We start from the raw sequence: 54,325 nt of genomic DNA on the forward strand, positions 1-54,325 counted from the left end.
CAGGCCGACGATCTCGCCGCCGCCCGAACGGGTGCGCGCCACGATCGCGTCGATGCGCTCCTTGGTCGAGAAGCCCATCGCGATCAGGTCGGTGACCGGGATGCCCGAGACGGTCGAATATTCGAGGACCGGGACCATGGTGTCGCCGTGGCCGCCCAGCACGAAGCTGTTCACGTCCTTGACCGAGACGGCGAACTCCTCGGCGAGGAAGTGGCTGAAGCGGGCCGAGTCGAGCACACCGGCCATGCCGACCACCTTGGTGTGCGGCAGACCCGAAAATTCGCGCAGCGCCCAGACCATCGCATCGAGCGGGTTGGTGATGCAGATCACGAAAGCGTCCGGAGCATGCGCGGCGATGCCCTCGCCGACGGCCTTCATGACCTTGAGGTTGATGCCGAGCAGGTCGTCGCGGCTCATGCCCGGCTTGCGGGCGACGCCGGCGGTCACGATGATGACATCCGCGCCCGCAATGTCCGCATAGTCGTTCGAGCCGGTGATCTTGGCGTCGAAGCCTTCGACCGGGCCGCACTGGCTCAGGTCGAGCGCCTTGCCCTGGGGCACGCCTTCGACCACGTCGAACAGGACGATGTCGCCCAGGCCCTTGAGTGCGGCGAGGTGCGCGAGCGTACCGCCGATGTTGCCGGCGCCGATCAGCGCGATCTTCTTGCGGGCCATGGAAACTCCCTATGGGTCTGGTTCAACCGGACACCAGCACGCACGTACCGGCGCGCCGGTGAAAGCGGTGGCGGCTTAGGCCCATAATAGGAGAGTCGCAACCCATGAAAAAGCAGGGGCTGTGATTATCTTTGCAAATAATTCGCAACTGCAATAAAGGGTTGCGCCGCGTTTCGCAAGGGAGGCGCGGCGCTGCCTGCTACCCCGTTGCGCCTGCCGGGTTCAACCTGCCTGCATCAGATCCTGATAGAGCATCAGTGCGTTGCCGTCGGGGTCGTAGAAGGTAAGCAGCCGGACCATGCCGGGGATGTCCTGGATCGGCCCGTCCTGCCGCACCCCGGCGTTATCGAGCACCTTCTGTGCCGCCTCGATGTCGGTCACGCCGAAAGTCAGCGTCGCGCCGCCGCCCTGGGCGACGCTCTCGCGCTGGGCGAGGCCGACATTCACCCGCCCTACCGGGCTCTCCAGCTCGCACCAGGCGATCTCGTCGACACGGTAGAGCAGGTTCATGCCCAGCACTTCGCGATACCAGGCGATGCCGGCATCGAGATCGGTGACGTTGATCGCGCAGGTCAGCCCGCCATCATAGCCGAGCGCGGCGCGGGCGGGTGCTTCGAGGGTAGTTGCCATCCTGGGTCTCCGACTCTATGGTTCCGTTTGTATAGTCGATATGAATTTGATGAACGAGTCAATGCCCCCGACCGCGCAACTTTTGCGCACATTGGAGTCCAGTCGCTGGGTGATCCCGGTGCTGGCGCTGCTCCACCGCGAGCAGGGCTCGCGTTTCGCGGTGATGGCGCGCGCCTTCGACCTGTCGCACAACAGCCTGGCGCGCTGCCTGGCCTGGCTGAAGGAATGCGGCTGGGTGCTGCCCAACCCCGGCCATGGCCACCCGTTGCGCCCCGAATATGTGCTGAGCGAGGCCGGTCGCCCGGTTGCGGCGCTCTGCGCGCGGATCGAGGAGGCGCGGGTGCAGCTGAAGCTCGAGGCGGGTGCCCTGCCGCGCTGGTCGCTGCCTTTGGTCGCCGGGCTCGGACCGGACTGGACCCGCTTCGGGGAGTTGCAGGCGCGCCTCGCCCCGGTCACGCCGCGGGCGCTGTCGACCACGCTCAAGGCCGTGATCGACGAGGAGCTGGTCCGCCGCCGTCTCGAGGACCGTTACCCGCCGCTGCCGCTCTATGCGCTGACGGGGAAGGGGAGCGAGTTCGCGGCGGCGCTGGCGGCCTAGCGCTCCGCCTTCTCCCGCGCGGCATAGTCCTCGGCCAGCACGGCGAATGCCTGTTTGCGCTGCCCCGTCTCGGAGATCAGCCCCTTGCGGTTCCAGCCCTGCTGATAGACCGGATGCTGGCGGCGCGGCGAGCGGAAGTCCTTGAGGATCCAGGGGCTGAGGCCGCGCAGATACGGCACCTTGGCCGCCATCTCCAGTGTACGGCGATAATATTCGGCCTGATATTCCTCGCTGAACTTGTGCGGGGCGGCGGCGCCGTCGTGATAGCCGTAGAGCGCATCGGCGCCGAACTCGGAGAAGATCAGCGGCTTGGTCACCGGGCTGTTCCAGCGGATCGAGGGCAGGTCGGCGAGCGGGTCGTCCGAATACCAGCCATTGTACGTGTTGATCGCCATCACATCGAGGTCGCCGACCAGCGGATCGTCGATCCGCATCTCCTTGCCCTTGCGCGCACTGAGCAGCGCGGCGGTGACCAGCCGGCTGTCATCCAGCGTGCGGACATCGCCGATCAGCGTGCGGAGAAAGGTGTTTCGGGCATTCGACACCGGCGTTTCGTTGGCGACGCTCCACAGCACGATCGCGGCCCGGTTGCGGTCGCGGCGGATATTCTCGGCGATCATCCGGCGCGCCGTGGTGAGCGTCTCGGCATTGTCCCAGGCCACGCGCCAATAGACCGGCACTTCGCTCCACACGAGCAACCCCATCTCGTCGGCGAGCCGGGTGGTGCCTTCGTCATGCGGATAATGGGCGAGGCGGACGAAATTGCCGTGCAGCCCGTGCTTGATCTCGTCGAACAGCGCGCGGGCGGCAGCGGGACTCATCGCGCGGACGGGATCCTTGCCCAACTCCTCCTCGTGCATCGAGATGCCGCGCAGGAAGATCGACTTGCCGTTGAGCAGGATCTTGTCGCCCTGCACTTCGATCGTGCGGAAACCGATCCGGTCGGCGAAGCGGTCATCGCCGGTGCTGATCTGGACGTCGTAGAGCGTCGGGCTCTCGGGCGACCAGCGCTCGAGACCGCGCGGCGCGGCCAGGCTGGCGGACCAGTTCCCCTCGCCATCGGTGCGCCCCTCAAGCGTGGCGGCGAGCGCAGGGATGGCGAGCCGGATCGGCGCATTGGCCGCTTGCGGGCCGAGCAGATGCGCGGAAACAGCGATGCGCCCGTCCTTGTCGAGCCGCACAAAGGCGTCGTCGACAAAGGTCTCGGGCACGGTGACCAGGCGGACCGAGCGGGTGATGCCGCCATAGGTCTCCCAATCGGTGACCGGCGGCGGCACGTCGCTGTCGGTACGGGCGGAATCGACGCCGACGGTGATCTGGTTGCTGCCCGGGCGCAGCCGGTCGGTCACGTCAAAGGCGAAGGGGGTGAAGGCGCCGACATGCTTGCCGACCGGCTTGCCGTTGAGAAACACGCTGGCGGCATAGTCGGCGCTGCCGAAGCGCAGATAGACGCGCTTGCCGGGGCCGGCCGGCTTGTAGTCGAAGGTCCGTTGGTACCAGACGAGGCCCTGATAATAGCGCATCTCGGGGGCGTGGCCGATCCAGCTGCCGGGGAGGTGGGTGATCGCCGAGCGCTGCATGTCGAACTCGAACAAGGCGGTCGGGCGCTTTTCGGCCTCATCGGCCTGGATCTTGTCCTGGTAGCGCGCAGTGCTCTCGCTCGGCGGCCCGCCATGGAAGCCGGCAACGCCGTCGCGATAGGGATCGACCGACCAGTGCCAGGCGCCGTCGAGGCTCTGGCCCGGCCGCAGATCGGCGGCGACCAGGGTCTGTGCCGATGCGGCAATGGGTGTCAGCAGTGCCGCAAGCGCGAGCCCGATGAAACGCATATACTCTCCCCGTACTTTGCTTTTGCGGGGAGCCTATCGATTGTCAGGCCATTCGGCCAGACCACTAAATGCGGTAAATCGGGATCGGTTGCTTATTGCTCGCCATGCCCCTCGGCGAGGTAGCTGTCCGAGCGCATCTCCATCAGCCGGCTGACGGTGCGGTCGAACTCGAAGCGGCCATCGCCCTTCTCGTACAGGTCCTGCGGCTCGGCATCGGCGGCGGCGAGCAGCTTGACCTTATGCTCGTACAGCGCGTCGATCAGCGTGACGAAGCGCGCCGCCTCGTTGCGGTTCTCCGGCCCCAGCTTGGGGATGCCGACTAGGATCACGGTGTGGAAGCGCCGGGCGATGGCGAGATAGTCGGCGGCGCCGCGCGCCTCGCCGCACAGCCGCTTGAACGAGAAGACCGCGACGCCCTTCAGGCATTTCGGCACGTGCAGCTCGCGCCCGCCCTGCACCGGCAGCTCGCAGGTCGGCACGTGCGCGGCGTCTTCCACCGGATAGTCGGTCAGGCGGAAGAAGGCGGCGGAGAGCTGCCTCGTCGCCTCGGGGCCATTGGGCACCAGCCAGGTGTCCATCCGGCCCAGGCGATCGAGCCGATAGTCGGTCGGCCCGTTCAGCGTCAGCACGTCCATCTTCGCCTCGATCAGCTCGATGAAGGGGATGAACAGCTCGCGGTTGAGCCCGTCCTTATAGAGGTCGCGCGGGGGCCGGTTCGAGGTGGCGACCATGGTGAGGCCGTGGCCCATCATCTCGGTGAACAGGCGCGAGAGGATCATCGCGTCGGCGGGATTGTTGACCACCATCTCGTCGAAGGCGAGCAGGCGGACATCCTCGGCCATCGCATCGGCGACTGCGACGACGGGATCGCGCGTGTCCTTCTTGCGCTCCTCGTTCAGGCGCTCATGCACCTCGAGCATGAATTCGTGGAAATGGACGCGGCGCTTCCGCCGGATGTTCACCGTCTCGTAGAACAGGTCCATCAGCATCGACTTGCCGCGGCCGACGCTGCCCCAGATGTAAAGCCCGCGCGGCGGCTCCGGCAGCCGGCCGAGCGCGCGCCACAGGATGCTGCCCTTTTTCGGCACCGCCTCCAGCTCACCGGCAAGGCTGTTCAGCCGCTCGGCGGCGGCGGCCTGCTCCGGATCGGGGCGCAGCTCGCCGGCGGAGACGAGGGCGCGGTATTTTTCGAGGACGCTGGTCATGACTTGGGCGGGGGAGAACTCTTGCGGATGGTGCCGAGGAAGCTCGCAACGGTCATGTCACCCTGGCGGACGACGCCGCGCAGGAACAGCATGCGGCCGGTCTCGCGGAGCAGCTCGACTTCGGCTTCGGTATCGGTGCCGATCGCGCCGCCGGCGATGAACTGGATCGACATGTCGACGGTCGAGGCTGGGCCGGCAAGCACGCCGAGGCCGCGTGCGCCGGCGAACAAGGCCATGTCGATGAACCCGGCCAGCGCGCCGCCATGGATATGGTCGCGCAAATTGGAATGCTGGCGCTCGAAGCGGTGGCGGACCAGCGCGGTCCGCGCGTCCACCGCCTTTACCGAGAGCGCGCCGATGAAGCTGTTGAACCGCCCCTGGTCCAGGATCTGCCAGCGCTTCCAGCCTGGCAGGTCCGGATCATCTTCGTAGAAGAAATGCTCTGGGCCGGGTTGGTTCACAGGATCAGATCGTGCGCTCGGCTTCCATCTTCTTGATCTCGGCGATCGCCTTGCCGGGGTTCAGGCCCTTCGGACAGACGTTCGAGCAGTTCATGATCGTGTGGCAGCGATAGAGGCGGAACGGATCCTCGAGATTGTCGAGGCGCTCGCCGGTCATCTCGTCGCGCGAGTCGGCCAGCCAGCGATAGGCCTGGAGCAGGATCGCGGGGCCGAGGAACTTGTCGCTGTTCCACCAGTAGCTCGGGCACGAGGTCGAGCAGCAGGCGCACAGGATGCACTCGTACAGGCCGTCGAGCTTCTCGCGCTGTTCGGGCGACTGGAGCCGCTCCTTGCCCGAAGGCGTGGTCGACACGGTCTGCAGCCACGGCTTGATCGAGGCGTACTGCGCATAGAAGTGCGTGAAGTCGGGAACCAGGTCCTTGATCACGTCCATGTGCGGCAGCGGCGTAATGCGGATGTCGCCCTTGATGTCCTCGATCGCGGTGGTGCAGGCGAGGCCGTTGCGCCCGTCCATGTTCATCGAGCACGAGCCGCAAATGCCTTCGCGGCACGAGCGGCGGAAGGTCAGCGAGCTGTCCTGCTCCGACTTGATCTTGATCAGCGCGTCGAGGACCATCGGGCCGCATTCGTCGAGGTCGATCTCGAAAGTGTCGTAGCGCGGATTCTCGCCCGAATCCGGATCGTAGCGATAGATCTTGAACTTCTTGACGTTCTTCGCGCCCGGGGCCGCCTTGTGCTCCTTGCCCTTGGTGGAGATGCGGCTGTTCTTGGGAAGGCGGAATTCGGCCATCGAGGGGTTCCTTATGCTTGGCCGCGCGATAGCCAATCGCGCCGCGTGGCTCAACCTCTCAGATGATGTCGAGCACCAGCCCCAGCGAACGCGCCTCTTCCGCCTCGATATACCAGTTGGCCGGCGCGCGCTCGCTGACCTGCTCGAAGCTTACGGTCGAACCCGCGATGATGTCGCGGAAGCCCTCTTCCTCGATCCGCACCGATTCCTCGATTTCGTGCAGCTTGGCCTTCAGGCTGGCGACCTGCGTGCGAAGCGGGCCGGACAGCGCGAGCGTCGACTGGATCTGGCGCTCATGGATCATCAGCCGCGTGCCGCGGGTCAGGAAGCGCTTGTCGGCGGGGAAGGCGGCCATGAAGGTAGCGCCGGCCGAATAGACCGCGACCTTGCCGAGGAACAGGATCTCGCGCCCCGAATAGTCGCGCAGCAGCCGGATCTCGTCGCCCATCAGCCGCGCAACCTCGGGGTCGCCGCCGAGCGTCGACAGCGAGACGACCAGCGTGCCGTCCCTGGGCGCGGCACCGAGCTGCTCGCGGAAGCTGGCGTACATCGCCTGATCGACCGGCCCGGAAAGTGCGACATGCGGCCGGGCGAGCAGCGGATAACGGGTCGCCTGGCTGCCGTCGTCCGGCAGCGGCTCGGGAGGGGGAGCGTTGGTCACAGGCGCGGTAACCGCCACGGGCGCGTCGGGTTCCGGCGCCGCGGGAAGGGCGGGGGCGGCGGGCCGGGGCGCCAGCGCCCGGCGCTGTGCCTCGCGCTGCTCGATCCAGCGGCGGACCAGGAACGCGAAACCAAGGGTGATGAGCAGGCCGAGCCCGACCTGGAGCAGCCGGTTGCGGAAGCCGCCGGGAAGCGCCCTCTGGATCGCCGCGGGGATCTGGTGCTCCAGATCGCCGGGGACCAGCCGCTCCAGCAGGGTTTCCTGCTCGGCCATCTATCCCCCGCGCTTCAGCGCATCGGTCGCCGGGCGGCCGACCGGTGGCGTATCGGTCTTCGGGATGCGCGCCTCGAGCTGGGTCAGCCAGGTCGCGACATGGTCGCCGATGCTCACTTGCGGGTTGGACGGCGGCACGCGTGCGGCGCTTTCCCAGTCGCCGATCATCATCCGCGCCTCGTCCGACGCCTTCTCCAGCGGCTGGCTCTTGCGCAGCGCATGGTTGATCATCGCGTCGCCGAAGAAGGTCCAGTCATTGTCCGCCTGGCATCCGAACGAAGTGCGGTCGGAGGAGGCAGCGGTGAACAGCGCGGTGTCGGGGCTGGAGAGCGGGCCGACGAAGATGCCCGAATAGCAGGCCGACAGGATCAGCACGCGGTTCTTTATGCCCAGTTCGTCGAGTAGCGTCTCGAGCCGCTTCGGACTCAATATGCCGAAACCCTCGTCGCCGTCATGATAGGCGATGCCCACCTGGGCGCCATGGCTGGTGGTGTAGAGGACGAGGACGTCCTGCTCCTTGTCCATCACCTCGGCGATGCGGGCAAGGGCGAGGGTGAGGCTGGTCAGCGATCCATTCGGCAGCTCGCTCGGCAGGTTGCCGGCGCTGCCGGCAAGGACGACGGTGCGACCGGCGGCATCGAAGCGCCGTGACAGTACCTTGCCGGCCTCGCGCGCCTCGCGCCCGAACACCGGATCGCTGTCCAGCGCGACCGAGATCACATAGGCGTCGACCAGCGTCTTGCGCTGCGGCTGGAGCGCGTTGAGTGCGACGTTGAGCTTGCGGCTGTCGGCGAGCATCGCCCTGGCCGAGCGCCCGCGCTGCAACTCGGGGCCGGGATCGAGCCCCTCGATGCCATCGGTTCCGGAGACCATCCCCGGCCAGCCCGCCTTGTGTTCCGGCGCCCTATACTGGGCGGCGGCCGGCGTGGTGGCGAGCGCGGCAACCGCCGCAAGCATGGCGAACGCGATACGCATGGGCAGGCCAGAACCCCCGGAATAGTTAACATCTCACTCTCGCGGGCGCGGGAGCGGTGTCAAGCCATCTGGGGAGTGCCGGGCCTCAATGCCAGATGGCGGTGAGCGGATAGAGCAGGATCAGCCAGATCAGGCAGCCGATCACGATGCGCCGGTCCTTCACGATGATCGCGATCAGCGAGACGGGGAAGAAGGACCAACTGAGGACGAAGAACCGGAAGGTGAACATGCCCTTGGTGCCGGCTAGCCCGATGATCGTCGCCATCAGCGCGACATTGCAGAGCATGATGCCGCCCAGAACCTTGCAATGATATTTGTCGAAATAGCGATCGAGATCGCCCCACTCCTCGGGATCGTCGGGGAAGATCAGCGAGGCGGCGACATAATAGGTGGCGGTGACGAGGAAACCGCAGAACAGCACCGGCCAGTTGAGCTGCAATGCGTCGCGCAAGCCCCAGCCATACATCCAGAAGGAGACGACATCGCAGGAGACGAAGACCGCGAGCAGGATCGTTGCCCAGCCGATCCGCACCTTGTGGCTGGCCTTGAGCGCACGGCTGAGCCCGCCAAGCCCGTCGGCGAGCGCCAGGCCGAGCAGCAGGCCGAAGAAGCTGAAGATGAATTCGAACGCGCTCATGCAGTGCCCCCTGGCCCAAGCACTCGCGTGGTTAGGGCGAGGGTGTCAAGCGCACCTGTTTGTCAAGTGACGCTTGACGCTTTACGTTGCTACCCATATCTTCGGTGCGTGCAGATCGAGTCCATTCGGCACAAGGCACTCCGAAGCTTCGTCGAGACCGGCAAGCCGAAGGGGCTGAACGCGAATGTCGCCGAGCGGCTTTTACGGATGATCGCCTATCTTGCCGCGATCGAGAGTGCCGAGGAACTCTATATCCCACCGAACTGGGGTGCGCATCTGCTCACCGGCGACCGCGCAGGCACCTGGTCGCTGACCGTGACGAAGAACTGGCGGATGACCTTCCGGATCACGGAAGAGGGCATGATCGTCGATATGGATCTGGAGGATTATCACTGATGGCCATCACCGTCGCTTCCGCCTTCGCGGTCCATCCCGGCGAATGGCTGCGCCATGAGATCGTCGAACCGCATGGACTGGGCGTGACCGAGGTGGCTGCGCATCTCGGCGTCACCCGCCAGGCGATGAGCGCGCTGCTCAACGGCCGGGCCGGCCTATCCGCCGAAATGGCGATCCGTTTCGAGAAGGCCTTCGGGGTGAAGGCCGATACGCTGCTCCGCATGCAGGGCGCACACGAGCTGGCGAATGCGCGCGCGCAGGCGGATGCGATCAAGGTCGAGCGGTTTGGGAAGGCGGCTTAGCGTTTGGCTTTTGCACGAACCTGCGCTCGCTCACGGAACGGCTTTCGGGTGCCTTCCAATCCGATCCAGTTTAGTAGATCGTCGGCGCTTTTTAGTAACGGAGTGCCCGATAGGGCACCCGAAGACGACTCATCGCTCATGAATGCGATGCCTTCCTCGGAGAGGATCGCGAAGAAGCGCTCTCCCGAAGATGTGCGGAGCTCGATTTTAACCGAGCGATAGCTGGCATCGACCTCCGCAATCTTCAGTGTCATGATCCAAGAGCCTCTTTAGTACACCCGCTTCTTCGGCTTGATGTACTCGATCTCGTCGGTGAGCGTGTAGTCGTGGACCGGGCGGTAATCGATGCTCGTGGCGCCGCCCTTGCCGCCCCAGCCTTCGAAGGTGGCTACGGTGTGCTTCATCCAGTTCTTGTCGTCGCGCTCGGGGAAGTCCTCGTGCATGTGCGCGCCGCGGCTTTCCTTGCGGTTGGCGGCGCACTCGATGGTGACGACGGCCTGGCCGATCAGATTGTCGAGCTCGAGCGTCTCGACCAGGTCGGTGTTCCAGATCAGCGAGCGGTCCTGGATGCCCACGTCCTGGAAGCCCTTATAGACTTCCTTCATGTGCTCGACGCCTTCCGCCAGCAGCGCGCTGTCGCGGAACACGGCGCAGTGGCGCTGCATCGTCTTCTGCATGTCGGCGCGGATCTGCGCGGTCGGCTTCTCGCCCTTGGCGTTGCGGAAATGGTCGAGGCGGCTCAGCGCGAACTCTTCCGAGCCCTTGGGCAGCTCGTTGTGCTTGGTGCCCGGCTTGACGATCTCCTTGAGGCGCAGGCCGGTAGCGCGGCCGAACACCACGAGGTCGATCAGCGAGTTGGAGCCGAGGCGGTTGGCGCCGTGGACCGACACGCAGGCCGCTTCGCCGACCGCGAACAGGCCGGGGACGACCGAGTCCGGATCGCCGTCCTTATTGCGGACGACTTCGCCGTGATAATTGGTCGGGATGCCACCCATATTGTAGTGGACGGTCGGCACCACCGGCAGCGGCTGGCGGGTCAGGTCGACGCCGGCGAAGATCTTGCCGGTCTCGGTGATGCCCGGCAGGCGCTCGTGCAGGATCTTCGGGTCGATATGGTTGAGGTGAAGGAAGATGTGATCCTTCTCCTTGCCGACGCCGCGGCCCTCGCGGATTTCCATCGCCATCGAGCGCGCGACGACGTCGCGGCTGGCGAGATCCTTCGCCGACGGAGCATAGCGCTCCATGAAGCGCTCGCCCTCGGAGTTGGTGAGATAGCCGCCTTCACCGCGCGCGCCCTCGGTGATGAGGACGCCGGCGCCGTAGATGCCGGTCGGGTGGAACTGGACGAACTCCATGTCCTGCAGCGCGATGCCCGCGCGCAGCGCCATGCCGTTGCCGTCGCCGGTGCAGGTGTGCGCCGAGGTCGCCGACTGGTAGACGCGGCCGCCGCCGCCCGTCGCGAGGACGACGGCGTGGCTGCGAAAGCGGTGGATCGAGCCGTCTTCCATGCACAGCGCGATCACACCGCGGCAGGCGCCGTCTTCCATGATCAGGTCGAGCGCGAAATATTCGACGTAGAAGTCGGCGTCATACTTCAGGCTCTGCTGGTAGAGCGCGTGGAGCATGGCATGGCCGGTGCGGTCCGCCGCGGCGCAGGTGCGCTGCACGGGCGGGCCTTCGCCCATGTTCTGCATGTGGCCGCCGAACGGACGCTGGTAGATCGTGCCGTTGTCGTTTCGGCTGAACGGCACGCCGGCATGCTCGAGCTCGTAGACCGCGGCCGGGGCCTCGCGGACCATATACTCGATCGCGTCCTGGTCGCCGAGCCAGTCGGAGCCCTTGACGGTGTCGAACATGTGCCACGACCAGTGGTCGGGCGTGTTGTTGCCGAGGCTCGCCGCGATGCCGCCCTGGGCGGCGACGGTGTGCGAGCGGGTGGGGAACACCTTGGTGATGCAGGCGGTCTTCAGCCCGGCCTCGGCGCAGCCCATGGTGGCGCGCAGGCCCGAGCCGCCGGCACCGACGACGACGGCGTCATAGGTGTGGTCGATGATCTTGTAGGCGGACATCAGAGCGCGGCTCCCGCCGTGAAGGCGATCTTGAGGATCGAGAAGATGGCGGTCGTGCCGGCCGCCAGCGTGAAGAAGTTGAGCAGGATCATCAGGACGATGTGCGTCTCGTCATGCTGATAATCCTCGATCACCACCTGCAGGCCCAGGCGGAAGTGATAGAAGGTGCTGAGGACGAGCAGGATCAGCGGCACCGCGACCTGGGTCTGGCCGATCCAGTGGCGGACGGTCTCGAAGTCATAGGCCGGCAGCAGCGCGAGGCTGACCACGAACCAGACCATCAGGATCAGGTTGGAGCCGGCGGTGAGGCGCTGGTGCCACCAGTGGTGCGTGCCTTCCTTGGCGGGGCCGAGGCCGCGGACGCGGCCGATGCTGGTGCCGTTACCCATTGGTCTTCCCCCAGATGATGAAGGCCCAGAAGGCCGCGGTGAGGATCACGGCGGCGACATAGGTCAGCGTCGCCGTGGTCTTGTTGGCCTTGAGCTCGAAATTGGCGCCCTGGTCGAGGAACAGGTGACGGATGCCCGAGCTCATGTGCTGGAAGAAGGACAGGGTCAGGCCGATGCCGAAGATATAGCCGACCAGGTTCAGCGCGCCGGACTGCACCGTGAATATGTCGAGGAACTGGCCATACGCCGCCGGGCCGGATGCCAGCGCGACCAGCCACCAGACGAACAGGAGCGCGCCCACGGTCGCCATGCCGCTGCCGGTGACGCGGTGCGTGATCGAGACCGCCATGGACGGGCCCCACTTCCAGATCGATAGATGCGGCGACGTGGGTCGCGCCGTGTTGCGCACATTGGCCAAGATGATGTCCTTCCTCGGTCGGTGCCCGTCTCCTTAGTCCGAGCGTGGCGGGATGCAAGCTGGCACGCGCAACCAGTGCATGTCGGGCGCCGTTGACTAACCCGGCCTTAACCAGTTCGCCCGCATAGGCAGGGCAAGTGGCCATTCGTCCCATGGCCGCACAGGGGACTTTGTCGTGACCAACGCCGTTTCGCCTCAGGATCTGCCGGAGCCCGGCACCGTGGCCGCCCGCATCGATGTGCGTGCGCGCCTGCGCATCTTCGACTTCGAAGGCTCGCTGGTCGCCTCGGGCCGCGCCGCCTGGGAAGCGCTCGAGCCGGAGATCCGTGCGGTCTCCGAGGCTTACTGGCAGCAATGGCTGCGCTGCTTCGCCGACGAGCGCAACTGGGCGCCCGACGACACGCAGAAGATGATTGATGTCGGCGTGGTCTTCCTCAAGAATCGCTTCCTCGAGACCGAGGGCCGGGCCTGGATCGAATCGATCGAGCGCTCGGTCGCCGCGGCCTATGCCTCGGGCGTGCCGCCGATGGCGCTGCTGTCGATGATCAGTGCGAGTGACCGGGCGGCGCTCGAGATCCTGATCCGCCGCATGGGCACCGAAGATGCGCGACTCGCCGGGCTGATCGACACGCTGATGCGCCTGTCGGCGCTCGAGGGCGACATCACCGTCGAGATCTACAACATGTACCGCGAGCACAGCGCCCAGGCGGCGCGCGACCGGCTCGCCGAGGATTTCCGCGACTCGATCGGCGGCACCGTCCAGCGCGCCTCGCGCGAAGGCGAGCAGCTCCGCGTCCAGGCCAGCCACACCTCCGCCTCGGCGCGCGGCATGCTGGGCAAGGCGTCGGAAGTCGCTGCGGCGGCCGAGCAGTCGGCAGTCGCGATGCGCGAGGCGGCACAGACCGCGGCGGGCCTGATCCGCGCGATCGAGGACGCCCGCATGGAAGTCGAAGCCGCAGCCGGCATCGCCACCCGCGCCTCCAGCCAGGCCACCGATGCCGTCGGCATGAGCGAAGCCCTTTCCGATCACGCCAAGTCGATCGAATCGATCCTCGGCCTGATCCGCGACATTGCCGGCCAGACCAACCTGCTCGCATTGAACGCGACGATCGAGGCGGCCCGTGCCGGCGATGCCGGCCGCGGCTTCGCGGTGGTCGCGCAGGAAGTGAAGAGCCTGGCCAACCAGACCGCCCGCGCCACCGACGACATCGCCGCCAAGATCGCCGCGATCCAGTCGGCGACGAAGAGCACGGTCGAGACCAATGCCTCGATCCGCTCGACGGTGACCGAGGTGCAGGAAAGCGCCAACCGCATCCGCGTCGCGATGGAAGTCCAGGCGCAGACGGTGACCGCGATCACCGCGGCAGTCGATGAGACGGCGCTCGCCGCCGACTCGATGTCCGCCACGATCGGCGCGATCCGCGAGGATACCGAGGCGGTGGCGAGCGAGATCGACCGGGTCGGCCAGGGCTTCGCCGCGCTCGAGGGGCAGCTGGGAAGCCTGAAGGGAAGCGCCAGCGATTTCATCGCCAAGGTCGCGGCCTGAGGGGGAGAGGCAGGATGGTTGCAACGCGCGAACCCGGCCGCTGGAGCGGCGGCACGCGGACGGTGGAGGATCACCGCCGCGAATATGACTGGGATGGTGCGGTGGAGCCCGCCTGCCGCGAGATCGTCGCGCTGATCGGCCACCGCCAGCGCGCGATCGCCGAGGGCTTCTGGAACCACTTCAAGGCGATGCCGGCCAGCCAGGCGATGCGCAAGACCTTCGACGATCCTGCCCTCTACGAAGCGCAGGTCGCGCACGGCGCGCGCTATGGCACGGTCAAGTTCGAGAAGCCGTTCAGCGAGGAATGGGTCGAGATGGTGTGCAGCTATGCCGCCCAGACCTATGCCGCGGGCATTCCGCTGCCGGCGGTGATCGCCGCCTTCTCCTTCGCGCATAGCGAGACGATGCGCGCGCTGCGCGAGGCGCTGCCGGGCGACGCCGAGACGCTCGGCCGGCTTTGCGACGTCGTCCAGCGCATGGCGATGGCCGAGGCCGATCTGATGGCCGGTCATCTCGGCGCGCGCGACGCGGCCTATGCCGACCAGGCGCGCCGCGACCGGTCGCTCCAGTTCAAGGCGAGCATCGCCGAATCGATCGAAGGGGCCACCGGCCTCGCCAACCGCATCCGGGTGCAGGCGCAGGGCGCCTCGGGCTCGGCGCGGGGCATGCTGGGCAAGGCGTCGGAAGTCGCTGCGGCGGCCGAGCAGTCGGCGGTCGCGATGCGCGAGGCGGCGCAGACCGCGGCCGGCCTGATCCGCGCGATCGAGGACGCTCGCATGGAAGTGGAAGCGGCGGCGGGCATCGCCACCCGCGCTTCGTCGCAGGCCACCGATGCCGTCGGCATGAGCGAAGCACTCAGCGATCACGCCAAGTCGATCGAATCGATCCTCGGCCTGATCCGCGACATTGCCGGCCAGACCAACCTGCTTGCGCTCAACGCAACGATCGAGGCAGCCCGTGCCGGTGATGCCGGCCGCGGCTTCGCGGTGGTCGCGCAGGAAGTGAAGAGCCTGGCCAACCAGACCGCCCGCGCCACCGACGACATCGCCGCCAAGATCGCCGCGATCCAGTCGGCGACGAAGAGCACGGTGGAGACCAACGCCTCGATCCGCTCGACGGTGACCGAGGTGCAGGAAAGCGCCAACCGCATCCGTGTCGCGATGGAAGTCCAGGCGCAGACCGTCACCGCGATCACCGCGGCGGTGGACGAGACAGCGCTTGCCGCCGATTCGATGTCCGCCACGATCGGCGCGATCCGCGAGGACACTAAGTCGGTGACGCACGAGATCGACACGCTCCAGAAGGACGTGGCCGAAGTCGACGACCGCCTCCACAAGCTGCGCACCGCAGCGGACAGCTTCTCGAGCAGCGTGGCGGCCTGAGGCGCAAATGCCGCCTCCCTCGTCACCCCGGCCTTGTGCCGGGGTCCACCGGGAGGCGAATACAAGATAAGATGCTCTTTCCGCAGGGCCCGAGGCACCGTGGACCCCGGCACAAGGCCGGGGTGACGGACTGGTAATGTGTTCCTACTCTCGCGGGGATGACGGGGAAGAGGCGACGCGCTACGCAGGCGCATGGCCACCCATATCCTCCTCACCGGCGCGAGCCGCGGCATCGGCGCGGCGATTGCCGAGAGCTTCAAGCACGACAAGGTCCGCCTGATCGGCCAGGGCACCCGCAGCGGCATTCCCACCGACTTCGCCGATCCCAAGGCGCCCGTCGCCCTGTGGAACAAGGCGCTCGATGCGCTCGACGGCCGGATCGACGTGCTGATCAACAATGCGGGCGTGTTCGAGACCAACCCGCTCGACATCGATCATGAAGACTGGGTGGCGAACTGGGAGCGGACGATGCGGGTGAACCTCACCGCTTCCGCAGAGCTCTGCCGCCTCGCCATCTGCCACTGGCAGGCCGAGGGGCGTCCGGGCCGCATCGTCAACATGGCGAGCCGCGCCGCCTATCGCGGCGACAGTCCGGCGCACTGGCATTATGCCGCGTCCAAGGCCGGCATGGTCGGCATGACCAAGAGCATCGCGCGCGGCTATGCCCGCCAGGGCATCCTAGCCTTCGCGATCTGCCCAGGCTTCACCATGACCGGCATGGCCGACGATTATCTCGCCAGCCGCGGCGGCGAGAAGCTGCTCGCCGACATCCCCCTCGGCCGGGTGGCCGATACCGATGAAGTGGCGGTCCTCGCCCGCTTCTGCGCGCTGTCCGCGCCGCCCTCGATGACCGGGGCGGTGCTCGACATCAACGGAGCCAGCTATGTCCGATAGTCCGCCGCCCTATCAGCCGCCGCTCCGCGGTCGGTTGTCGGAGATGATCCTGCGCGTGCTGGCGGCGATCGGCCTGGTCGCAGTGCTCGGCTTTGGAGCCTATCTGCTCGCGCTGACGACAGGCGAGCGCCGCGCGCCGGCGAAGGTGGAGGCGAAGGGTGCCAAGCAGGTCTTCGCCGTCGCCGCGGTCAATCCGCTCCACGGCACGAATCTCACCGAGATACTGATCGCCACCGACGGCTCGATCACGCGAGGCGACGGGTCCTACAGCCGCGCCAGCGCCGACGAGCGCAACGTGATCCTGCTCGACAAGGCGAGCGGCGCCAATCGCAAGCTGCTGCCCGACAACGCGCGCCAGATCGTCGAGCGCATCTACCTGCCCGCGGCGGCGGGCGCGAGTTCGGACGAGAATGTCCAGCTGGTGGATGCCGCGGGCAACAAGGTCGATCCGCCGCTCGCTTATTATCTGCTGCGCGTCGGCGCCGGCGGCAATGCGGAGGACGTGCTGGTCGGCGACCTCGCCAGCGGGCGTCAGGCCTTTGTCCTCACCGGTATCGACGGCGTCGACAAGGTCTGGATGCAGAGCCCGACGCGAGTGGCGCTGTTGCTGCGCCAGAACCGCAAGCTGGTCTATCGCGCGATCGACATTCCCACGCTCAAGGTCGTGGTCGCGCATCCCGTGGAGATCGATTGATGTCGAGCTGGAAGCTCATCCTGCCCTGTACCCGCGCCGAAGCCGAGGCGATCGACGCCAATGACGAAGCGGTGTTCGAGATCGAGCCCTCGCCGGTGCTGCTCACCAGCGAAGTGATCGCCGACGATCCGCTCGCCTGGCAGCTCGAAGCCTATTTCGAGAGCAAGCCAAACAGCGCCGCACTCTCCGCGGTGCAGGCGCTGGTGCCGAGCTCGAAGGGCGTGAAGGCCGTCGCCGAGAAGATCCGCGATGCTGATTGGGTGACGCTCAGCCAGGCGGGGATCGAGCCGGTCCATGCCGGGCGCTTCTATGTCCATACCGACACCAACAAGGGCAGGGTGCCGGCGGGCACCAAGGCGTTCCGTATCGACGCCGGCCTCGCCTTCGGCACCGGCACGCACGAGACGACCGCGGGCTGCCTGCTCGCGCTCGACCGGCTGAAGGCCGAGGGCAAGCGCTTCGAGAATGTCGTCGATATCGGCACCGGCACCGGGCTGCTCGCCTTCGCCGCGCTCCATCTCTGGCCGCGCGCCTATGCCACCGCGTCGGACATCGATGCGCGCGCGGTCGATGTGACCGGCGACAATGCCGAGATCAACGGCATCCGGCTGGGCGGCGGGCAGGGCGAGCTGGCGTTGGCCGCGGCGGCGGGCGTCGAGCATCCGCTGCTGATCGGCCGCGCGCCCTATGACCTGGTGATCGCCAACATCCTTGCCGGCCCGCTGGTCGAGCTGGCCCCGAGCCTCGGCGCGGTGCTGGCCGAGGGCGGCACGCTGATCCTCGCCGGGCTGCTCAAGGGCCAGGTAGGCACGGTCGCCCAGGCCTATCGCCGCCAGGGCCTCCGCCTCATCCACCGCGCCGATCGTGGGGACTGGCCGACGCTGACGCTGACGAAGCGCGTGCGCTACGGCACCGAGCGAGTGACCCGCCTCAGCCGCGGCAAGGGCGAGGCGCCCGGGTTCGGCAGCTGGTAATCCTTCTTCCCCTCCCTGGAAGGGAGGGGATCGAGGGGTGGGTGGCGTCTGGGCGATATTGATGGGTGCAGTCTGTCTGCACCGTATCGCGTGCATCGACCCACCCCCAACCCCTCCCTTTCAGGGAGGGGCGTTAGCCGTCGCCCTTGCGGATCGAGACCGTGCCATAGGTCATGAACACATGCGTCGGCCCCGCCGGGCCGCGATAGCCGCCCTGTGCACCTGCAAGGTGGCAGGCGAGCGCGGTGAAGGTCCAGGCGTCGCTCTCATCGGCATGGATCTGGCGCGTGGTCAGCGCCTCCAACCCATATTGCTTGCCGAACGCATGAACCCGTTTGGCATCCTGCGAGATAGGCTCGGGCACGGACGGGTGGTCCCAGCCCCATAGCCAGGTGCCGTCGGACGTGTTGTAGGTCCCGATCACCTGGACCGGCGCGGTGATCTCCCAATCCCTGTCGTTGGTGAAGGTGATCGTGCCCGCATCTAGATCGGCCGCCCATTGGCCGCCCTGGCCCAGGCCCCAGGTCTCCTGCGCGAACGCGGTCTTGAGCTGCAGCTCCTCCTGGGCACGGGCGAAGCTGAGATCGGGCTCGGACAGGGCTTCCGCTTCGGGTTCCGCCTTGCCGCCGCCGAACAGCTTCGACAGGAAGCCGGCCATCAGGCCGCCTTGCCCTTCGCATAGTCCTGGGTGCCGCGCGTGATCACGTCATCGCCGGGCAGGATCTCGGCGATCGGGATGTCCGGCTGGCCGAGGATCTCGCCATAGAGCGGCGCGAAGTCGGTCTCCACCGTGGCACGCAGCAGCGCATCATAGCTCGGGATGACGAAATAATTCTGCTGGAAGTCGTCGATCCGATAGTCGGTGCGCATCACCCGCTTCAGGTCGAAGCCGATCCGGTTGGGGCTGTCGCTCTCCAGCGCGAAATGGCTCTCCGCGGACGACGAGACGATCCCCGCGCCATAGATGCGCAGCCCGTCATCCTCGCGGATCAGTCCGAACTCCACCGTGTACCAGTAGAGCCGGCCGAGCTGCTTGAGCGCGCCCAGCTCGAGCGCGCGGTTGCCGCCGCGGCCATAGGCCTCGAGATAGTCGGCGAACACCGGGTCGGTGAGCAGCGGCACATGGCCGAACACGTCGTGGAAGACGTCCGGCTCCTGGATATAGTCGAGCTGGTCGGGGCGGCGGATGAAATTGCCCGCCACGAAGCGGCGATTGGCCATATGGTCGAAGAACACGTCGTCGGGCACCAGGCCCGGCACCGCGACCACCTGCCAGCCGGTCAGCTTCATCAGCCGCTCGCTGAGTTCCTCGAAGTTCGGAATGCCCGAGTCGGACAGGCGCAGCGCGTCCAGGCCCTTGAGATAGGCCTTGCTCGCGCGGCCGGGCAGCAGCTTCGCCTGGCGGGCGTAGAGCCGGTCCCAGGTCGCGTGTTCCTCGGCCGTATAGGCCTGCCAGTTCTGCGGTATCGTCCAGTCGGCCGATGCGCCCTCGGGCGGGCGATCGAGCACATGCGTGTCTTGAGCCATGGATATGGCATAGCATGCCATGGTGCGGGTGCGAAATGGGGGTGGCATGCGGATAGTGGGACGGCTGGTCGGGGCGCTGATATTGCTGGTGGTCGCCTATCTCGCCGCTGCGGCGCTCGGCGCGGGCCTCGCCGTAAATGGCGGCCGCGAGCCGCCGGCCGAAGGCGTGCGCATCTATGTCGCCGACAATGGCGTGCACACCGACCTGATCCTGCCCGCCGCCGCCTTTCGCGATATCGCCCGGGCCGAGCATCTCCGCGATCCGCGCTACGGCGTCGAGCCGTATCTCGCATTCGGCTGGGGCGACCGCGACTTCTACCTGCACACAGCCACCTGGGCCGACGTCAACGCCTGGCGCGTGGCCAAGGCGATGGTCGGCGCCGGCTCGACCGTGCTGCACGTCGCGCACGTCCCCGAGCCCCGCGCCGGCGGGCCGGTCCGCACCCTGCTGCTCCGGCCCGAGGAATATCGCCGGCTGGTCGAGCATGTCCGCGGCAGTTTCGCCGCTGGCCCGGTCGTCCGCGGCTATGGCGCGCGCGACGCCTTCTACACCGCGAAAGGCGGGTACAGCGCGATCCGCACCTGCAACGAATGGACCGGCCGGGGCCTGCGCAAGGCGGGCGTGCCGATGGGTATCTGGACGCCGCTGCCCTGGGGGGTGATGCTGTGGCTATGATTCCGCGCACCGCCGCCGATCCGCCGCCCGGCCTCGCCTTCGCGCTCGAGCCGGCCCGCGCCGCGCTCACCCTTGCCGAGCTGACCCGCTTCCGCATCGCCGGCCTGCCGCGGGGCGATGGCCGCCCGGTGCTGGTCTCGCCGGGGCTGTGCAACACCGATCGCTCGAACTTCGTGCTGCGCACCATGCTGCGCCGGCTCGGTTATCGCCCCTATCCCTGGACGCTCGGCCGCAATTTCGGCGTGCGCACCGTCGGCCCCGAATGCGAGCGGCTGATCGCCCGGGTCGAGGCGATCCATGCCGAGACCGGCGAGAAGGTCACGCTGATCGGCATCTCGCTCGGCGGGGTGATGAGCCGCATCGTCGCGCACCGCCGGCCCGACCTCGTCCGCGCGGTGCTGACGATCAGCTCGCCCTTTGCCGGGCCGCCCAGCGCCACCAATGTCTGGCGCCCCTTTCAGCTGTTCACCGGCGAGAAGATCACCGATCCGGTCGTCGCCCGCCGGCTGGAGGAAGCGGTCCGCCCGCTGCCGATGCCGTCCGCGGCGATCTGGAGCCGCAGCGACGGCTTCGTCAACGGCCTGATCTGCCGCGAAGGCGAGGGGGCGGAATGCCGCGCCGTCGAGGTGCGCAGCAGCCATCTCTTCGTCCAGATGAAGCCCCAGGTGCTGCGCGCCGTGGCGGAGATATTGGGCGGCTGGGTCTAGGACGCGACGACTCGCCGCCCCGTCGGCCGCACGGTGGCGCAGGTCGGCGTGCCGTCCTTGCCGGTGCCGTCGACCGTGATCTCCAGCACGCCGCCCTCCGCCGCGCGTGCCAGCAACGCCGGGTCGATGTCATGGATGTCGATCTTCATCCGCCGCGACCAGGGCGAGCCGGGATCGCCCGCCGCCTGGCCGATCCGGATATAGACGAAGCGCCGCTCCGGCCCTTCGCGCCGCACCTGGTCGCCGAAGAATTTCGGGCCCGGTGCCACGCGCACCGGAAAGTCGAAGCACAAAGGCTCGCCCGCCTGCGATAGTTTGGGATCGAGCGGCAGATCGTCCTTCGCCTGCAGGCTGTGCAGCACCCCGGCCACCGGCTGCGCGATGACGATCCGGAAGGGCACGGGAATCTGCTCTGCCTTCGCCATGCCGGCGATCCTAGCAGGCCTGGCCGGCGTCCGTCTCGAACAGCGTGAGGTCGCGCTCGCCGATGTCGAGCCCGGGCCAGGCCGCGCGCCAGTCCTGGATGTGCGGGCTGGCCCAATGTGCCTCCAGCGTCGCGCGGTCCGCCCAATGCTCGGTCACATGGATCAGTCCGGGATCGAGCACGTCCTCGCCATAGCTGTAGTGCAGGCACCCCGCTTCCGCCCGGCTGCCCGCGATCATCGCCGCCATCACCGGTCGCGCAGCTTCCATGCTGGCGAGCGGCACCCGGAAGGTGCCCGTGATGATCAGCATCAGCGGCGCTCGGGGCGCAGCGAAGTGCCCGCGCGGCTTCCGCGCAGCGAGGTCAGGTACGCGAGCGGGTTCAGCCAGCTGCCTTCGCCCGAATAGCTGTGGGTGATGATCTCGGCGCGCCCGCCCAGGCTCTCGACCGGCACCGGCCCGCCCAGGCCCTTTTCCGCGAGCGAGAAGCGGCTGTCGGCCGACTGGTCGCGATTGTCGCCCATCAGGAAGACATGGCCGGCCGGCACCTTGACCGGGCCATAGGTGTCGCGCGGGCTGAGATAGCCGCCAGGAAGATAGGTGTCGCCTAGGTCGATCACGTCATAGCTCGCGCCGTTCGGCAGCGTCTCGCGGAACAGCGGCAGCGCGCAGATCAGCGTGCCGTCCGCCATCACCTTGCGGAAGGGCTGGAGTACCGGCTCGTCGCAGGGCACGTTCGCATCGACGGGAATGTCGGCGGTGCCGTCCGCCACCCGCGGCACTGGCTTGCCGTTGAGGATCACCACGCCGTGGCTGACCGCCACCGTGTCGCCCGGCAGTCCGATCACCCGCTTGATCAGGTCCGACCCATCCTCGCGCCGCGCCACCGTGACGATGTCGCCGCGCTCGGGCAGCCGGCCGAGAAGCCGGCCCGGCACCACGTCGCTGCCATGGATCGAGAGCGAGGCATAGGACCAGCCATAGGGATATTTGGAGACGACCAGCCGGTCGCCCTTGAGCAGCGCCGGCATCATCGAGCTGGACGGGATGTAGAAGGGCTTGGCCGCCACGCTCTGGAAGGCGAACACGCCGCCGAACAGCAGGCCCCAGGCCAGCACGGTCCGCGCCCAGCCCTGTTTCTGCGGCATCGCGGCCGCATCCTCGACCGCCGCCATCGCTCAGACCGTCTCGCGGTCGAGCAGCTCGTGCACGTCGAGCCCGAGCAGGGCGATATGCTCCTTCACGCGCGGCCAATAGCCGGTGAGGAAGCGCTCGCGCTCGGCGATGCGCAGCTTCTCCACGGCGCCCGGCAGCACGAACATGCCGACGCCGCGACGGACCTCGACATAGCCATCGTCCTGGAAGCTCTGATAGGCCTTGGCCACCGTCAGCGGGTTGGCGCCATGCTCGGCGGCAAGCGCACGCACCGACGGAAGCTGATCCCCTGCCCGGTATTGCCCACGCAGGATCGCCGCAGCGATGCTGGCGCGCAGCTTGAGGTAGACCGGGCTGTCCTCGTGCTCTAGCGCTGTCATGCTGCCATAATACACCAATTAGGCTCGGGGTCCATACCCCGGATTCCACCTATGTGCGATTTCGGACAGGTCCGGCCGCGGACGCTCCTCCAGCGGGCGCTCGGGCGTGCCGATGAAGACGAAGCCGGCGATCTTCTGCCCCTCGGTGCCGAACAGGTCGCGCACCGCATTCGAATAGGCCGCCCAGCCGGTCAGCCAGCCCCCGGCAAAGCCCATCGCATGCGCAGCATGGAGCAGGTTCATGCACACGGCACCGGCGGAGAGCTCCTGCTCCCACACCGGAATCTTGTGCGGCACCACCGGGGCGGAGAGCACCACCACCAGCGCCGGGGCCTGGGTGGCGAACTGGATCGCCGCCTCCTCGTCGCGCACGGTGCAGTCGGCCTTTTCGCTGCGCAATATCGCGGCGAGCTTCTCGCCCAGCGCCTGGCGCGCGTCGTCCGGCACAACCACGAAGCGCCAGGGGAAGAGCTTGCCGTGATCGGGCGTGCGCGCCGCGATCGCGATCATCGCGTCGAGCTGCTCGGGGCTCGGGCCGGGGGCGACCAGGTCGCGCGGCTTGCCCGATCGGCGGGTGGCGAGGAGCGAAAGCGGGGAGCTGGTATCGTTGAAGGCCATGCCGCGCATCTAGGGAGCGAGGTGGGCGCCGCCAACCTCGCCGCCGATCGAAACTGCGCCGCGGCCGATCCGATCGCGTTCCTATCCGCGGCGTGGCGGCCACCTCCGCTGCGCACAATCGCACATGCTTTACAGCCGCTTCATTCCCTCTAGTCTGGTTTTCCATGCGCCGAACGTCTGTTCGGATACCGATATCAAAGGGCAACATACCGCATGGTCGACACTCCAACCGCCGATAGTCCGGCAGAACCGGACATCACCCACGTCAATCCCGCGAGGGAAGCGACGTGGTTCGGGCACCCCCGCCAGCTGGCGCGCATGTTCACCACCGAGATGTGGGAGCGCTTCGGCTACTACGGCATGCGCGCGCTGCTGACGCTCTATCTGACGCAGCACTTCATGTTCGGCGACCGCGAGGCGACCGGCATCTATGGCGGGTTCACTGCCCTGGTCTATCTCACTCCGCTGGTCGGCGGCTATCTGGCCGACCAGTATCTCGGCTCGAAGCGCGCAGTGAAGTTCGGCGCGATCATCATGTCGCTCGGCTATGCGATCCTCTGCTTCGGCGGCCCCACCGCGACGCCGCACGCGACGATCGACGGTCAGCGCTACGAAGTGTCGATCGAGAAGAACGCCGAGGGCAAGGAAGTCCGCTACGTCGTCGACGGCGCGAAGAAGCTCGAGATCAAGGGCAATGACGACGGCAGCGTCGACCTGCTCAACGCCGGCACCGCCGAGCGCAAGATCGCCAAGGGCAGCTTCGAATCCGGCGCGGACCGCAGCCCCTTCTACGTCATGGTGATGCTGGTCGCGCTGTCGATGGTCTCGGTGGGCAACGGCTTCTTCAAGCCGAACATCTCCACCATGGTCGGCGAGCTCTACGAGCAGGGCGACCGACGACGCGACAGCGGCTTCACCATCTTCTACATGGGCATCAATCTCGGATCGCTCTTCTCGCAGATCCTCTGCCCCTGGCTCGCCGTGGCCTACGGCTGGAGCTGGGGCTTCGCGCTCGCCGCGATCGGCATGATGATCTCCTGGGCGCTGATCCAGTTCAACGGCGGCAAGCTCGACGGCTATGGCGAACCGCCGGCCAAGCCGGGCGTAAACAGCCAGCAATGGATCATCTACGCGGTCGCGCTCTGCGTCGTGCCGCTCTTCTACCTGCTCTACGTCAACCTGATGCACTCGGCCGCCCCGGCCGAGGGTTCGGGCTTCCTCGGCTATGTCGCCTCGCTGCCGCTGATGGGCAAGCTGCTGTTCGGCTCGTTCCTGCTCGGCGTGCCGGCGATCCTGGTCTGGTCGTTCTTCGCGGGCAGCAAGACCGAATTCCAGATGATGCTCGCCGCGATGGTGCTGATCGTCTTCAACGTGGTGTTCTGGACGCTGTTCGAGCAGGCGGGTTCGTCGCTCACCCTGTTCGCCGATCGCAACACCAATCTCTCGGTCTTCGGCCTGTTCAGCATCACCGCCGGCCAGACCCAGTTCTTCAACGCCGCCTTCATTGTGCTGCTCGCGCCGTTCATGTCGATCATGTGGGGCGCGCTGGCCAGGCGCGGGCTCGAGCCGTCGATCCCGGTCAAGTTCGGCATCGCGCTGATCGGCGTGGCGGCGGGCTTCCTGCTGCTCGTCTGGGGTGCGCAATATGCCGATACCAACTTCCAGGTGGGCATCTGGTGGCTGGCCGGCCTCTACTTCATCCACTCCTTCGCCGAGCTGTGCATCTCGCCGGTCGGCTTGTCGATGATCACCAAGCTCTCGATCGCGCGCGTGGTCGGGCTGATGATGGGCGTGTGGTTCCTGTCGATCTCGGTGGCGCAGTATTTCGCCGGCGTGATCGCGCAGTTCGCCAGCGTCGACACGGTCGGCGGCCAGGTGACCAACTATGCCGTGAGCCTGAAGGCCTATGTCGACGTGTTCACGACGATCTCGATCGCCGCGATCATCCTCGGCGCGCTCCTGCTCCTGCTGAGCTGGCCGCTGAAATACTGGATGCACGGCGTGAAGTAAGCGCTCGCGTCCTGCACGAACGAAAAGGGGGAGCCGTGAGGCTCCCCCTTTTTGCGTCTGCTATGTCCGCCGAATCAGGCGGCGCGGCGCAGCTCGACCTGCTCGTTGGCGGCAACACGCGGCGCCTGCACGGCAACCGGCATCGTGATTTCGCGACGCGCGGCGAGGATGAGCGAGATAAGCGAGAACATCGGAAAACCCTTCTGCATGCATTTGCTTGCTGCAATGCAACATAGAAGGAAATGGTTGGGGCGTGCGCTTTCTGCAACTGCAATGAATCGGGGTGCGGATTGCAGAATGTGCAACTGTAACTCCCTCTCCCCTCGGGGAGAGGGTCGGGAGAGGGGCAGTGTGTCTCAATCCGCGAGCCAGGGTACGAAGAGGCCAAGTCACTGCCCCTCTCCCAACCCTCTCCCCAGAGGGGAGAGGGCTAAGGAAGCCTACCGCTTCCGCCCGAACCAGATCACGTGCCGCGGCCCCTTGCCGTTGCTGCGCGCGCGCACCGCAACTTCCTCCACCTGGAAGCCGGTGTCCTTCAGCCGCCGGGTGAAGGCATTGTCGGGTGCCGCCGACCATACCGCCAGCACGCCGCCCGGCTTCAGCGCCTCCCACTGTTTCTGCAGCCCGCGCGGCGAATAGAGCCGGTCGTTGGCGTCGCGGGTCAGTCCGTCCGGGCCGTTGTCGACGTCGAGCAGGATCGCGTCATAGGTCGCGCGTGCCCGGCCGATCACCGCCGCGACATCGTCGATCACGACCTCGACGCGCGGATCGTCGAGGCAGCCCGCGGCCAGCTCGGCCATCGGTCCCTTCGCCCAGGCGATGATCTCGGGCACCAGCTCGGCAACGGTCAGCCTGGCATCCGGCCCCAGCACCCCCTGTGCCGCGCGCAGGGTGAAGCCCATGCCGTATCCGCCGATCAGCAGGTGCGGCGCGGGTGCATCCAGCCGCTCGCAGGTCATCGTCGCGAGCGCTTCTTCCGATCCGCTCATCCGGCTCGACATCAGCTCGTTGCGGTCGAGCACGATCATGAAGTCGCGTCCGCGGCGGAACAGGCGCAGCGCCTCGCCCCCGCCGGGGACGATCGCAGTGTCGAGGAGTTCGCGGGGAGTCATGTGCCCCTTTGGCGCCTCTGGGGTCCGGCTTGCAATGTAGGATTTCGTCTGGTTGCCTTGGCGGGCCGGACGATCACCCGGCCGCTCTTTCAGATGGTAGGAAGAATAGGATCACGCGCGCGCAATCCTGTTGCGCGATGCGGCGTGTTTTCGAGAAATTAGGGAAAATACGCCCGGCAGAAACCCGCTCCCGGGTGCGAACTTTGTGAACTTTGGCGAGTCGCCGCCCACCGCCATGTTGGAAACGAAAACGGCCCGGCATCGCTGCCGGGCCGTCTCGTTTCGGTCAGGCGCCAGGCCTTACCAGATGTGCACGCGCTGCTCGGGCGCGAGGTAGAGCGCGTCGCCCGGCTGGATGTTGAACGCCTTGTACCAGGCGTCGACATTGCGGACGATGCCGTTGACGCGGAACTTGGCCGGCGAGTGCGGATCGATCAGCGCGTACTGGCGGGCGGTGTCCTCGCGCAGCTTGGTCTGCCAGGCCTGGGCATAGGACAGGAAGAAGCGCTGGTCGCCGGTCAGGCCGCCGATCACCGGGGCCTTGCCGTGCTCGGCCTGGTACTTCTGGAATGCGCCGTACGCTGCCTCGACGCCGCCGAGGTCGCCGATATTCTCGCCGAGCGTCAGCTTGCCCTGGATCTTGGTGCCGGGCACGGCCTCATAGCCGTCATACTGGGCGACTAGCGCCGCGGTGCGCTCGCCGAACGCCTTCTTGGCGCTGTCGGTCCACCAGTTCTCGAACTTGCCGGTCGGGCCGAACTGGCTGCCCTGGTCGTCGAAGCCGTGGCCCATCTCATGGCCGATGATCGCGCCGATCGCGCCATAGTTCACCGCCGGATCGGCATTGGGATCGAAGAAGGGCGGCTGCAGGATCGCGGCCGGGAAGGTGATCTGGTTGGAGAGCGGGTTGTAATAGGCGTTCACCGTCTGCGGGGTCATGTCCCACAGGGTGCGGTCCACCGGCTTGCCGAAGCGCGACAGCTCGAGCTGATGCTCGAACTCGCCCGAACGCATCGCATTGCCGAGCAGGTCGCCGCGGACGACCTTGAACGACGAATAGTCGATATACTTGTCGGGGTGGCCGATGCGCGGCTCGAAGGCGGCGAGCTTGGCCAGCGCCTTCTGCTTGGTGGCGTCGTCCATCCAGCTCGAGGCGGTGATGCGGTCCTTGTAGGCGCCGCGCAGATTCTCGATCAGCTCGGCCATCTGCTTCTCGGCCGCCGGCGGGAAATATTTGGCGACATAGATCGCGCCGACCGCTTCGCCGAGCGCGCCGTTGACCAGCTGGATGCCGCGCTTCCAGCGCTCGCGCTGCACCTTCACGCCCGACAGCGTCTGCGAATAGAAGCCGAAGCGGGTGTCGTCGAAGGCCTTGGGCAGGAACTGCGCGTGATCGCTGACGAAGCGATAGGCGAGATAGTCCTTCCAGGTCTGCAGTGGCGTCGCGGTCATCACCTTGCCGATCGCGGTGACGGCGGTGTTCTGCGTCATCAGCACCGTCGGCGAGCTTTCGAGCCCGGCGGTCTTGAGCATCAGCGCCCAGTTGAAGTCGGGCGCCTTGGCCTTCAGGCCCGCCAGCGTCTGCGGGTCGTTGAGCTTGGCGATGTCGCGGCTCTCGGCCGGCGACCACTGGACCTTGGCCATTGCGGTCTCGAGCGCGACGATCGCATCGGCCTTGGCGGCGGCGTTCGGGATGCCGGCCAGTTCCTGGATCTTCTGGACATAGGCGCGATAGGCGGTGCGGAACGCGTCATATTTGGCGCCTTCCAGCAGGTAATAGTCGCGCGGCATGCCCAGGCCGCCCTGGCCGGTTACCGCGGTATAGTGGGTCGGGTCGGCGAGGTCGGGGATGATGCCCAGCTCGACCGGCGAGGCATAGCCGGTGGTGGCGAACAGCACCTGCAGCGCGTTCAGGTCCTTCACGCCGTCGATCGTGGCGAGATAGGGCTTGAGCGGCGCGGTGCCGGCCTTCTCGATCGCGGCTTCGTCCATCCAGCTGGCATAGAAGTCGCCGACCTGCCTGCCGCCGGCACCGTATGCGGCCGGGTTCTTCGCCATGTCGTCGAGGATCGCGCGGACATTCGCCTCGGCCTCGATCGAGAGCTGGGTGCCGAAGCCGGCCGAGGAACGGTCGGCGGCGATCTCGGTGCGGTCGTTCCAGCCGCCGTTCGCGAAGCTCCAGAAGTCGTCGCCCGGCTTCACGCTGGTCTTCTGCGCGTTCAGGTCGACGCCGAAGCTGCCATAGCGCGGTGCGGGCTTGGCGGTCTGTGCGATTGCCGGCGAAACGGCGACCAGCGCCACGCCCGCGGCGAGACGCACCATGTTGCGGATGTTCATCTGTGTACCCCCGAAAGAACTGTATTAGCCGAGTGTATCGCCGGGTAGTAACGCCCGCAACGGGATTCGCGTTACAGTTCGTGTCTGTAGGCGGCGGTGACCGCGTCGCCGAAGGTAGCGAAGATCACCTCCAGCTCCGGGGCTTCGGCCAGCGCCTTGCGCGTCTCTGTCACGGCGATCCGGGTCGCGGCTTCGATCGGATAGCCATAGACGCCGCAGCTGATCGCCGGGAAGGCGAGGGTGCGGAAGCCCTCCGCCCGGGCGATCTCGAAGCACCGGCGATAGCAGCTGGCGAGCAGTTCGGGCTCGCCCTTGCTGCCGCCCTGCCAGACCGGGCCGACGGTGTGGATGATGTGCCCGGCGGGCAGGCGATAGCCCTTGGTCAGCTTCGCATCGCCGGTCTTGCAGCCGCTAAGCGAGCGGAGCTTGCGGCATTCGTCCAGCAGTTCCGGCCCGGCGGCACGGTGGATCGCGCCGTCCACCCCGCCGCCGCCGAGCAGCGACGAGTTGGCGGCGTTGACGATCGCATCCACTTCGAGCCGGGTGATATCCCCCTCGACAATGCGGATGCGGTCTCCGCTCATCCCACCCGGTTCTTCACCAGGTCGTCGACCACGCTGGGGTCGGCAAGCGTCGAGGTATCGCCCAGCGACGAGACGTCGCCCTCGGCGATCTTGCGCAGGATGCGGCGCATGATCTTGCCCGAGCGCGTCTTGGGCAGGCCCGGCGCGAACTGGAGCGCGTCGGGCGTGGCGATCGGGCCGATCTCGGTGCGCACCCATTTGATCAGCTCGGCGCGCAGCGCGTCGTCGGCCTGGCAGTTGGCGTTGAGGGTGACATAGGCATAGATGCCCTGGCCCTTGATGTCGTGCGGCATGCCGACCACCGCGGCCTCGGCGACCTTGGGATGGAGCACCAGCGCGCTTTCGACTTCGGCGGTGCCCATGCGGTGGCCCGAGACGTTGATCACGTCGTCGACGCGGCCGGTGATCCAGTAATAGCCGTCCTCGTCGCGCCGGCAGCCGTCGCCGGTGAAATACTTGCCGCGATAGGTGGTGAAATAGGTCTGGAAGAAGCGCTCGTGATCGCCCCAGACGGTGCGCATCTGCCCCGGCCAGCTGCGCGCGATGACCAGGTTGCCTTCGGTCGGCCCGTGCAGCACCTTGCCCTCGGCATCCACCACCTGCGGGTCGACGCCCGGGAAGGGCTTGGTCGCCGAGCCCGGCTTGAGCGCGGTGGCGCCGGGCAGCGGGGTGATCATCTGGCCGCCGGTTTCGGTCTGCCACCAGGTGTCGACGATCGGGCAGCGCCCTTCGCCGACCACGTCGTAATACCAGCGCCAAGCCTCGGGGTTGATCGGCTCGCCGACCGAGCCGAGCAGCCGCAGCGACTGGCGCGAGGTGCGGGTGACATAATCGTCGCCTTCGCGCATCAGCGCGCGCAGCGCGGTCGGGGCGGTGTAGAGGATCTCGACCTTGTGGCGATCGACCACCTGCCAGATCCGGCTGGCATCGGGCCAGTTGGGCACGCCTTCGTACATCAGCGTGGTGCCGCCATTGGCGAGCGGCCCGTAGACGATATAGCTATGGCCCGTGACCCAGCCGATGTCCGCTGCGCACCAGTAGATCTGGCCCGGCCGGTAATCGAACACCAGCTCGTGGGTCAGGCTCGCCCAGAGCAGATAGCCGCCCGAGGAATGGAGTACGCCTTTGGGCTTGCCGGTGGAGCCCGAGGTGTAGAGGATGAACAGCGGGTCCTCGGCGCCCATCGGCTCGGCGGGGCATTCTGCGGGCACGTCGGTGGCGGCCTCGTGATACCAGAGGTCGCGGCCTTCCTGCATCGGGATGTCGCCGCCGGTGGCCTTCACCACGATGACCTTCTGCAGGCAGCGGACATGCGCCGCGGCCGCATCGACATTGGTCTTGAGCGGCACCTTCTTGCCGCCGCGCCGGCCTTCGTCGGCGGTGATCACCACGGTGGAATCGCAATCGGTGATCCGGCCCGCGAGCGCCTCCGGCGAGAAGCCGCCGAACACCACCGAATGGATCGCGCCGATCCGGGCGCAGGCGAGCAATGCGAACGCCGCCTCGGGGATCATCGGCATGTAGATGGTGACGCGGTCGCCCTTCTTGACGCCCTGCGCCTTCAGCACATTGGCGAAGCGGCAGACCTCGGCATGGAGCTGGCGATAGGTGATGCGCTTCGGCTCTTCCTCCGGCGCATCGGGCTCCCAGATGATCGCGACGCTGTCGCCGCGCCTGGCCAGATGCCGGTCGATGCAATTGGCCGCGACGTTGAGCTTACCGTCGGCGAACCAGTTGATCCGGAAGTCGCTCTCGTCAAACGACCAGTCGCCGGCGATCTCGGGGCGCTTGATCCAGTCGAGCCGGCGCGCCTGCTCCAGCCAGAAGCTGCCCGGATCGGCCAGGCTCATGCCGTAGAGCTTCTCATAGCCCGCAGCATCCACCCGAGCGGTGCGCGCCCAGTTCTCGGGCACGGGGTGTACGCTGACGGTATCGCTCATCGTTGCGGCTCCTCGCTCTGATTTGGCGCCTCTCTGCCCAAGCGAAGCCGCCACGCCAAGCGCAGAATGGCTTTCGGCGCACGATCCGGCATGGACCGCGACATATTGCGACAATATTCTTCTGGAACCGAAACGGCTTCGGAAACATCTAGGACCCCATGGCCAATCGTCCATTGACCCTGAGCCTGATGCTCGCCCTGTCGCTCTCCGCCTGCGCGGTGGGCCCGGACTATCATCCGCGCGCCGCTTCCGAACTGGGCGTGCCCGATGCTTGGTCGGTCCCTGCCGGGCAGAAGGCGCAGGAGGATCTGAGCCAGTGGTGGACCCGCTTCGACGATCCGATGCTCGGCAGCCTCGTGCAGCGCGCCCAGGCCGCGAACCTCGACGTCGCCCAGGCAGTGGTGCGGCTGCGCCAGGCGCGCGAGGCGCTGGTCCAGCAGCGCGCCGACCTGTTCCCCAGCCTCAGCGCCTCAGGCGGCGTGTCGCACAGCGAGCCGCTGCGCGGCGGCACCAGCACCACGACGCTGCCCGACGGCACGGTGACCAGCTTCTCGCAGGGCGGCAACACCAGCTTCTCGCTCGGCCTCGACGCCAGCTACCAGGTCGATCTGTTCGGCGGGGTGCGCCGGGGCGTCGAGGGCGCGCGCGCCTCCTATGAAGCGAGCGGGTTCGACTATGCGACGGTGCTGATCTCGGTCGAGGCCGAGACGGCGCGCAACTATGTGCTCGCCCGGGTGGCGCAGGCGCAGATCGCTAATGCGCACGGCAATCTCGCCATCTCCGACGACAATCTCCAGATCGCCGGCTGGCGCGTGCAGGCAGGGCTCGTCTCGTCGGTCGACCAGGAGCAGGCGCGCGCCAGCCGGGCGCAGATCGCCGCGTCGATCCCGACGCTGGAGGCGAGCTACAACAGCGCGGTGTCGCGCCTCGGCGTACTCACCGGCCAGGCGCCGGGCGCGCTCAAGGCCGAGATGGAAGCGGTCAAGCCGATCCCCAAGGGGCCGGCGGAAGTCGCGGCGGGCATTCCCGCCGACGCGCTGCGCCAGCGGCCCGACGTGCGCGCCGCGGAACGCAACCTCGCCGCCGCCAGCGCCAATATCGGCGTCGCCACCGCCCAGCTCTATCCGTCGCTGTCGATCGGCGGCAGCATCGATTCGGGCAGCAGCGCGCTCACCTCGATCCTCGACACGATCACCGGGCGGCTGTTCGCCAACATCGCCCAGACGCTCTTCGACGGCGGCCGCCGCGCCAGCCAGGTGCGCTCGGCCGAGGCTGCGGCGGACGGCGCCTTCCTCGCCTACAAGTCGACGGTGCTGACCAGCCTCGAGGATATCGAGAACGCCATCGTCGCGCTGCAGACCGCCCAGCGCCGGCAGCAGGAATTTGGCGTGGCACTCGATGCCTCGAACAACCAGGCGATCCTGGCGCGGATGCAATATCGCACCGGCCTCACCGATTTCACCACGCTCAACACGGCCGAGGCCTCGCTCATCTCCGCGCGCAACGGGCTCCTCTCCGCCCGCTCGGACGAAGCGACCGCGCTGATCCAGCTCTACCAGGCGCTGGGCGGCGGCTGGGACGCGAGCAAGACCCCCACCGTTCCCACGACAGGCAGCACCGCCAATGGCAACTGATCCCAACCAGAATCTCGACGCCTTTCTCGGCACGCCGCCGCGTCCGTGGTGGCGCCGCTGGCTCAAATGGGGCCTGATCGCACTTGCCGCACTGCTGGTGGTCCTGCTCGCCTGGCGCTTCCTGGGGGGCAAGGAAGAAGTGAAATACGCGACCGACGATGTCGCGCGCGGTAACCTGACCGTCACCGTCTCCGCCACCGGCAAGCTGGCGCCGACCAACCAGGTCACCGTCGGCTCGCAGCTTTCGGGCCAGGTCATCAAGGTGCTGGCGGACGTGAATGATCGCGTCACCGCCGGACAGCCGCTCGCGCTGATCGATCCTTCGCAGTTCGACGATCAGGTCAAGCAGGCCGAGGCGACGCTGGCGGCGAACATCGCCGCGGTCGGCCAGGCGCAGGCGACGGTGCAGCAGAGCAACGCCACGCTGGCCCGCTATCAGGAAGTCAGCCGGCTGTCGGGTGGCAAGGTGCCGGCCAAGACCGAGATGGACAGCGCGATCGGCGACCGCAATCGTGCGCTCGCCAATCTCAATGCGGCGAAGGCGAATGTGACTTCGGCGCGCGCCCAGCTTTCCTCGGCGCAGACCCAGCGGACGCGGGCGATCATCCGCTCGCCCGTCACCGGCGTGATCCTCGCCCGCCAGGTTGATCCGGGCCAGACGGTCGCCGCCTCGTTCAACACGCCGACCCTGTTCGTGATCGCGCAGGACCTGTCGCAGATGAAGCTGGAAGTCGCGATCGACGAAGCCGATGTCGGCCAGGTCCGCCAGGGCCAGGACGCGAGCTTCACCGTCGATGCCTTCCCGGGCAAGACCTTCCCGGCGAAGATCACGCGGGTGGAAGTCGGCTCCAACCTGTCGGTGCAGGACGCCAGCTCTTCCTCGTCCACCAGCACCAGCACGACCGCGAACCAGGTAGTGTCCTATGCCGCCGATCTCTCGGTCTCCAATGCGAACGAGCAGTTGCGCCCGGGCATGACCGCGACGGCCGACATCGTGACCATGGCGCGCCAGAATGTGCTGCTGGTGCCCAATGCGGCGCTGCGCTTCACGCCGGCCGCGCCCGGCCAGGGCGCCAGCGGCGGCTCGAGTGGCGGCATCGCCGGTGCGCTGGTCCCCAGCCGTCCGCGGCGCGGCGGCAATAGCGGCCAGCAGAAAACCGCGACCGGCGGCGAGCAGGGCGGGCAGCGGACCGTCTATATCCTCGGCGCCGATGGCCAGCCCAAGGCGGTGGACGTGACCACCGGCAGCACCGACGGCACCGTCACCGAGATCACCGGCGGCAATCTGAAGGCCGGCGACAAGGTGATCACCGGCCAGCTCGCCAATGGCGCCTCGGCTACGCGCCGCTCCGGCGGACAGCGCCGTCAGGGCGGCGGCCAGGGCGGATCGGGCGCCGGAGGCCAGCGTGGCGGACAGTGATGCGCCGCTGATCCAGCTGCGGCGGATCATCAAGACCTTCGGCGAGGGCCCCACTGCCTTCCAGGCGCTCAAGGGCGTCGACCTGGAGATTGCGGCGGGTGACTTCATCGCGGTGATGGGCCCGTCGGGTTCGGGCAAGTCGACGACGATGAACATCCTGGGCTGTCTCGACGTGCCGACCTCGGGCGAGTTCCTGTTCAAGGGCGTGCATGTCGAGAAGCTCGAGCGCGACCAGCGCGCGCTGCTCCGGCGGAAATATCTCGGCTTCGTGTTCCAGGGCTTCAATCTGCTCGCGCGCACCTCGGCGCTGGAGAATGTCGAGCTGCCCCTGCTCTATCGCGGCGACCCCAAGGCGCAGCGCCGCGAGGCGGCGATGGCTGCGCTCGACAAGGTCGGGCTGAAGAACTGGTGGGACCATACCCCCGCCGAGCTTTCGGGCGGCCAGCAGCAGCGCGTCGCCATCGCCCGGGCGATCGTCACCAATCCTGACGTGCTGCTCGCCGACGAGCCGACCGGCAATCTCGATTCCGAGCGCTCGGTGGAGATCATGGAGCTGCTCACCGATCTCAACAAGAACAGCGGCATCACCGTGCTGATGGTCACCCACGAACCCGACATGGCCGCCTTCGCGCGCACCATCATCCACTTCAAGGACGGGCTGGTCGAGCGGATCGAGACCGGCCACCACCAGGGGGAGAGGGTGGAATGAGCAATACCTTCTCCTTGTCATTCTTGTCCCCCTTCCGCTTGCGGGAGGGGCTAGGGGAGGGCCTGTCTCTCGCCCTATTTTTTCAGCCCCTCCCCCGACCCCTCCCGCAAGCGGGAGGGGAGAAGTAGATGTTCGGCACCACCTTCATCCTCGCGATCCGCTCGATCCTGCGCCACAAGCTGCGCTCGATCCTGACGGCACTCGGCATCATCATCGGCGTTGCCGCAGTGGTCACCATGGTGACGCTGGGCAAGGCGACCACGGCGGCGGTGCAGCAGCAGATTTCCGCGCTCGGCACCAACATCCTCCAGATCCGCCCCGGCCAGGGCTTCGGCCGCGGCGGCGGCGGCCCGCGTCCGCCCGATTTCAAGCCGGCCGACGTCACGGCGATCCGTGATCAGGTCGCCGGCGTCACTGCGGTCGCGCCCCAGGCCCAGACCACCGCGACGGTGATCTACAACGGCGCCAACTGGTCGACCACGGTCAACGGCACCACCAACGGCTATTTCGAAGTCTCGCCCTGGCCGCTGATCGAAGGGCGGTATTGGACGCGGGCGGAGGAGCAGGCGGGCAAGGCCGTGTGCATCATCGGCACCACGATCCAGACCAACCTGTTCCGCGGCGGCAGCGCGGCGGGCTCGCGCATCCGCGTGAACGGCATTTCCTGCGATGTGATCGGCGTGCTCAAGACCAAGGGCCAGGCCGGGTTCGGCGGCGATCAGGACGATGTCGTGATCATGCCGATCAAGCAGGTCCAGCGCCGCTTCACCGGCAGCACCGACATCCGGCTGATGCTGGTCGGCACCGATCCCGCCTATAACAGTGCCCAGATCCAGTCCTCGATCACCGATCTGCTGCGCGAACGGCGCAACATCAGCGGCGGCAAGCAGGATGACTTCAACATCTTCGACACCGCCCAGATCAGCCAGACGCTGACCGGCACCACCACCCTGCTCACCCAGATCGTCGCGGCGGTCGCAGGGATCAGCCTGGTCGTCGGTGGCATCGGGATCATGAACATCATGCTGGTGTCGGTGACCGAGCGGACGCGCGAGATCGGCATCCGCCTGGCGATCGGTGCGGTGGCGAGCGAAGTGCTGATGCAGTTCCTGGTCGAGGCGGTGGTGCTGTCGATGCTCGGCGGGCTGATCGGGCTGCTGCTGGCGCAGATGGCGGTCGCGCTGATGTCGTGGCTGGGCTCGCTGCCCTTCCTGTTCGACGTGCAGATCAACGTCATCGCCTTCGCCATCTCGGCGATCATCGGCGTGGTGTTCGGCTATTTCCCGGCGCGGCGCGCGGCGAGCCTCAATCCAATCGACGCGCTTCGTCACGAATGAGTGCCGGCGGGCGCTCGGGCAGCCCGTCGGTGCGCAGGCCGTAGAGCTCGCGCAGCGCGCGCAGGTCCTCCTGGGTGTCGACATCGACCAGCTCGGCGGGCGGCGCGATAACGTGGTGGCCGCGCAGGATCAGGTCGCGCGCGCCCTGGTCGCCTTCGAGCCTGAGCAGCTCGTCGAACATGTCCTTGCCGAACAGCGCCGGCGGCATCGGGCTCACCCCGTCCGACGAGGCGACGATCGTCGCCGGCCCGTCGGCAGCGTCGAACATGCGGTGGATATGCGCGGCGGTGACGCGCGGCATATCGGCCAGCGCGACCAGCACCGCCTCCACCCCCAGTCGCCTTGCCCGCTCCACGCCGAAGCAGAGCGAGCGCGCCTGGCCGAGCGACGGGTCGGGGTTCTCGACAACGTCATAGCCGAGCGCCGCGAAGTCGAGTTCGGTGCCGGAAACCACGGCTATCCGCGCGGCGAAGGGGATGCGCTCCAGCGCGGTGACGACATGATAGGCGAGCGGCTTGTCGAGGAACGGCTCGGCGAGCTTGTCGCCGTCGTTGAACCGGCGAGAGCGGCCGGCGGCGAGCAGGATCAGGGCGGTCTGGTCAGGCTTGAGCATGGAATTTCTTCACCATGGCTGCGGCGATGGAAAGGGCGATCTCGGCGGGGCCGATCGCCCCGATGGCGAGCCCGGCGGGGCCTTCGATGCGGGGCAGGTCGGCAGGCGCGACACCGGCGGCGGCCAGGCGCTCCAGCCGCGCTTCATGGCTCCGCCGCGATCCCAGCGCGGCGACATAGCCGGTCGGGAAGCGCAGCGCGGCAAGCAGCGCTGCATCATCGATCTTGGGATCATGGCTCAGCGTCACCACGGCGGTGGCGGGATCGGGCTGCAGGGCGGTCACGGCCTCGTCTGGCCATCGGTCGTCTAGCATCACCCCGGGGAAACGCTCGGCGGTCAAAAATCTCCCGCGCGGGTCTATAACATAGGTTAGGATGCCCAGTTCGCGCGCCAGGCCGGCGAGCGTCTGGGCGATCTGCACCGCGCCGATGATCAGCAGCCGGCGGGGCGGATCGTAGCGGTTGAGGAACCCCCCGGAACCTTGCGCGGACACACCGCTGCCGAGGTCGGTCCCGACATCGAAGGGCTCGCCTCGCGCCCGCGCCGCATCGATCGCCTCGAACAGCGCGGGCGGGAAGCCCTGGTCGGAAACGGGCTGGACCAGCACCGAGATTTCCCCGCCGCAGGGCAGCCCGACTTCCCAGGCCGCTGCATCGGCGACGCCGTAGCGCTTCACCACCGCCGGCGCCCCGGCGATCACTTCGGCCGCTGCCTGCAGGATATCGGTCTCGACACAGCCGCCCGAGACCGATCCCTCGAACCGGCCGTCCGCGTGCACCAGCATGTGGCTGCCCCGCGGCCGCGGCGCCGATCCCCAGGTCGAGACGACGGTGGCCAGCGCCAGCCGCTCGCCCTTCCAGGCGCGGGCCGCCGCGAGCACGCTGTCATTATCCGCCATATCGCCTCGCAACCGTCATATCCGCAGCCTAGGCCCAACCCCGTAACGAGTGGAGAGTTTCGTGACGAGATCGCTGATTGCCGCGTTGATGCTGATGGTGCCGGGCGTCGCGCTGGGGCAAGGTCATGCCATGCATGGGAACACTGACAAGGTAATCGTGATCGCGCACCGCGGTGCTTCGGGCGAACGCCCCGAGCACACGCTGCTCTCCTACCAGCGCGCGATCGATCAGGGCGCCGACTTCATCGAGCCCGATCTGGTGCCGACCAGGGACGGTATCCTCGTAGCCCGGCACGAGAACAATATCACCGAGACGACTAACGTCGCCGACCATCCCGAATTCGCCGACCGCAAGGCGACCAAGACGATCGACGGCGAGACGATGACCGGCTGGTTCACCGAGGACTTCACCCTCGCCGAGCTGAAGACGCTGCGCGCCAGGGAGCGCCTGCCCAAGCTGCGTCCGGACAACACCAAATATGACGGCCAGGCCGAGGTGCCGACGCTAGACGAGGTCATCGCGCTGGCCAAGCAGGCGTCGAAGCAGACCGGCCGCACGATCGGCATCTATCCCGAGACCAAGCACCCCAGCTATTTCGCCTCGATCGGGCTGCCGGTGGAGCAGCGGCTGGTCGACAAGCTCAAGAAGGCGGGCTGGGACCGTGCCGACGCGCCGGTGTTCATCCAGTCGTTCGAGGTGAACAACCTCAAGAAGCTGAAGACGATGACCAAGGTCCGGCTGATCCAGCTGATGGCCGGCGCCGGCGGTCCGGCGGACAATGCCCAGCCGAGCTACAAGGCGATGATCACGCCCGAGGGGCTGAAGGCGGTCGCGGCCTATGCGTACGGGATCGGGCCCGAGCTGACGATGATCCAGCCGGTATCCGGCCCCGCCACCACGCTGATCGCCGACGCGCATGCCGCCGGGCTCAAGTTGCACCCCTGGACGTTTCGGGCGGAGAACTTCTTCCTCCTGCCCAGCTACCGGTCCGGCGCAAATCCGGCCGACCATGGTCGCCTGAAGGACGAGATGCTGTATTTCATCGGGCTTGGCGTGGACGGTTTCTTCACCGATTTCCCCTATATCGGTGTCGAGGCGCGGGATGCTGCTGCAGCGTCGCACGCGCACGCCGGGGGATAAGGTTTTTCTATGCGCAAGTTTCTGCTTCCGATCGTCGTGGCGCTGCCGCTGCTCAGTGGCGGCTGTATCGCCAAGACCGTGGTCGATGTCGCCACCCTGCCGGTAAAGGCCGGCGGCAAGGTGGTCGACTGGACGACGACCAGCCAGGACGAGAGCGACCGCAACTACGGCCGCAAGATGCGCGAGAAGGAAGAGCGCGAGGGCAAGGAGCTGCGCAAGCTCTGCAAGAAGCATCCCGAGGACCAGCGCTGCAATGGCGGTCCGGACAATGGCTTCCGCGCCGATCCGGGCGGCAATCGCTACAATTGATCGCGTCCGGGCGCCTGCGCCCGGTCGTTCTTCCCATAGTCGCGCACCACGGTCGCGATCCTGAGCCGATAGTCGCGGAAGATGTCCGCGCGCCCCTCGGCCTGCGCCATGCGGTGCGGGCCGAAGCCGCGCCACGCCGCGATCGCCGCCTCGTCGCGCCACCAGGAAAGCGAGAGCAGTTTGCCGGGCTCGGCCAGGCTCTCGAATCGCTCGATCCCCAGGAACCCGTCGATCGCGTCGAGCTCGGGGCGGAGCGCGGCGGCGATGTCGAGATAGCGGTCGCTGCGGCCCGCTTCGGGCCAAGCTTCGAACAGCACGGCGATCATGGCCGCACCAGCGGCGCATGCGGGGCCGAGACGCAGCGCAGGAAGATCCGGTCCTCGCGGCGGATGAACTTCTCGCGCGCAGCGAAATCATAATTGGCGCGGCCGGCGGGATCGTCGCGCAGCCGGGTGCGATAGGCCTCATAGGCGGCCAGCGAGTCGATGTTGTAGACGCCGTAGGCGATGGTGGCGGAGCCTTCGGCGGGGCCGAAATAGCCGATCAGGTCGGCGCCGCAGCGCGGGATCGCCTGGCCCCAGTTGCGGGCATATTCGGCGAAGGCCTCCGCCCCGAAGGGCTCGATCTCGTAGCGGATGAAGCAGGTCAGCATCGGAATTCCTCCCTGGCCCTGCCTCTGCCACCGGGGCGCCGCGCGATGCTTCGGCCGGTACCGTAGCATCGACCGCGCCGGACAGGCATGATGCAGCCGATGCAGCGCATTTCCGCCTTTGCCGAGACCGCCGCGCTGATGGGCGATCCTGCCCGCGCCAACATGCTGTTCGCGCTGATGGACGGGCGCGCGCTCACCGCGAGCGAGCTGGCCCGCTTCGCCGGGGTCACCCCGCAGACCGCGAGCGGCCATCTCGCCCGGCTCGCCGAAGCCGGGATGATCGTGCCGACGCCGCAGGGCCGCCACCGCTATTTCCGCCTGGCCTCGCCCGCGGTGGCGCAGATGGTCGAGAGCGTGATGGGCGTCGCCGAGGAGCTCTCGCGCCGGCCGCTCCCGGTCACCGGCCCCCGCGACGCGGGACTGCGCCGGGCGCGGACCTGCTACGATCATCTCGCCGGCCAGCTGGCCGTGGCGATCGCCGGGCGCATGGCCGAGCGCGGCCAGCTGGTGCTCGGCCATGACGGCGCAGCACTGACCGGCGCCGGCGTCACCCTGCTCATCGATCTCGGCATCGCCGGCGATGCGCTCGACGCGCCCTGCCGGGCCTGTCTCGACTGGAGCGAGCGCCGCCCGCACCTCGCCGGCGCCCCCGCCACCGCGCTCTACCGCCACTTCGTCGCACAGAGCTGGGTGCGGCCCCGCGCGGGCAGCCGGGCGCTCGAGGTCACCCGCGCCGGCGAGGCCGCCCTGTCGCGCTGGTTCGGTATCTCGCTGTAACTACAGCCATTTCGGCGCCATCTGACCGCGAGGCATCCGCCGGCTTGGGCTATGTACCCAGGCTCTAAAGGGGGAAGCTCTACGCGGCGAAGCCCTCGGCATCGATCGCGTAGAGCATTTCCGCCTTGGCCATCGCCGCGGGCATCAGTCCCAGCGCCTCGGGCACGATCTGCGCGACATAGAAGCGTGCCGCCGCCTGCTTCATCTTCAGGAACGCCGGATCGCCCTCGCTGCGCGCCGCTGCCCGACCGCTCGCTTCCATCAGCCAGCCGCACACCGCGGTCGAGAGCATCGTCAGGAACGGATAGCTCGCCGCCAGCCGGTCGTCCGCATCGCTCGACAGCAGGTTGCGCGCGACTTCCTCGCAGGCGTCGATCAGGTTGACCAGGCCGGTGTCCTCGGCGTCCCCGCGCATCTGCCCGATCAGGCCGAGCAGCGTGCCGCCATTGTCCATGCTGAGCTTGCGCCCGACCAGGTCGGCAGCCTGGATGCCGTTGGTGCCCTCATAGATAGGGGTGATCCGCGCATCGCGGAAATGCTGGGCCGCGCCGGTCTCCTCGATATAGCCCATGCCGCCATGGACCTGGATGCCGAGCGAGGCGACTTCGTTGCCCAGATCGGTGCCATGCGCCTTGGCGAGCGGGGTCAGTAGCTCGACGCGCTTCTCCGCCTCGGCATCACCGGCCCGCGCCCGGTCGAGCTGGCCGAAGGCGTAATAGACCAGCGCCCGTGCTGCCTGGGTCTGCGCCTTCATCCGCAGCAGCATGCGGCGGACATCGGGATGCTCGACGATCGCGACCTGCTCCCCACCGCGAGTGCCCTGCACGCGCTCCCGGGCATAGGCGACCGCGCGCTGGGTGGCGCGCTCGGCGACCTGCACGCCCTGCAGGCCGACATTCAGCCGCGCGTTGTTCATCATCGTGAACATGGCGCGGATACCGCCCAGCTCGGGGCCGACCAGCTCGCCGATGCAGTCGTCATTGTCGCCGAAGCTCAGCACGCAGGTCGGCGAGGCGTGCAGCCCCATCTTGTGCTCGATCGAGACGGTGCGGACGTCGTTGAACTCGCCCGGCGTGCCGTCGGCATTCAGCCGGTACTTCGGGACCAGGAACAGCGAGATGCCCTTGGTCCCCGCCGGCGCGCCCGGCGTACGGGCGAGGACGAGATGGACGATGTTATCGGCCATGTCGTGATCGCCGAAGCTGATGAAGATCTTGGTGCCCTTGATCCGGAAGGTTCCGTCGCCGACCGGCTCGGCGCGGGTCTTGAGCGCGCCGACGTCCGATCCGGCCTGCGGCTCGGTGAGGTTCATCGTGCCGGTCCAGGCGCCGGTCGACAGGTGCGGCAGGTAGAGCGCCTGTTGCTCGGGCGTGCCATGGTGCATCAGCGCCTCGACTGCGCCGACCGTCAGGATCGGGGCGAGCGCAAAGCCCATGTTCGCGGTGCCCAGCGTCTCCAGCACTGCGATCGACAGGCTGACCGGCAGGCCCTGGCCGCCATGCTCGGCCGGCGATCCGATCGTGCCCCAGCCGCCTTCGACATAGGCCTGGTACGCCGCGGCGAAGCCCGCCGGCATCTTCACGCCGTCGGGCGTCCACTTGGGTCCGTCGGTGTCGCCCAGCCGCTCGAGCGGCGCCCATTCGCCGGCGGCGAACTGGCCGGCGCCCTCCAGCACCGCATCGGTCATTTCGGCGGCTTCCGCGCTGATCTCGTCCAGGCGGACGATGGTCTCGAGCACGAAGCGCTGATCGGCGGTGGCGGGGGTGAACATAGAGCCTCTCTTGTGGTCTGGTTTCGCGCCGTATAGCTCGCCCAAAGTGAGCCCGACAAATCCGCGAATCTTACCCTACGGCATGGCCGCGATTGCCGAGGCCGCGGCACTGATTCGCGCGGGCGAATGCGTCGCGGTGCCGACCGAGACGGTCTATGGCCTCGCCGCCGACGCCACCGAGTCGCGGGCCGTGGCAGGCATCTACGCCGCCAAGGGTCGGCCGAGCTTCAACCCGCTGATCGTCCATGTGCCCGATCTCGCCGCCGCTGAGCGGATCGCGCTGTTCGACGATCGCGCGCGCGATCTGGCTACACGCTTCTGGCCGGGGCCGCTGACCCTCGTGCTACCGGTACGGCCCAATGCGGGCATCGCGTCCCTGGTCACCGCCGGGCTCGACACGATCGCGCTCCGGGTGCCCCGTCACCGCGCGATGCAGGCATTGCTCGAAGCCTCGGGCAAGCCGCTCGCCGCGCCTTCCGCCAACGCCAGCGGCTCGATCAGCCCCACCCGGGCCGAGCATGTCGCGAAGAGCTTGGCCGGGCGCATCCCGCTGGTGATCGACGACGGAGCGACGCCGGCAGGCGTGGAATCGACGATCGTGATGGGCAACCAGATCCTGCGCCCCGGCCCGCTGAGCGCGGAAGAACTTTTCCCCGGCGAAGGCCGGGGCCCAGACTTGGAGTCTGAGGCTGGACCCCGGCCTTCGCCGGGGAAAGAAGCGGGGATTGTCGCACCCGGCCAGCTCGACAGCCATTACGCTCCGTCCAAACCGGTCCGCCTCAACGCCGATAGCGCGCGGGACGGCGAGTATCTGATCGGCTTCGGTCCGGTCGTCGGCACCGAAACCCTTTCCGCCACCGGCGACCTCACCGAAGCCGCCGCCAACTTGTTCCACGCGCTCCACCGCGCCGATGCCAGCACCGCGCCCGCCATCGCGGTCGCCCCGATCCCCGCCACCGGCATCGGCGAAGCGATCAACGACCGGCTGCGCCGCGCCGCCTTCTAGGCCGCTCTTCCACGCTGTTGGAAAAATAGGATCACGCGCGCGCAAGAATATTGCGAGATGCGCTGCGGTACCGGGAAGCGTGTCAACTTCCGCCCGGCGAAAACCCGCTTCTGGCGTGAACTTCGTGGACTTTGGCGAGCCGCCACCGAACCCGATGTTGGAACCGAGGCGTTCTAGCGCGCGACCAGCCGCAGCCAGCCCTGCGCGTCGGTCTCGACATCGAGATCGCGATAGTCCGCCCGGGCCGGGTGCGGCGTGGCGATCGTCTCGTGATGCGTCTCGGTGATCATAACCGCCGCGGCGCCCGAGGCATCCGCTGCGGCGAGGCCGGCGGGGCTGTCCTCCCAGACGAGGCAATCGGCGATATCGACACCAAGCCGTTCGGCACCCAGCAGGAAGCAATCGGGGGCGGGCTTGCCATGTGCGACATCCTCGGCGGTGATCACCACTTCGGGCAGGGGAATGCCGGCCGCCTCGAGCCGGCGCAGCGCCAGCGCCCGCGGCGCCGAGGTCACCAGCGCCCAGCGCCCGGCAGGGATTCGCACCAGGAACGCAGCCGCGCCCCGGATCTCGGCCAGCCCTTCGATATCGTCGATCTCGGCCTGGGTGAGTGCCTCGGTCTCCGCTTCGGCATCGACGCCGGCCGGTGCGAAGCGGCGGATCGTCTCGATCGCGCGGACGCCGTGCAGCGCCGCCATCAGCGGATCGGTCTCGATCCCATGCCGCGCCGCCCAGGCCCGCCATACGCGGTCGACCACCGCCATCGAGTTCACGAGCGTGCCGTCCATGTCGAACAGGAAGGCGGCGAAGCTGCGGGTGGGGAGACTCATCGCGGTCCCCACACCACAGCAGCGCCGCCGCCGCAACCCGCGCGCCGCTTTACTTCCGGCTCCATCAAGACCTACAAATCTGCGCAGGTCTGGGGGCTGGGGAGAGACCGGACACAGCAGGAGGGCAACACATGAGCAATGTGCAACGTGGACTTGCCGAACTGATCGGCACTTTCTGGCTCGTCTTCGGCGGATGCGGCAGCGCGGTGCTGGCCGCGGCGTTCCCCGAGGTCGGCATCGGGCTGGCGGGCGTCAGCCTCGCCTTTGGCCTGACCGTGCTGACCATGGCCTATTCGATCGGCCATATCTCGGGCTGCCATCTCAACCCGGCGGTGACCTTCGGCCTGTGGGCCGGCGGGCGCTTTCCGGCCAGGGACATCCCGCTCTATGTGATCGCGCAGGTGATCGGTGCGGTGATCGCGGCGGGCCTGCTCTGGTACGTCGCCAGCGGCGCGCCGGGCTATGCCGGTGGCCTCGCCTCCAACGGCTTCGGCGAACATTCGCCCGGCCATTTCTCGTTCGAGGCGGGCATGGTGATCGAGGTCGTGCTGACCTTCATGTTCCTGATGGTGATCATGGGCTCGACCGACAGCCGCGCCCCGGCCGGCTTTGCGCCGATCGCGATCGGGCTGGCGCTGACGCTGATCCACCTGATCTCGATTCCGGTGACCAACACCTCGGTCAATCCGGCGCGCTCGACCGGACCGGCGCTGCTCGAAGGCGGCATCGCGCTCCAGCAGCTGCTCTGGTTCTGGATCGCGCCGATCGTGGGCGGGCTGATCGGCGGCTTCGTCTACAAGGCGCTCGGCGCCGAAGCGGGCAAGCGCCCGCCCATCGAAGGCGAAGCGCTGCCGGGAGGAGGGGACTGAACTCCATTCCTCCCTCGGCAAAGCCGGGGGAGGGGGGCCGCCGCCGAAGGCGGTGGTGGAGGGGGCGGAGCAACGAGCGATGTCGCTCGCGGTTAGGCCCCCTCCACCAGCCTGCGGCTGGTCCCCCTCCCCCGCTTCGCGAGGGAGGATCTAAGTCAGGTCAGGCTGTCGCGCCTTCCTTGCTGCGTGCGGCGAAGCTCTTGCGGAGCTTGCGCAGCTTGGGCGGGATCACCGCCAGGCAATAGGGGTTACGCTGGCCGTCGCCCTGCCAATATTCCTGGTGGTAATCCTCGGCGGACCACCATTCGCCCAGCGGCTCGATCGCGGTCACGATCGGCTCGGGCCAGTCGGGGCGGGCACGCTCGATCGCGTCCAGCGCCTCGCGCTCCTGCTCCGCCGAATGCGGGAAGATCGCCGAGCGATACTGGGTGCCGATATCGTTGCCCTGGCGGTTGAGCTGGGTCGGATCGTGCGTCGCCAGGAAGATGTCGAGGATCTCGCCATAGGAGATCTGATCGGTGTCGAAGCTCACCCGGATTGCCTCGGCATGGCCGGTCGTTCCGGTGCACACTTCCTTGTAGGTCGGGTTGTCCTTGGTGCCCCCGATATAGCCGCTTTCGACCGACTGGACGCCGATCACATCGTTGAACACGGCCTCGGTGCACCAAAAGCACCCTCCGGCCAGCGTAGCGGTTTCAATGCTCATCGCGAACTCCTTGCTATCGGCGCAAAGATAGGATTGGACGCGCCAAGAACAATGCGGAGTTTGGTATGCGCGAAGGCACGGTGCTGGTTACGGGCGGGGCGGGCTATATCGGCAGCCATGCGGTGCTGGCGCTGCTCGATGCGGGCTGGCAGGTCGTGGTGGTCGACAACCTCGTCACCGGCTTCGACTGGGCCGTCGATCCGCGTGCCAAATTGGTGGTCGCCAACATCGCCGACGACGACAAGGTCCGCGCCGCGATCCGCGAGCATGGCGTGATCGCGATCATGCATTTCGCCGGATCGGTGGTGGTGCCGGAAAGCGTGAGCGACCCGCTCAAATATTATCGCAACAACACAGCCGCGAGCCGCTCGCTGATCGAGAGCGCGGTGGCGGAAGGCGTGAAGCACTTCATCTTCTCCTCGACCGCGGCGACCTATGGCATCCCCGAGGTCGTGCCGGTACGCGAGGACAGCCCGAAGCAGCCGATCAACCCCTATGGCATGTCCAAGCTGATGACCGAGATCATGCTCAAGGACGTCGCCGCCGCACACCCGATCAACTATGCGGCGCTGCGCTATTTCAACGTCGCCGGCGCCGATCCGCAGGGCCGCAGCGGTCAGTCGACCGCGGGCGCGACGCACCTGATCAAGATCGCGGCCGAGGCGGCGACGGGCAAGCGCGGCCATGTCTCGGTGTTCGGCACCGATTTCGACACGCCCGACGGCACCGGCGTGCGCGACTATATCCATGTCAGCGACCTGGCCGCTGCGCATGTCGACGCGCTCGACCTGCTGATCGCAAGGCCGAGCGAGAACCACACGATGAACGCCGGTTATGGCCGTGGCTTCTCGGTGCTGCAGGTGCTCGACGCGGTCGATCGGGTGACCAACCTGACGATCGAGCGCAAGCTCGAGGGGCGCCGTGCGGGCGATCCCGACGCGCTGGTCGCCGACAACAGCGCGATCCTCGCGGCACTGCCCTGGCGGCCGAAGCACGACGATCTCGAAGGCATCGTCAAGGACGCGCTGGCCTGGGAACGCAAGCTCGCCGAGCGCCAGGGCTGATCCGCCAAAGTACACGAAGTACACGCCAAGAAGCGATTTGAGGCAGTCCCACGCAACATCCTTGCGTGGGGATTGTCCTACATTTCCAACAGCCTGAGGGACTTGCCTAGAATACGGGCCGGGCACGGCCGAGCACCGCCAGCTCGATCCGCCACCACAGCATCGCCCAGACTCCGCCGAACGCCCAGCCGGCGACGACGTCGCTCGGCCAGTGGACCCCTAGATAGACACGGCTGACCCCTACAGAGGCGGTAAGCGCCAACGCGACGATCAGCACGAAGGCGCGGATACGGCGGTCGGGCAGCACCGGGAAGAGCAGGGTGGCGAGGGTCAGGTAGACGATCGCACTCAATGCGGCATGGCCGCTCGGGAAGCTTTTGGAGGTCTCTTCCATCAGCCGGCCGGCCAGGTCGGGGCGCGAGCGGCTGACCAGCGCCTTGATCGTCTCGACGGTGAGCGAGCCGAGCGCGGTCGCGGCGATCAGGAGCAGCGCGGTGCGCAGGCGTCCGGCGAGCCAGAGGAAGATCGCAGTGACCAGCACGAGGAAGGTCAGCACGGTGGTGCTGCCGAGCGCGGTCACGTCGCGGACGGCCGAGGGGAGCCAGGCCGGGCCGATCGGATGGCCGCCGCTGCGCATCGCCAGCAGGATCGCCTGGTCGATCCGGGCGCCGTCGCCCTCGACCAGTTCATGGCCGAACCAGATCAGCGCGAGAAGGAACAGCGCCAAGCCCGCCGCGGCGAGGATGGGCCAGGGGATGCGGCGCGAGGCGGGCGGGGCTTCGTCGGGCGGGTGCATTGCCATCGGATCGCGTAACGAGGCACCGGGCGCAACGATCCTCTTCTCCCTCTCCCCATCGGGGAGAGGGCCGGGGAGAGGGGAAGTGTGTCTTGAATCGAGAGCCAGGTGCGCGAGGTTGGCGTCCTGCCCCTCTCCCAACCCTCTCCCCGATGGGGAGAGGGCTATTTGAAGGTCAGATCTGGATGCGCGCGGTCACGCGGATGTCCCGGCCGGGGAGCGGGGCATAGTCCTTGAGCACGCTGGCGGCGCGGCGGGCCTCGACGTCGAAGATGTTGTTGGCCGAGAGCTGCAGGCTGGTGTTCGAGCCGGCGCCCCAGGGCTTCCACGATATCGAGGCGTTGACGAAGGTGAAGCCGTCGGTCGGCGTCTCGAAGGCCGAGATGCGGGTCTGGTCGAAGACATGCTCGACTTCGCCGCGGATCGTGAAGGCATCCGAGGTCGCCTCCAGCCCGCCATTGATCCGCAGCGGGGGGATGCGCGGGGCGGGGCCGGTGCCGGTGATCTCGGCATGGACATAGTCGGCCAGCGCGGTGGCGTTGATCGTGAAGGCCTTCACCGTCGCCAGGCGCAGCGAGCCCTCGGCCTCGAAGCCGTAATAGCGCGCATCGGCCTGATTGTACTGGAAGACGGGCAGGTCGTCCCGCGTCGCGCCGGTGGGCGCGTCGTAGATGTAGCCAGTGAACCAGTTGTAATAAGCCGCGGTCGAGAATGCGAATCCATCCCCCGAACCCTTGAACGTGGCTTCCACGCCCCAGCTCTTCTCGGTACCGAAATTGGGATTGCCGATCTCGAACGCCTGGGTGCCGGCATGCGGGCCGTTGGCGAACAGCTCTTCCGGCGTCGGCGCACGCTCGGCGCGCGAGACGTTGACGCCGAAGCGCATGCCGTCGGCCACCGCATAGCTGGCGCCGAGCGAGGCGGAGAAGCTGTCGAAGCTGCGGTTATACGCCGGATTGCCGATATCGGCATCGGCCTGGGCGCTCAGGTCGTTATGTTCGAAGCGGGCCGAGGCCTCCGCCTTGAACGCGCCGAGATCGAGCGACTGGAGCGTGAACAGGCCGAACTGCTGGGCCGAGTTCTTGGGCAGGAACTTCTCGTCGCCGACGATATGCATGTCGCGCAGCGAGAACTGCCCGCCGATCAGGCCGTCCCAGCCGCCGCGGGCGCTCTGGACCAGCTCGAGCCGGCCTTCATAGCCCTGGTTGTAGAAGGTGGTGCCGACGGCGCCGTCCTCCTCGATCTCGCTATGCTTGTAATCGGCCGCGGCCCAGCGGGTGCGGAGCTGCTTGAACAGCCCGTCGCCGATATTGACCTCGCCGCGGATGTCGACGCGGGTCTGCTGGGCGTGAAGGCGGACATTCTCCGCCTCGATCGCGGGATCGAGCGAATAGCGGACCGGCACGCCGTAGAAGGTGTCGAAATGGCTGACCGAGAAGCCGAGATTGTTGGTGCCGTCGATGATCGCGGCGCCGCCGGCGACGTCCCAGGTCTTGCCGGCGGTGTTGGGCACCTTGCCCTTGAGGTCGGCGAGCTCCTGGATATCGGGATCGGCGCTGGCGGCAGCGGCGGCGCGCAGCGGGCGGCTGAGGACATAGCCGCCGGTGCGCTGGTCGCCGGTCTGCGAGAAGCTGCCATCGGCATGGAGGACGATCTTGCTGGTCACCGGCACGTCCGCGGCGCCCGAGACCGAGCGCTCATCGGCGGCGCTGCCATAGCTGGCGATACCGTCGAAATGTACCGCTTCCTCGGGCATGTGGCGCGGGATGCGGCTGTCGATCACATTGACCACGCCGCCAATCGCCGAGGGGCCGAAGATCAGCGCGGTCGGCCCGCGCAGCACTTCGATGCGGTCGGCGGTGAGCGGGTTGATGATCGGCGCGTGATCGGCCGAGGTGTTCGACACGTCGATGCTGCCGATGCCGTCGGTGAGCAGCGGGGCGCGCGCACCGATGAAACCGCGCAGTACCGGGCGCGAGGCATTGGGGCCGAAGGACGTCGCCGAGACGCCCGGCTGCTGCGCCAGCGTGTCGCCGATCGTCGGGCGCAGGTCGCGGGTCAGTTCGTCCTTGGCAAGCACTGCTGTGCCGCCCAGCACATCGGCAGTGTTGCGCGCGCGGGTGCCGGTGACGACGATCTGGGCGCCCGGCTGGTCATGATCCTGATCGGCTGCCGGCGCGGTTTCGCTGCTGGCTGCCGGCGCGTCGTTGGTGCTGGCCGGCTTCTCCTCGGCGTGGGCGGGGAGGGCGAGCAGGGCAACGGAGGCGAGCAGCAGCGGACGCAACATCAACGAATCTTCCCGAACAAAGGTACTTGCTGCGCCGCGGTAGCTGCGATGATATAAGGTATCAAGTCCGTTTCGGTCATACTTTCGGATAGCTGGCCGCCGACGCCCGGCGAGAGGCAGAGGGCAAGCCGGCCGTTACGGCATCGCGGAAGATCGTCGCAGTTGCGGAAACCTTGAGATGCCGCCCGCACGGCTAATCAACGCAGCGCTTCGCGCCTAGATGCCCGGCAACAGGAGGACATCATGGCGTATCTCGATACCCAGGCACATCTGCTCGAAGGGCTTGCCGGCACCGTTCCGGCGGAAGTGGCGCTGAGCCCGCTCGAATTGCGCACGCTGCAGCTTTCGCAGGCGGATGGCCGCGCCTCGCTGCGCGCGCCGCGCCGGATCGAGCGGCTGGGCGCGATGCTGTTCGGGTCGCGCCGTGTGGCGGGTCTCGCCAATGCCCGGCTCGAGGCGCTTCGCCGCTTCGCCATTCTCTACCGGCTCGACGGCAAGCGGATCGACTCGACCGAATATGCCCGGGCGGAAGCTGCCGGCCTCGATGGCGCGATGCTCGCCCGGGTGCGGCGGATCATCGATGGCTGGCCGCGCCGGGTCGGCCCGTTGCTGCATGCCGCGTCGCTGCTCGGGGCAGTCGGACTTGCCACTGCTGCCAGTGTCACGGCCTATTTCTGGCTCGCCGACCAGCTCGAGCCTGCGGTCGCGGCGATCCTACTTGGCACGGTCGCTGTGACGCTCGCCCCACTCTTTGCAGGGCGGCCGAGGGGTGCACGCGGCTAATTTGGTATAGAACCACTGGGCTAAATCCGGTCCGTTAAATTGGTATTCAAATTGGCTTGCGCGTAAATTGCGCGACTGGTAGGCATCCCCATCGGCCACAAGAGCCGGTGGGGAGGATCCGTTGCGACTCTGGGCGCTGTCGATGGGGATGCTTGTGGCGGCTGCCAGTCCGGCGGCGGCGCGCGACACCCTTGTCCATGATCAGCAGGAATATACAGCGGCGGCGAAGGCGCTGGCGCCGGGCGACCGCATCGTCCTGGCCAATGGCGAATGGCGCGATTTCGCGGTGCGCTTCTCGGGTGCCGGCACGCAGGACAAGCCGATCACGCTGACCGCCGAGACGCCGGGCAAGGTGATCCTGACCGGTGCCTCGAGCCTGCGCATGGCGGGCAACTGGCTGGTCGTCTCGAACCTGGTCTTCAAGGACGGGCACGGCACTGGCGAGGATTTGATCGCCTTTCGCTACGACACCAGGCGCTGGGCCGAGAATTCGCGCCTGACCGGCGTGGTGGTCGACGGCTATGGCGCGCCGACCGCGGCGAAGACCGATCACTGGGTGTCGCTCTACGGGCAGAACAACCGGGTCGATCACTCGCAGTTCTTCGGCAAGGCGCATGGCGGCGCGATGCTCGTCGTGGTCCGCGCCTCCTATGGCCCGAGCGAGAACCATCACCGGATCGACCACAATTATTTCGGCCCGCGGCCTCCCTTGGGGGAAAATGGCGGCGAGACGATCCGCATCGGCACCAGCCAGGAATCGCAAAGCGACTCCTTCACGGTGGTCGAGGACAATTATTTCGAGCGTTGCGACGGCGAGGTCGAGATCGTCTCGATCAAGTCCGGCAGGAACATCCTCCGCCGCAACACCGTGGTCGAGAGCCAGGGCGCGTTCGTGATGCGCCACGGCCATGGCAACCGGATCGAGGACAATGTGTTCTTCGGCAATGGCGTGAAGCGCACCGGCGGCATCCGGGTGATCAACAAGCACCAGGTCGTCCGCAACAATTACATCGAAGGCGTGACTGGCGAGGGGCCGTACAGCGCGATCACGCTGATGAACGGCGTGCCCAACTCGCCGCTCAACCGCTATGTCCAGGTCGAGGATGCGCTGATCGAGCGCAACAGCGTGATCGATGCCAACACCGTGACGCTGGGCAATGGCGCGGACCAGGAGCTGTCGCTGGCGCCGATCTCGACGCGCTTCGTCGGCAACCTGTTCGTCAACCAGAAGCGCGGCGATCCGTTCGTCGCCAAGTCGGACATCGCCGGGATCAGCTTCAGCGGCAATGTCATGTCCGTGACCGGACCCGCCACCCTGCCCATCGCGATGGACCGCCGAGCGGTGACGCTCGAGCGCGCCGCCAACGGCCTGCTCTATCCGACCGATCCGGTGCTGGCGAAGGTCGGTGCCGATCGCACGCTCAAGCCCATCACGCGCGAGGAGACGGGTGTCTCCTGGTACGCCAAGCCTGCGGCCTCGCCGCATCCGGGAAGCAATTGATGACTCGTTTCGCGTTTCTCCTCGCCGGTACCACTCTGCTCGCCACGCCTGCGATGGCGCAGACCGCGCCGGGTACCCAGCCGACCTTGTTCCGCGCCCCCGAGATGGCGGCCACGGCCAAGGAAGCCACCGCATATCCGCTGTTCAGCGCCGAGCTGAAGCGGGTACGCCGCGAAGTCGACAAGGCGATCAAGGCCGGCGTGGTCGTGCCGGTGCCGAAGGATCCGGGCGGCGGCTATACGCATGAGCAGCACAAGCGGAACTACACCGCCATCTATGGCGCCGGCTTGCTGTTCCGGATCACCGGCGAGCAGCGCTATGCCGATTTCGCCAAGGCGGAACTGCTCGAGTACGCCAAGCTCTACCCGACGCTGGGCAATCATCCGGCGGCGAGCGACCAGCGCCCCGGTCGCCTGTTCTGGCAGAGCCTTAACGACGCGGTGTGGGCGGTCTATGCCGTGCAGGGCTATGACGCGATCCGGGAGTCGCTGAGTGCCGCCGATCGCGCGACGATCGACGACAAGGTGTTCCGCCCGATGGCGAGCTTCCTCTCGGCCGGCCAGGCCGAGGAGTTCGACCAGATCCACAACCATGCCACCTGGGCCTGCGCCGCAGTGGGCATGATCGGCTATACGCTGCGCGACAAGGACTTTGTCGAGGTGGCGCTGAAGGGCCTGAAGCGCGATGGCAAGTTCGGCTTCCTGGCGCAGATCGACCAGCTCTTCTCGCCCGACGGCTATTATGTCGAAGGGCCGTACTACCAACGCTACGCGATGCTGCCCTTCGTGCTGTTCGCGCGCTTCATCGACGCGAACCAGCCCGAGCAGAAGATCTTCCAGCACCGGAGTGGCGTGCTGCTCAAGGCGATCCGGACCTCGATCCAGACGACCTATGATGGCTTCTTCTTCCCGTTCAACGACGCGATGCCGGACAAGAGCCTGAAGACCGACGAGCTCTATCAGTCGGTGGCGATCGGCTATGAAGTGACCAAGGATCCGGCTTTGCTTTCGATCGCCAAATGGCAGGGCCGCACCGTGCTGACGCCCGATGGCCTGATGGTCGCCAAGGACCTGGCGGCCGGCAAGGCCCAGCCTTTCCCCTTCGCCTCGCAGTTCCTGAGCGACGGGCCGAAGGGCGAGATGGGCGGGCTGGCGATCATGCGCTCGGGGCCCACCGACACCGACCAGGTGCTCGTCGCCAAGAATGCCGCGATGGGCATGGGGCATGGCCATTTCGACAAGCTCAACTGGATCCTCTACGACAACGGCCACGCCATCGTGACCGATTATGGCGCGGCGCGCTTCCTCAATGTCGAGAGCAAGGACGGCGGGCGCTACCTCAAGGAAAACGAGAGCTGGGCGAAGCAGACCGTCGCCCACAACACGCTGGTGGTGAACGAGACCAGCAATTTCGGCGGCAAGTGGAAGGTGGGCGACAAGCTCGCGCCGAAGCAGCTGTTCTGGGCGAGCACGCCGCAGGCCACGGTGAGCACCGCCGAGATGGTGGGGGCCTATCCGGGGGTGCGCTATCGCCGCACGCTGATCCAGCTGCCGGTCGACGGCACCGAGAGCCCGATGGTCGTCGACCTGCTCGACGTGACCGGCGACAAGCCCGCCACCTATGACCTGCCGCTGCACTATGCCGGGCAGATCACCAAGATCGACTTCCCGCTCCAGTCGAACGTCGCGGAGCGGCCGGTGCTGGGCAAGGCCAATGGCTATCAGCACATCTGGGTGGATGCGACCGGCACGCCGAGTGCGGACAAGGGCGCGATCACCTGGATCAACGACAACCGCTTCTACACCTATCGGATGATCGCGCCGACGGGTGCCAGCGTGATCCTGGGCGAGAGCGGGGCGAACGATCCCAAGTTCAACCTGCGCCGCGAGCCGCTGCTGATCGAGCGCGTCACGAATGCGACCAGTGCCCAGTTCGTCAACCTGCTCGAGCCGCAT

General features: G+C 67.3%; 57 protein-coding genes (2 of these 57 cut by a window edge). 24 read left to right on the plus strand and 33 right to left on the minus strand.

Going from position 1 to position 54,325, the window contains the following annotated elements; genetic code table 11:
* Both mdh and J2W22_RS05760 read right to left on the minus strand, forming a co-directional pair.
* Positions 1–675 carry the 5' portion of a malate dehydrogenase gene (mdh, locus tag J2W22_RS05755; protein WP_307117292.1) on the minus strand. The gene continues 288 nt to the left of window position 1, outside the view, so only the first 675 of its 963 coding nucleotides appear in the window; it begins with the start codon at positions 673–675; its stop codon lies off the left edge, out of view.
* Positions 676–897: 222 nt separating this feature from the next.
* Positions 898–1,305: a VOC family protein gene (locus J2W22_RS05760; protein ID WP_307117293.1), complete on the minus strand. Its 408-nt coding sequence runs from the start codon at positions 1,303–1,305 to the stop codon at positions 898–900.
* A 109-nt stretch (positions 1,306–1,414) separates the two neighbouring features.
* Here J2W22_RS05760 and J2W22_RS05765 point away from each other — a divergent pair, with 109 nt between their 5' ends.
* Positions 1,415–1,903, plus strand: coding sequence for a winged helix-turn-helix transcriptional regulator (locus J2W22_RS05765; protein WP_307117294.1), 489 nt, complete (start codon positions 1,415–1,417; stop codon positions 1,901–1,903).
* Here the strand turns inward: J2W22_RS05765 and J2W22_RS05770 are convergent.
* The 7 genes from J2W22_RS05770 to J2W22_RS05800 form a co-directional block, all read right to left on the minus strand.
* Complete coding sequence (locus tag J2W22_RS05770) at positions 1,900–3,732, minus strand: glycoside hydrolase family 2 protein (protein WP_307117295.1); 1,833 nt, start codon at positions 3,730–3,732, stop codon at positions 1,900–1,902. The two genes, J2W22_RS05765 and J2W22_RS05770, sit on opposite strands and share 4 nt — an antisense overlap.
* A gap of 92 nt (positions 3,733–3,824) precedes the next feature.
* Positions 3,825–4,937, minus strand: a complete 1,113-nt coding sequence (gene zapE / locus J2W22_RS05775; protein WP_307117296.1) for a cell division protein ZapE — start codon at positions 4,935–4,937, stop codon at positions 3,825–3,827.
* The gene (locus J2W22_RS05780) at positions 4,934–5,398 is read right to left on the minus strand and encodes a PaaI family thioesterase (protein WP_307117297.1); all 465 of its coding nucleotides are present in this window, start codon (positions 5,396–5,398) and stop codon (positions 4,934–4,936) included. Before J2W22_RS05780 ends, zapE begins: the two co-directional genes overlap by 4 nt.
* Before the next feature lie 4 nt (positions 5,399–5,402).
* Positions 5,403–6,188, minus strand: coding sequence for a succinate dehydrogenase iron-sulfur subunit (locus tag J2W22_RS05785; RefSeq protein WP_307117298.1), 786 nt, complete (start codon positions 6,186–6,188; stop codon positions 5,403–5,405).
* 58 nt (positions 6,189–6,246) lie between these two features.
* Complete coding sequence (locus J2W22_RS05790) at positions 6,247–6,822, minus strand: ATP-dependent Clp protease proteolytic subunit (RefSeq protein WP_307117999.1); 576 nt, start codon at positions 6,820–6,822, stop codon at positions 6,247–6,249.
* A gap of 300 nt (positions 6,823–7,122) precedes the next feature.
* A complete protein-coding gene (locus J2W22_RS05795; protein ID WP_307117299.1) occupies positions 7,123–8,097 on the minus strand; it encodes a C13 family peptidase in 975 nt (324 codons plus the stop codon).
* Positions 8,098–8,182: 85 nt separating this feature from the next.
* Entirely contained in the window at positions 8,183–8,734 is a 552-nt protein-coding gene (locus tag J2W22_RS05800) for a hypothetical protein (protein ID WP_307117300.1), read from the minus strand.
* Positions 8,735–8,842: 108 nt separating this feature from the next.
* On the opposite strand from J2W22_RS05800, the gene J2W22_RS05805 reads away from it, so the two are divergent.
* Together J2W22_RS05805 and J2W22_RS05810 are read left to right on the plus strand one after the other, a co-directional pair.
* Positions 8,843–9,130, plus strand: coding sequence for a type II toxin-antitoxin system RelE/ParE family toxin (locus J2W22_RS05805; RefSeq protein WP_307117301.1), 288 nt, complete (start codon positions 8,843–8,845; stop codon positions 9,128–9,130).
* Entirely contained in the window at positions 9,130–9,432 is a 303-nt protein-coding gene (locus J2W22_RS05810; RefSeq protein ID WP_307117302.1) for a HigA family addiction module antitoxin, read from the plus strand. Before J2W22_RS05805 ends, J2W22_RS05810 begins: the two co-directional genes overlap by 1 nt.
* On the opposite strand, the gene J2W22_RS05815 is transcribed toward J2W22_RS05810, so the two are convergent.
* From J2W22_RS05815 to sdhC, 4 genes are read right to left on the minus strand one after another with little or no spacing between them, the layout of a single operon-like run.
* The gene (locus J2W22_RS05815; protein WP_307117303.1) at positions 9,429–9,686 is read right to left on the minus strand and encodes a hypothetical protein; all 258 of its coding nucleotides are present in this window, start codon (positions 9,684–9,686) and stop codon (positions 9,429–9,431) included. The two genes, J2W22_RS05810 and J2W22_RS05815, sit on opposite strands and share 4 nt — an antisense overlap.
* Positions 9,687–9,701: 15 nt before the next feature.
* Positions 9,702–11,504: a succinate dehydrogenase flavoprotein subunit gene (gene sdhA / locus J2W22_RS05820; protein WP_307118000.1), complete on the minus strand. Its 1,803-nt coding sequence runs from the start codon at positions 11,502–11,504 to the stop codon at positions 9,702–9,704.
* Positions 11,501–11,890: a succinate dehydrogenase, hydrophobic membrane anchor protein gene (gene sdhD / locus J2W22_RS05825; protein WP_307117304.1), complete on the minus strand. Its 390-nt coding sequence runs from the start codon at positions 11,888–11,890 to the stop codon at positions 11,501–11,503. The genes sdhA and sdhD overlap by 4 nt, the downstream gene beginning before the upstream one ends.
* Positions 11,883–12,308 (minus strand): succinate dehydrogenase, cytochrome b556 subunit, encoded by a 426-nt coding sequence (sdhC, locus tag J2W22_RS05830; RefSeq protein WP_307117305.1) that lies wholly within the window; start codon positions 12,306–12,308, stop codon positions 11,883–11,885. Before sdhC ends, sdhD begins: the two co-directional genes overlap by 8 nt.
* Before the next feature lie 202 nt (positions 12,309–12,510).
* Here sdhC and J2W22_RS05835 point away from each other — a divergent pair, with 202 nt between their 5' ends.
* From J2W22_RS05835 to J2W22_RS05855, 5 genes are all read left to right on the plus strand, one after another.
* Entirely contained in the window at positions 12,511–13,854 is a 1,344-nt protein-coding gene (locus tag J2W22_RS05835) for a methyl-accepting chemotaxis protein (RefSeq protein WP_307118001.1), read from the plus strand.
* Positions 13,855–13,868: 14 nt separating this feature from the next.
* Complete coding sequence (locus J2W22_RS05840; protein ID WP_307117306.1) at positions 13,869–15,236, plus strand: methyl-accepting chemotaxis protein; 1,368 nt, start codon at positions 13,869–13,871, stop codon at positions 15,234–15,236.
* Between the two features lie 192 nt (positions 15,237–15,428).
* Positions 15,429–16,130 carry an SDR family NAD(P)-dependent oxidoreductase gene (locus tag J2W22_RS05845; RefSeq protein WP_307117307.1) on the plus strand — a complete coding sequence of 234 codons (702 nt, stop codon included), beginning with the start codon at positions 15,429–15,431 and terminating at the stop codon, positions 16,128–16,130.
* On the plus strand, positions 16,120–16,824 hold the full coding sequence (locus J2W22_RS05850) for a hypothetical protein (RefSeq protein WP_307117308.1): 705 nt from the start codon (positions 16,120–16,122) through the stop codon (positions 16,822–16,824). Before J2W22_RS05845 ends, J2W22_RS05850 begins: the two co-directional genes overlap by 11 nt.
* The gene (locus tag J2W22_RS05855) at positions 16,824–17,798 is read left to right on the plus strand and encodes a 50S ribosomal protein L11 methyltransferase (protein WP_307117309.1); all 975 of its coding nucleotides are present in this window, start codon (positions 16,824–16,826) and stop codon (positions 17,796–17,798) included. Before J2W22_RS05850 ends, J2W22_RS05855 begins: the two co-directional genes overlap by 1 nt.
* Before the next feature lie 133 nt (positions 17,799–17,931).
* Here the strand turns inward: J2W22_RS05855 and J2W22_RS05860 are convergent, their stop codons facing one another.
* Both J2W22_RS05860 and phhA read right to left on the minus strand, forming a co-directional pair.
* On the minus strand, positions 17,932–18,456 hold the full coding sequence (locus J2W22_RS05860; protein ID WP_307117310.1) for a DUF6882 domain-containing protein: 525 nt from the start codon (positions 18,454–18,456) through the stop codon (positions 17,932–17,934).
* A complete protein-coding gene (phhA, locus tag J2W22_RS05865) occupies positions 18,456–19,325 on the minus strand; it encodes a phenylalanine 4-monooxygenase (protein ID WP_307117311.1) in 870 nt (289 codons plus the stop codon). The genes J2W22_RS05860 and phhA overlap by 1 nt, the downstream gene beginning before the upstream one ends.
* Before the next feature lie 46 nt (positions 19,326–19,371).
* Between phhA and J2W22_RS05870 the strand changes: the two genes are divergently transcribed.
* Positions 19,372–20,001 carry a TIGR02117 family protein gene (locus J2W22_RS05870; protein ID WP_307117312.1) on the plus strand — a complete coding sequence of 210 codons (630 nt, stop codon included), beginning with the start codon at positions 19,372–19,374 and terminating at the stop codon, positions 19,999–20,001.
* A complete protein-coding gene (locus J2W22_RS05875; protein ID WP_307118002.1) occupies positions 19,998–20,708 on the plus strand; it encodes an esterase/lipase family protein in 711 nt (236 codons plus the stop codon). The genes J2W22_RS05870 and J2W22_RS05875 overlap by 4 nt, the downstream gene beginning before the upstream one ends.
* On the opposite strand, the gene J2W22_RS05880 is transcribed toward J2W22_RS05875, so the two are convergent.
* From J2W22_RS05880 to J2W22_RS05900, 5 genes are read right to left on the minus strand one after another with little or no spacing between them, the layout of a single operon-like run.
* On the minus strand, positions 20,705–21,133 hold the full coding sequence (locus tag J2W22_RS05880) for a DUF5990 family protein (RefSeq protein WP_307117313.1): 429 nt from the start codon (positions 21,131–21,133) through the stop codon (positions 20,705–20,707). The two genes, J2W22_RS05875 and J2W22_RS05880, sit on opposite strands and share 4 nt — an antisense overlap.
* A gap of 10 nt (positions 21,134–21,143) precedes the next feature.
* Positions 21,144–21,443, minus strand: coding sequence for a putative quinol monooxygenase (locus tag J2W22_RS05885; protein ID WP_307117314.1), 300 nt, complete (start codon positions 21,441–21,443; stop codon positions 21,144–21,146).
* Positions 21,443–22,306 carry a signal peptidase I gene (lepB, locus tag J2W22_RS05890; protein WP_307117315.1) on the minus strand — a complete coding sequence of 288 codons (864 nt, stop codon included), beginning with the start codon at positions 22,304–22,306 and terminating at the stop codon, positions 21,443–21,445. Before lepB ends, J2W22_RS05885 begins: the two co-directional genes overlap by 1 nt.
* 3 nt (positions 22,307–22,309) lie before the next feature.
* Complete coding sequence (locus J2W22_RS05895; protein ID WP_307117316.1) at positions 22,310–22,666, minus strand: GntR family transcriptional regulator; 357 nt, start codon at positions 22,664–22,666, stop codon at positions 22,310–22,312.
* 18 nt (positions 22,667–22,684) lie between these two features.
* Complete coding sequence (locus tag J2W22_RS05900) at positions 22,685–23,284, minus strand: nitroreductase family protein (protein ID WP_307117317.1); 600 nt, start codon at positions 23,282–23,284, stop codon at positions 22,685–22,687.
* A 213-nt stretch (positions 23,285–23,497) separates the two neighbouring features.
* Between J2W22_RS05900 and J2W22_RS05905 the strand changes: the two genes are divergently transcribed.
* Positions 23,498–25,294, plus strand: a complete 1,797-nt coding sequence (locus J2W22_RS05905; RefSeq protein WP_307117318.1) for a peptide MFS transporter — start codon at positions 23,498–23,500, stop codon at positions 25,292–25,294.
* A gap of 440 nt (positions 25,295–25,734) precedes the next feature.
* Here J2W22_RS05905 and J2W22_RS05910 read toward each other — a convergent pair whose 3' ends face one another.
* The 4 genes from J2W22_RS05910 to acs all read right to left on the minus strand — a co-directional run bounded on the left by J2W22_RS05910 (position 25,735) and on the right by acs (position 31,267).
* Complete coding sequence (locus J2W22_RS05910; protein ID WP_307117319.1) at positions 25,735–26,406, minus strand: spermidine synthase; 672 nt, start codon at positions 26,404–26,406, stop codon at positions 25,735–25,737.
* A gap of 300 nt (positions 26,407–26,706) precedes the next feature.
* Positions 26,707–28,743: a M13 family metallopeptidase gene (locus tag J2W22_RS05915; protein ID WP_307117320.1), complete on the minus strand. Its 2,037-nt coding sequence runs from the start codon at positions 28,741–28,743 to the stop codon at positions 26,707–26,709.
* Positions 28,744–28,814: 71 nt separating this feature from the next.
* A complete protein-coding gene (locus tag J2W22_RS05920; protein WP_307117321.1) occupies positions 28,815–29,327 on the minus strand; it encodes an O-acetyl-ADP-ribose deacetylase in 513 nt (170 codons plus the stop codon).
* Positions 29,324–31,267, minus strand: coding sequence for an acetate--CoA ligase (gene acs, locus J2W22_RS05925; RefSeq protein WP_307117322.1), 1,944 nt, complete (start codon positions 31,265–31,267; stop codon positions 29,324–29,326). The genes J2W22_RS05920 and acs overlap by 4 nt, the downstream gene beginning before the upstream one ends.
* Positions 31,268–31,425: 158 nt before the next feature.
* Here acs and J2W22_RS05930 point away from each other — a divergent pair, with 158 nt between their 5' ends.
* The 4 genes from J2W22_RS05930 (at position 31,426) to J2W22_RS05945 (ending at position 36,367) form a co-directional block, all read left to right on the plus strand.
* Positions 31,426–32,901: an efflux transporter outer membrane subunit gene (locus J2W22_RS05930; protein ID WP_307117323.1), complete on the plus strand. Its 1,476-nt coding sequence runs from the start codon at positions 31,426–31,428 to the stop codon at positions 32,899–32,901.
* Positions 32,891–34,321 carry an efflux RND transporter periplasmic adaptor subunit gene (locus J2W22_RS05935; protein ID WP_307117324.1) on the plus strand — a complete coding sequence of 477 codons (1,431 nt, stop codon included), beginning with the start codon at positions 32,891–32,893 and terminating at the stop codon, positions 34,319–34,321. Before J2W22_RS05930 ends, J2W22_RS05935 begins: the two co-directional genes overlap by 11 nt.
* On the plus strand, positions 34,227–35,030 hold the full coding sequence (locus tag J2W22_RS05940; RefSeq protein WP_307117325.1) for an ABC transporter ATP-binding protein: 804 nt from the start codon (positions 34,227–34,229) through the stop codon (positions 35,028–35,030). The genes J2W22_RS05935 and J2W22_RS05940 overlap by 95 nt, the downstream gene beginning before the upstream one ends.
* Positions 35,031–35,158: 128 nt before the next feature.
* Positions 35,159–36,367 carry an ABC transporter permease gene (locus tag J2W22_RS05945; RefSeq protein ID WP_307117326.1) on the plus strand — a complete coding sequence of 403 codons (1,209 nt, stop codon included), beginning with the start codon at positions 35,159–35,161 and terminating at the stop codon, positions 36,365–36,367.
* On the opposite strand, the gene J2W22_RS05950 is transcribed toward J2W22_RS05945, so the two are convergent.
* Complete coding sequence (locus tag J2W22_RS05950) at positions 36,336–36,980, minus strand: nucleotidyltransferase family protein (RefSeq protein ID WP_307117327.1); 645 nt, start codon at positions 36,978–36,980, stop codon at positions 36,336–36,338. The two genes, J2W22_RS05945 and J2W22_RS05950, sit on opposite strands and share 32 nt — an antisense overlap.
* Positions 36,967–37,878, minus strand: coding sequence for an XdhC family protein (locus J2W22_RS05955; RefSeq protein ID WP_307117328.1), 912 nt, complete (start codon positions 37,876–37,878; stop codon positions 36,967–36,969). The genes J2W22_RS05950 and J2W22_RS05955 overlap by 14 nt, the downstream gene beginning before the upstream one ends.
* Before the next feature lie 94 nt (positions 37,879–37,972).
* Here J2W22_RS05955 and J2W22_RS05960 point away from each other — a divergent pair, with 94 nt between their 5' ends.
* Together J2W22_RS05960 and J2W22_RS05965 are read left to right on the plus strand one after the other, a co-directional pair.
* Positions 37,973–39,019 (plus strand): glycerophosphodiester phosphodiesterase, encoded by a 1,047-nt coding sequence (locus tag J2W22_RS05960; RefSeq protein WP_307118003.1) that lies wholly within the window; start codon positions 37,973–37,975, stop codon positions 39,017–39,019.
* A 9-nt stretch (positions 39,020–39,028) separates the two neighbouring features.
* Positions 39,029–39,328 carry a hypothetical protein gene (locus J2W22_RS05965; protein ID WP_307117329.1) on the plus strand — a complete coding sequence of 100 codons (300 nt, stop codon included), beginning with the start codon at positions 39,029–39,031 and terminating at the stop codon, positions 39,326–39,328.
* Here J2W22_RS05965 and J2W22_RS05970 read toward each other — a convergent pair.
* Both J2W22_RS05970 and J2W22_RS05975 read right to left on the minus strand, forming a co-directional pair.
* Positions 39,319–39,654, minus strand: a complete 336-nt coding sequence (locus J2W22_RS05970; protein WP_307117330.1) for an antibiotic biosynthesis monooxygenase family protein — start codon at positions 39,652–39,654, stop codon at positions 39,319–39,321. The genes J2W22_RS05965 and J2W22_RS05970 overlap by 10 nt on opposite strands.
* Positions 39,651–39,980, minus strand: a complete 330-nt coding sequence (locus J2W22_RS05975; RefSeq protein WP_307117331.1) for an NIPSNAP family protein — start codon at positions 39,978–39,980, stop codon at positions 39,651–39,653. Before J2W22_RS05975 ends, J2W22_RS05970 begins: the two co-directional genes overlap by 4 nt.
* Positions 39,981–40,079: 99 nt before the next feature.
* Here J2W22_RS05975 and J2W22_RS05980 point away from each other — a divergent pair, with 99 nt between their 5' ends.
* Positions 40,080–40,757, plus strand: coding sequence for an ArsR/SmtB family transcription factor (locus tag J2W22_RS05980; RefSeq protein WP_307117332.1), 678 nt, complete (start codon positions 40,080–40,082; stop codon positions 40,755–40,757).
* A gap of 79 nt (positions 40,758–40,836) precedes the next feature.
* Here J2W22_RS05980 and J2W22_RS05985 read toward each other — a convergent pair whose 3' ends face one another.
* Positions 40,837–42,528: an acyl-CoA dehydrogenase gene (locus J2W22_RS05985; protein ID WP_307117333.1), complete on the minus strand. Its 1,692-nt coding sequence runs from the start codon at positions 42,526–42,528 to the stop codon at positions 40,837–40,839.
* Between the two features lie 82 nt (positions 42,529–42,610).
* Here J2W22_RS05985 and J2W22_RS05990 point away from each other — a divergent pair, with 82 nt between their 5' ends.
* Complete coding sequence (locus J2W22_RS05990; protein ID WP_307117334.1) at positions 42,611–43,534, plus strand: L-threonylcarbamoyladenylate synthase; 924 nt, start codon at positions 42,611–42,613, stop codon at positions 43,532–43,534.
* Between the two features lie 173 nt (positions 43,535–43,707).
* Here the strand turns inward: J2W22_RS05990 and J2W22_RS05995 are convergent, their stop codons facing one another.
* Positions 43,708–44,364: an HAD-IA family hydrolase gene (locus J2W22_RS05995; protein ID WP_307117335.1), complete on the minus strand. Its 657-nt coding sequence runs from the start codon at positions 44,362–44,364 to the stop codon at positions 43,708–43,710.
* Between the two features lie 131 nt (positions 44,365–44,495).
* On the opposite strand from J2W22_RS05995, the gene aqpZ reads away from it, so the two are divergent.
* Complete coding sequence (aqpZ, locus tag J2W22_RS06000) at positions 44,496–45,233, plus strand: aquaporin Z (protein WP_307117336.1); 738 nt, start codon at positions 44,496–44,498, stop codon at positions 45,231–45,233.
* A gap of 160 nt (positions 45,234–45,393) precedes the next feature.
* On the opposite strand, the gene msrA is transcribed toward aqpZ, so the two are convergent.
* Positions 45,394–45,939, minus strand: coding sequence for a peptide-methionine (S)-S-oxide reductase MsrA (gene msrA / locus J2W22_RS06005; protein WP_307117337.1), 546 nt, complete (start codon positions 45,937–45,939; stop codon positions 45,394–45,396).
* 65 nt (positions 45,940–46,004) lie between these two features.
* On the opposite strand from msrA, the gene galE reads away from it, so the two are divergent.
* Positions 46,005–47,003, plus strand: a complete 999-nt coding sequence (galE, locus tag J2W22_RS06010; protein WP_307117338.1) for a UDP-glucose 4-epimerase GalE — start codon at positions 46,005–46,007, stop codon at positions 47,001–47,003.
* Positions 47,004–47,109: 106 nt separating this feature from the next.
* On the opposite strand, the gene J2W22_RS06015 is transcribed toward galE, so the two are convergent.
* Together J2W22_RS06015 and J2W22_RS06020 are read right to left on the minus strand one after the other, a co-directional pair.
* On the minus strand, positions 47,110–47,805 hold the full coding sequence (locus J2W22_RS06015) for a phosphatase PAP2 family protein (protein WP_307117339.1): 696 nt from the start codon (positions 47,803–47,805) through the stop codon (positions 47,110–47,112).
* Between the two features lie 169 nt (positions 47,806–47,974).
* Complete coding sequence (locus J2W22_RS06020; protein WP_307117340.1) at positions 47,975–50,086, minus strand: TonB-dependent receptor; 2,112 nt, start codon at positions 50,084–50,086, stop codon at positions 47,975–47,977.
* Positions 50,087–50,329: 243 nt separating this feature from the next.
* On the opposite strand from J2W22_RS06020, the gene J2W22_RS06025 reads away from it, so the two are divergent.
* The 3 genes from J2W22_RS06025 to J2W22_RS06035 form a co-directional block, all read left to right on the plus strand.
* Positions 50,330–50,869, plus strand: a complete 540-nt coding sequence (locus tag J2W22_RS06025) for a hypothetical protein (RefSeq protein WP_307117341.1) — start codon at positions 50,330–50,332, stop codon at positions 50,867–50,869.
* Between the two features lie 142 nt (positions 50,870–51,011).
* Complete coding sequence (locus tag J2W22_RS06030; RefSeq protein ID WP_307117342.1) at positions 51,012–52,370, plus strand: polysaccharide lyase 6 family protein; 1,359 nt, start codon at positions 51,012–51,014, stop codon at positions 52,368–52,370.
* Positions 52,370–54,325: the 5' portion of an alginate lyase family protein gene (locus J2W22_RS06035; RefSeq protein ID WP_307117343.1), read on the plus strand. 240 nt of this gene lie beyond the right edge of the window; 1,956 of the gene's 2,196 nt are visible here — the first part of the coding sequence; its start codon is at positions 52,370–52,372; its stop codon lies beyond the right edge, outside the window. Before J2W22_RS06030 ends, J2W22_RS06035 begins: the two co-directional genes overlap by 1 nt.

This window comes from Sphingomonas kyeonggiensis (assembly GCF_030812785.1).
GTDB lineage: Bacteria > Pseudomonadota > Alphaproteobacteria > Sphingomonadales > Sphingomonadaceae > Sphingomonas > Sphingomonas kyeonggiensis_B.

Excerpts from the sequence above, each read along its gene's own strand:
- J2W22_RS05860 (WP_307117310.1), bottom strand. The coding sequence starts at position 18,456 with ATGGCCGGCTTCCTGTCGAAGCTGTTCGGCGGCGGCAAGGCGGAACCC.
- J2W22_RS05810 (WP_307117302.1), top strand. The coding sequence starts at position 9,130 with ATGGCCATCACCGTCGCTTCCGCCTTCGCGGTCCATCCCGGCGAATGG.
- phhA (WP_307117311.1), bottom strand. The coding sequence starts at position 19,325 with ATGGCTCAAGACACGCATGTGCTCGATCGCCCGCCCGAGGGCGCATCG.
- J2W22_RS05895 (WP_307117316.1), bottom strand. The coding sequence starts at position 22,666 with ATGACAGCGCTAGAGCACGAGGACAGCCCGGTCTACCTCAAGCTGCGC.
- sdhD (WP_307117304.1), bottom strand. The coding sequence starts at position 11,890 with ATGGGTAACGGCACCAGCATCGGCCGCGTCCGCGGCCTCGGCCCCGCC.
- J2W22_RS05920 (WP_307117321.1), bottom strand. The coding sequence starts at position 29,327 with ATGAGCGGAGACCGCATCCGCATTGTCGAGGGGGATATCACCCGGCTC.
- J2W22_RS05970 (WP_307117330.1), bottom strand. The coding sequence starts at position 39,654 with ATGATCGCCGTGCTGTTCGAAGCTTGGCCCGAAGCGGGCCGCAGCGAC.
- J2W22_RS06025 (WP_307117341.1), top strand. The coding sequence starts at position 50,330 with ATGGCGTATCTCGATACCCAGGCACATCTGCTCGAAGGGCTTGCCGGC.
- J2W22_RS05800 (WP_307117300.1), bottom strand. The coding sequence starts at position 8,734 with ATGAGCGCGTTCGAATTCATCTTCAGCTTCTTCGGCCTGCTGCTCGGC.
- J2W22_RS05930 (WP_307117323.1), top strand. The coding sequence starts at position 31,426 with ATGGCCAATCGTCCATTGACCCTGAGCCTGATGCTCGCCCTGTCGCTC.
- J2W22_RS05935 (WP_307117324.1), top strand. The coding sequence starts at position 32,891 with ATGGCAACTGATCCCAACCAGAATCTCGACGCCTTTCTCGGCACGCCG.
- J2W22_RS05770 (WP_307117295.1), bottom strand. The coding sequence starts at position 3,732 with ATGCGTTTCATCGGGCTCGCGCTTGCGGCACTGCTGACACCCATTGCC.
- J2W22_RS06015 (WP_307117339.1), bottom strand. The coding sequence starts at position 47,805 with ATGGCAATGCACCCGCCCGACGAAGCCCCGCCCGCCTCGCGCCGCATC.
- J2W22_RS06020 (WP_307117340.1), bottom strand. The coding sequence starts at position 50,086 with ATGTTGCGTCCGCTGCTGCTCGCCTCCGTTGCCCTGCTCGCCCTCCCC.
- zapE (WP_307117296.1), bottom strand. The coding sequence starts at position 4,937 with ATGACCAGCGTCCTCGAAAAATACCGCGCCCTCGTCTCCGCCGGCGAG.
- acs (WP_307117322.1), bottom strand. The coding sequence starts at position 31,267 with ATGAGCGATACCGTCAGCGTACACCCCGTGCCCGAGAACTGGGCGCGC.
- J2W22_RS05875 (WP_307118002.1), top strand. The coding sequence starts at position 19,998 with ATGATTCCGCGCACCGCCGCCGATCCGCCGCCCGGCCTCGCCTTCGCG.
- J2W22_RS05845 (WP_307117307.1), top strand. The coding sequence starts at position 15,429 with ATGGCCACCCATATCCTCCTCACCGGCGCGAGCCGCGGCATCGGCGCG.
- J2W22_RS05885 (WP_307117314.1), bottom strand. The coding sequence starts at position 21,443 with ATGCTGATCATCACGGGCACCTTCCGGGTGCCGCTCGCCAGCATGGAA.
- J2W22_RS05905 (WP_307117318.1), top strand. The coding sequence starts at position 23,498 with ATGGTCGACACTCCAACCGCCGATAGTCCGGCAGAACCGGACATCACC.
- J2W22_RS05995 (WP_307117335.1), bottom strand. The coding sequence starts at position 44,364 with ATGAGTCTCCCCACCCGCAGCTTCGCCGCCTTCCTGTTCGACATGGAC.
- J2W22_RS05960 (WP_307118003.1), top strand. The coding sequence starts at position 37,973 with ATGGTGCCGGGCGTCGCGCTGGGGCAAGGTCATGCCATGCATGGGAAC.
- J2W22_RS05945 (WP_307117326.1), top strand. The coding sequence starts at position 35,159 with ATGTTCGGCACCACCTTCATCCTCGCGATCCGCTCGATCCTGCGCCAC.
- J2W22_RS06030 (WP_307117342.1), top strand. The coding sequence starts at position 51,012 with ATGGGGATGCTTGTGGCGGCTGCCAGTCCGGCGGCGGCGCGCGACACC.
- J2W22_RS05795 (WP_307117299.1), bottom strand. The coding sequence starts at position 8,097 with ATGCGTATCGCGTTCGCCATGCTTGCGGCGGTTGCCGCGCTCGCCACC.
- J2W22_RS05975 (WP_307117331.1), bottom strand. The coding sequence starts at position 39,980 with ATGCTGACCTGCTTCATCCGCTACGAGATCGAGCCCTTCGGGGCGGAG.
- J2W22_RS05815 (WP_307117303.1), bottom strand. The coding sequence starts at position 9,686 with ATGACACTGAAGATTGCGGAGGTCGATGCCAGCTATCGCTCGGTTAAA.
- J2W22_RS05900 (WP_307117317.1), bottom strand. The coding sequence starts at position 23,284 with ATGGCCTTCAACGATACCAGCTCCCCGCTTTCGCTCCTCGCCACCCGC.
- J2W22_RS05965 (WP_307117329.1), top strand. The coding sequence starts at position 39,029 with ATGCGCAAGTTTCTGCTTCCGATCGTCGTGGCGCTGCCGCTGCTCAGT.
- J2W22_RS05990 (WP_307117334.1), top strand. The coding sequence starts at position 42,611 with ATGGCCGCGATTGCCGAGGCCGCGGCACTGATTCGCGCGGGCGAATGC.
- J2W22_RS05870 (WP_307117312.1), top strand. The coding sequence starts at position 19,372 with ATGCGGATAGTGGGACGGCTGGTCGGGGCGCTGATATTGCTGGTGGTC.
- J2W22_RS05855 (WP_307117309.1), top strand. The coding sequence starts at position 16,824 with ATGTCGAGCTGGAAGCTCATCCTGCCCTGTACCCGCGCCGAAGCCGAG.
- J2W22_RS05785 (WP_307117298.1), bottom strand. The coding sequence starts at position 6,188 with ATGGCCGAATTCCGCCTTCCCAAGAACAGCCGCATCTCCACCAAGGGC.
- J2W22_RS05880 (WP_307117313.1), bottom strand. The coding sequence starts at position 21,133 with ATGGCGAAGGCAGAGCAGATTCCCGTGCCCTTCCGGATCGTCATCGCG.
- J2W22_RS05940 (WP_307117325.1), top strand. The coding sequence starts at position 34,227 with ATGGCGCCTCGGCTACGCGCCGCTCCGGCGGACAGCGCCGTCAGGGCG.
- J2W22_RS05910 (WP_307117319.1), bottom strand. The coding sequence starts at position 26,406 with ATGACTCCCCGCGAACTCCTCGACACTGCGATCGTCCCCGGCGGGGGC.
- J2W22_RS05915 (WP_307117320.1), bottom strand. The coding sequence starts at position 28,743 with ATGAACATCCGCAACATGGTGCGTCTCGCCGCGGGCGTGGCGCTGGTC.
- J2W22_RS05950 (WP_307117327.1), bottom strand. The coding sequence starts at position 36,980 with ATGCTCAAGCCTGACCAGACCGCCCTGATCCTGCTCGCCGCCGGCCGC.
- J2W22_RS05985 (WP_307117333.1), bottom strand. The coding sequence starts at position 42,528 with ATGTTCACCCCCGCCACCGCCGATCAGCGCTTCGTGCTCGAGACCATC.
- J2W22_RS05840 (WP_307117306.1), top strand. The coding sequence starts at position 13,869 with ATGGTTGCAACGCGCGAACCCGGCCGCTGGAGCGGCGGCACGCGGACG.
- J2W22_RS05850 (WP_307117308.1), top strand. The coding sequence starts at position 16,120 with ATGTCCGATAGTCCGCCGCCCTATCAGCCGCCGCTCCGCGGTCGGTTG.
- J2W22_RS05955 (WP_307117328.1), bottom strand. The coding sequence starts at position 37,878 with ATGGCGGATAATGACAGCGTGCTCGCGGCGGCCCGCGCCTGGAAGGGC.
- aqpZ (WP_307117336.1), top strand. The coding sequence starts at position 44,496 with ATGAGCAATGTGCAACGTGGACTTGCCGAACTGATCGGCACTTTCTGG.
- lepB (WP_307117315.1), bottom strand. The coding sequence starts at position 22,306 with ATGGCGGCGGTCGAGGATGCGGCCGCGATGCCGCAGAAACAGGGCTGG.
- J2W22_RS05760 (WP_307117293.1), bottom strand. The coding sequence starts at position 1,305 with ATGGCAACTACCCTCGAAGCACCCGCCCGCGCCGCGCTCGGCTATGAT.
- galE (WP_307117338.1), top strand. The coding sequence starts at position 46,005 with ATGCGCGAAGGCACGGTGCTGGTTACGGGCGGGGCGGGCTATATCGGC.
- J2W22_RS05980 (WP_307117332.1), top strand. The coding sequence starts at position 40,080 with ATGCAGCGCATTTCCGCCTTTGCCGAGACCGCCGCGCTGATGGGCGAT.
- msrA (WP_307117337.1), bottom strand. The coding sequence starts at position 45,939 with ATGAGCATTGAAACCGCTACGCTGGCCGGAGGGTGCTTTTGGTGCACC.